The 49,530-nt window shown below is 64.8% G+C and carries 49 protein-coding genes and 1 tRNA gene (1 of these 50 running past the window's edge); 18 read left to right on the top strand and 32 right to left on the bottom strand.

Translation table 11 applies throughout. From position 1 onward, the window contains the following. Nucleotides 1-473: 473 nt before the first annotated feature. The 13 genes from C8J40_RS06320 to rpsB form a co-directional block, all read right to left on the bottom strand. Nucleotides 474-788: a PilZ domain-containing protein gene (locus C8J40_RS06320; RefSeq protein ID WP_132896238.1), complete on the bottom strand. Its 315-nt coding sequence runs from the start codon at nt 786-788 to the stop codon at nt 474-476. Nucleotides 789-912: 124 nt separating this feature from the next. Then, nucleotides 913-1,143: a 50S ribosomal protein L31 gene (rpmE, locus tag C8J40_RS06315; RefSeq protein ID WP_055880673.1), complete on the bottom strand. Its 231-nt coding sequence runs from the start codon at nt 1,141-1,143 to the stop codon at nt 913-915. 104 nt (nt 1,144-1,247) lie between these two features. Next, nucleotides 1,248-1,751, bottom strand: a complete 504-nt coding sequence (gene fabZ / locus C8J40_RS06310) for a 3-hydroxyacyl-ACP dehydratase FabZ (protein ID WP_132896237.1) — start codon at nt 1,749-1,751, stop codon at nt 1,248-1,250. A gap of 9 nt (nt 1,752-1,760) precedes the next feature. Next, nucleotides 1,761-2,426 (bottom strand): OmpH family outer membrane protein, encoded by a 666-nt coding sequence (locus C8J40_RS06305; protein WP_132896236.1) that lies wholly within the window; start codon nt 2,424-2,426, stop codon nt 1,761-1,763. After that, on the bottom strand, nt 2,426-5,182 hold the full coding sequence (bamA, locus tag C8J40_RS06300; protein WP_243693234.1) for an outer membrane protein assembly factor BamA: 2,757 nt from the start codon (nt 5,180-5,182) through the stop codon (nt 2,426-2,428). Before bamA ends, C8J40_RS06305 begins: the two co-directional genes overlap by 1 nt. 53 nt (nt 5,183-5,235) lie before the next feature. After that, nucleotides 5,236-6,369 (bottom strand): RIP metalloprotease RseP, encoded by a 1,134-nt coding sequence (gene rseP, locus C8J40_RS06295; RefSeq protein WP_132896234.1) that lies wholly within the window; start codon nt 6,367-6,369, stop codon nt 5,236-5,238. Continuing rightward, a complete protein-coding gene (locus tag C8J40_RS06290; RefSeq protein WP_132896233.1) occupies nt 6,366-7,523 on the bottom strand; it encodes a 1-deoxy-D-xylulose-5-phosphate reductoisomerase in 1,158 nt (385 codons plus the stop codon). Before C8J40_RS06290 ends, rseP begins: the two co-directional genes overlap by 4 nt. Next, complete coding sequence (locus tag C8J40_RS06285) at nt 7,520-8,275, bottom strand: phosphatidate cytidylyltransferase (protein WP_132896289.1); 756 nt, start codon at nt 8,273-8,275, stop codon at nt 7,520-7,522. The genes C8J40_RS06290 and C8J40_RS06285 overlap by 4 nt, the downstream gene beginning before the upstream one ends. A gap of 181 nt (nt 8,276-8,456) precedes the next feature. Then, complete coding sequence (locus C8J40_RS06280) at nt 8,457-9,224, bottom strand: isoprenyl transferase (protein WP_132738141.1); 768 nt, start codon at nt 9,222-9,224, stop codon at nt 8,457-8,459. Next, complete coding sequence (gene frr, locus C8J40_RS06275; RefSeq protein WP_056055952.1) at nt 9,221-9,778, bottom strand: ribosome recycling factor; 558 nt, start codon at nt 9,776-9,778, stop codon at nt 9,221-9,223. The genes C8J40_RS06280 and frr overlap by 4 nt, the downstream gene beginning before the upstream one ends. A 1-nt stretch (nt 9,779) precedes the next feature. Next, a complete protein-coding gene (gene pyrH, locus C8J40_RS06270) occupies nt 9,780-10,508 on the bottom strand; it encodes a UMP kinase (protein ID WP_056066004.1) in 729 nt (242 codons plus the stop codon). A gap of 410 nt (nt 10,509-10,918) precedes the next feature. Next, nucleotides 10,919-11,851 (bottom strand): translation elongation factor Ts, encoded by a 933-nt coding sequence (gene tsf / locus C8J40_RS06265; RefSeq protein ID WP_132896232.1) that lies wholly within the window; start codon nt 11,849-11,851, stop codon nt 10,919-10,921. A gap of 89 nt (nt 11,852-11,940) precedes the next feature. After that, nucleotides 11,941-12,795 carry a 30S ribosomal protein S2 gene (rpsB, locus tag C8J40_RS06260; RefSeq protein WP_056055944.1) on the bottom strand — a complete coding sequence of 285 codons (855 nt, stop codon included), beginning with the start codon at nt 12,793-12,795 and terminating at the stop codon, nt 11,941-11,943. A gap of 325 nt (nt 12,796-13,120) precedes the next feature. Between rpsB and C8J40_RS06255 the strand changes: the two genes are divergently transcribed. Continuing rightward, on the top strand, nt 13,121-13,354 hold the full coding sequence (locus tag C8J40_RS06255; RefSeq protein WP_056489532.1) for a hypothetical protein: 234 nt from the start codon (nt 13,121-13,123) through the stop codon (nt 13,352-13,354). Here the strand turns inward: C8J40_RS06255 and C8J40_RS06250 are convergent. Beyond that, nucleotides 13,293-14,144, bottom strand: coding sequence for a phosphatidylcholine/phosphatidylserine synthase (locus C8J40_RS06250; protein WP_132896231.1), 852 nt, complete (start codon nt 14,142-14,144; stop codon nt 13,293-13,295). The two genes, C8J40_RS06255 and C8J40_RS06250, sit on opposite strands and share 62 nt — an antisense overlap. After that, nucleotides 14,141-14,869 carry a phosphatidylserine decarboxylase gene (locus C8J40_RS06245; protein WP_132896230.1) on the bottom strand — a complete coding sequence of 243 codons (729 nt, stop codon included), beginning with the start codon at nt 14,867-14,869 and terminating at the stop codon, nt 14,141-14,143. The genes C8J40_RS06250 and C8J40_RS06245 overlap by 4 nt, the downstream gene beginning before the upstream one ends. A 131-nt stretch (nt 14,870-15,000) precedes the next feature. Here C8J40_RS06245 and C8J40_RS06240 point away from each other — a divergent pair, with 131 nt between their 5' ends. Further along, nucleotides 15,001-16,221, top strand: a complete 1,221-nt coding sequence (locus C8J40_RS06240; RefSeq protein ID WP_132896229.1) for an NADP-dependent isocitrate dehydrogenase — start codon at nt 15,001-15,003, stop codon at nt 16,219-16,221. 216 nt (nt 16,222-16,437) lie between these two features. Next, complete coding sequence (locus tag C8J40_RS06235) at nt 16,438-18,216, top strand: cation:proton antiporter (protein WP_132738121.1); 1,779 nt, start codon at nt 16,438-16,440, stop codon at nt 18,214-18,216. A gap of 56 nt (nt 18,217-18,272) precedes the next feature. Here the strand turns inward: C8J40_RS06235 and C8J40_RS06230 are convergent, their stop codons facing one another. After that, a complete protein-coding gene (locus tag C8J40_RS06230) occupies nt 18,273-19,865 on the bottom strand; it encodes a long-chain fatty acid--CoA ligase (RefSeq protein ID WP_132896228.1) in 1,593 nt (530 codons plus the stop codon). 18 nt (nt 19,866-19,883) lie between these two features. Beyond that, on the bottom strand, nt 19,884-23,453 hold the full coding sequence (gene dnaE, locus C8J40_RS06225) for a DNA polymerase III subunit alpha (RefSeq protein ID WP_132896227.1): 3,570 nt from the start codon (nt 23,451-23,453) through the stop codon (nt 19,884-19,886). A 106-nt stretch (nt 23,454-23,559) separates the two neighbouring features. Between dnaE and C8J40_RS06220 the strand changes: the two genes are divergently transcribed. After that, nucleotides 23,560-24,153 carry an HdeD family acid-resistance protein gene (locus C8J40_RS06220; RefSeq protein ID WP_132896226.1) on the top strand — a complete coding sequence of 198 codons (594 nt, stop codon included), beginning with the start codon at nt 23,560-23,562 and terminating at the stop codon, nt 24,151-24,153. A 206-nt stretch (nt 24,154-24,359) separates the two neighbouring features. On the opposite strand, the gene C8J40_RS06215 is transcribed toward C8J40_RS06220, so the two are convergent. The 6 genes from C8J40_RS06215 to C8J40_RS06190 all read right to left on the bottom strand — a co-directional run bounded on the left by C8J40_RS06215 (nt 24,360) and on the right by C8J40_RS06190 (nt 28,991). Continuing rightward, nucleotides 24,360-24,839 (bottom strand): glutathione peroxidase, encoded by a 480-nt coding sequence (locus C8J40_RS06215; RefSeq protein WP_132896225.1) that lies wholly within the window; start codon nt 24,837-24,839, stop codon nt 24,360-24,362. Next, the gene (locus C8J40_RS06210) at nt 24,836-25,432 is read right to left on the bottom strand and encodes a GNAT family protein (RefSeq protein WP_132896224.1); all 597 of its coding nucleotides are present in this window, start codon (nt 25,430-25,432) and stop codon (nt 24,836-24,838) included. Before C8J40_RS06210 ends, C8J40_RS06215 begins: the two co-directional genes overlap by 4 nt. Further along, on the bottom strand, nt 25,429-26,103 hold the full coding sequence (locus tag C8J40_RS06205; protein ID WP_132896288.1) for an ABC transporter ATP-binding protein: 675 nt from the start codon (nt 26,101-26,103) through the stop codon (nt 25,429-25,431). The genes C8J40_RS06210 and C8J40_RS06205 overlap by 4 nt, the downstream gene beginning before the upstream one ends. Before the next feature lie 31 nt (nt 26,104-26,134). Continuing rightward, nucleotides 26,135-27,385 (bottom strand): lipoprotein-releasing ABC transporter permease subunit, encoded by a 1,251-nt coding sequence (locus tag C8J40_RS06200; RefSeq protein ID WP_132896223.1) that lies wholly within the window; start codon nt 27,383-27,385, stop codon nt 26,135-26,137. A gap of 657 nt (nt 27,386-28,042) precedes the next feature. Beyond that, complete coding sequence (locus C8J40_RS06195) at nt 28,043-28,729, bottom strand: hypothetical protein (protein ID WP_132896222.1); 687 nt, start codon at nt 28,727-28,729, stop codon at nt 28,043-28,045. 172 nt (nt 28,730-28,901) lie between these two features. Then, nucleotides 28,902-28,991, bottom strand: a tRNA-Ser gene (locus C8J40_RS06190). 155 nt (nt 28,992-29,146) lie between these two features. Between C8J40_RS06190 and hspQ the strand changes: the two genes are divergently transcribed. From hspQ to C8J40_RS06170, 4 genes are all read left to right on the top strand, one after another. After that, complete coding sequence (gene hspQ / locus C8J40_RS06185) at nt 29,147-29,542, top strand: heat shock protein HspQ (protein WP_132738318.1); 396 nt, start codon at nt 29,147-29,149, stop codon at nt 29,540-29,542. 244 nt (nt 29,543-29,786) lie between these two features. Continuing rightward, complete coding sequence (rplU, locus tag C8J40_RS06180; protein ID WP_107963253.1) at nt 29,787-30,134, top strand: 50S ribosomal protein L21; 348 nt, start codon at nt 29,787-29,789, stop codon at nt 30,132-30,134. A 13-nt stretch (nt 30,135-30,147) separates the two neighbouring features. Then, nucleotides 30,148-30,438, top strand: a complete 291-nt coding sequence (rpmA, locus tag C8J40_RS06175; RefSeq protein ID WP_132738101.1) for a 50S ribosomal protein L27 — start codon at nt 30,148-30,150, stop codon at nt 30,436-30,438. A gap of 174 nt (nt 30,439-30,612) precedes the next feature. Continuing rightward, nucleotides 30,613-31,158 (top strand): GNAT family protein, encoded by a 546-nt coding sequence (locus C8J40_RS06170; RefSeq protein ID WP_243693228.1) that lies wholly within the window; start codon nt 30,613-30,615, stop codon nt 31,156-31,158. 282 nt (nt 31,159-31,440) lie between these two features. On the opposite strand, the gene C8J40_RS06165 is transcribed toward C8J40_RS06170, so the two are convergent. Beyond that, nucleotides 31,441-32,310 carry a metal-dependent hydrolase gene (locus C8J40_RS06165; RefSeq protein WP_132896221.1) on the bottom strand — a complete coding sequence of 290 codons (870 nt, stop codon included), beginning with the start codon at nt 32,308-32,310 and terminating at the stop codon, nt 31,441-31,443. Between the two features lie 63 nt (nt 32,311-32,373). Between C8J40_RS06165 and C8J40_RS06160 the strand changes: the two genes are divergently transcribed. The 9 genes from C8J40_RS06160 (at nt 32,374) to lptG (ending at nt 42,574) form a co-directional block, all read left to right on the top strand. Next, nucleotides 32,374-32,973 (top strand): TetR/AcrR family transcriptional regulator, encoded by a 600-nt coding sequence (locus C8J40_RS06160; protein WP_132738097.1) that lies wholly within the window; start codon nt 32,374-32,376, stop codon nt 32,971-32,973. A 78-nt stretch (nt 32,974-33,051) separates the two neighbouring features. Next, nucleotides 33,052-34,098, top strand: coding sequence for a GTPase ObgE (gene obgE / locus C8J40_RS06155; protein ID WP_132896220.1), 1,047 nt, complete (start codon nt 33,052-33,054; stop codon nt 34,096-34,098). A 151-nt stretch (nt 34,099-34,249) separates the two neighbouring features. After that, a complete protein-coding gene (gene proB / locus C8J40_RS06150; RefSeq protein ID WP_132896219.1) occupies nt 34,250-35,347 on the top strand; it encodes a glutamate 5-kinase in 1,098 nt (365 codons plus the stop codon). A gap of 91 nt (nt 35,348-35,438) precedes the next feature. Then, the gene (locus C8J40_RS06145) at nt 35,439-36,338 is read left to right on the top strand and encodes an NAD(P)-dependent oxidoreductase (protein WP_132896218.1); all 900 of its coding nucleotides are present in this window, start codon (nt 35,439-35,441) and stop codon (nt 36,336-36,338) included. Nucleotides 36,339-36,396: 58 nt separating this feature from the next. Next, nucleotides 36,397-36,642, top strand: a complete 246-nt coding sequence (locus C8J40_RS06140) for an acyl carrier protein (protein ID WP_132896217.1) — start codon at nt 36,397-36,399, stop codon at nt 36,640-36,642. Between the two features lie 124 nt (nt 36,643-36,766). After that, nucleotides 36,767-38,029 (top strand): aminotransferase class I/II-fold pyridoxal phosphate-dependent enzyme, encoded by a 1,263-nt coding sequence (locus C8J40_RS06135; RefSeq protein ID WP_132896216.1) that lies wholly within the window; start codon nt 36,767-36,769, stop codon nt 38,027-38,029. A gap of 203 nt (nt 38,030-38,232) precedes the next feature. Then, nucleotides 38,233-40,185: an ATP-binding protein gene (locus C8J40_RS06130; RefSeq protein WP_132896286.1), complete on the top strand. Its 1,953-nt coding sequence runs from the start codon at nt 38,233-38,235 to the stop codon at nt 40,183-40,185. A gap of 89 nt (nt 40,186-40,274) precedes the next feature. Further along, complete coding sequence (gene lptF, locus C8J40_RS06125) at nt 40,275-41,480, top strand: LPS export ABC transporter permease LptF (protein ID WP_207894149.1); 1,206 nt, start codon at nt 40,275-40,277, stop codon at nt 41,478-41,480. Then, the gene (gene lptG / locus C8J40_RS06120; RefSeq protein ID WP_132896215.1) at nt 41,477-42,574 is read left to right on the top strand and encodes an LPS export ABC transporter permease LptG; all 1,098 of its coding nucleotides are present in this window, start codon (nt 41,477-41,479) and stop codon (nt 42,572-42,574) included. Before lptF ends, lptG begins: the two co-directional genes overlap by 4 nt. Nucleotides 42,575-42,710: 136 nt before the next feature. On the opposite strand, the gene C8J40_RS06115 is transcribed toward lptG, so the two are convergent. Further along, on the bottom strand, nt 42,711-43,799 hold the full coding sequence (locus tag C8J40_RS06115) for a fatty acid desaturase (RefSeq protein WP_132896214.1): 1,089 nt from the start codon (nt 43,797-43,799) through the stop codon (nt 42,711-42,713). 173 nt (nt 43,800-43,972) lie between these two features. On the opposite strand from C8J40_RS06115, the gene C8J40_RS06110 reads away from it, so the two are divergent. Further along, entirely contained in the window at nt 43,973-45,124 is a 1,152-nt protein-coding gene (locus C8J40_RS06110; protein WP_132896213.1) for a GNAT family N-acetyltransferase, read from the top strand. A 48-nt stretch (nt 45,125-45,172) separates the two neighbouring features. On the opposite strand, the gene C8J40_RS06105 is transcribed toward C8J40_RS06110, so the two are convergent. From C8J40_RS06105 to C8J40_RS06075, 7 genes are all read right to left on the bottom strand, one after another. After that, on the bottom strand, nt 45,173-45,499 hold the full coding sequence (locus C8J40_RS06105) for a hypothetical protein (protein WP_132896212.1): 327 nt from the start codon (nt 45,497-45,499) through the stop codon (nt 45,173-45,175). Next, nucleotides 45,500-46,309 carry a transporter gene (locus tag C8J40_RS06100; RefSeq protein WP_347812457.1) on the bottom strand — a complete coding sequence of 270 codons (810 nt, stop codon included), beginning with the start codon at nt 46,307-46,309 and terminating at the stop codon, nt 45,500-45,502. Next, entirely contained in the window at nt 46,291-47,061 is a 771-nt protein-coding gene (gene xth, locus C8J40_RS06095; protein WP_132896210.1) for an exodeoxyribonuclease III, read from the bottom strand. The genes C8J40_RS06100 and xth overlap by 19 nt, the downstream gene beginning before the upstream one ends. Before the next feature lie 6 nt (nt 47,062-47,067). Further along, nucleotides 47,068-47,406 (bottom strand): iron-sulfur cluster insertion protein ErpA, encoded by a 339-nt coding sequence (gene erpA / locus C8J40_RS06090; RefSeq protein ID WP_132896209.1) that lies wholly within the window; start codon nt 47,404-47,406, stop codon nt 47,068-47,070. Between the two features lie 293 nt (nt 47,407-47,699). Next, nucleotides 47,700-48,479 carry a M23 family metallopeptidase gene (locus tag C8J40_RS06085; protein WP_243693227.1) on the bottom strand — a complete coding sequence of 260 codons (780 nt, stop codon included), beginning with the start codon at nt 48,477-48,479 and terminating at the stop codon, nt 47,700-47,702. A 259-nt stretch (nt 48,480-48,738) separates the two neighbouring features. Next, entirely contained in the window at nt 48,739-49,194 is a 456-nt protein-coding gene (locus C8J40_RS06080; RefSeq protein WP_207901153.1) for a peroxiredoxin, read from the bottom strand. Beyond that, nucleotides 49,184-49,530: the end of a bifunctional [glutamine synthetase] adenylyltransferase/[glutamine synthetase]-adenylyl-L-tyrosine phosphorylase gene (locus C8J40_RS06075; protein WP_132896207.1), read on the bottom strand. The gene runs 2,332 nt beyond the window's last position; 347 of the gene's 2,679 nt are visible here — the last part of the coding sequence; its start codon lies off the right edge, out of view — the gene reads right to left on this strand; it ends in the stop codon at nt 49,184-49,186. The genes C8J40_RS06080 and C8J40_RS06075 overlap by 11 nt, the downstream gene beginning before the upstream one ends.

Here is a 49,530-nt window from a genome sequence, read left to right as displayed (position 1 = left end):
CCCTTGAGGAGCCCGAGAACCGCAAGCCGCCGCCCACATGTCCCTTCATCTTAACCTACAATGTCAAAGAGCCGACAAAAATACCGACACTCGCATAACCCTCCCTACGGAAGGTTTGGAGCATCTGGTTTTTTGCGACCTCGGCGTCCAGACCGTGTGGTCGTTCGCTGCGGTGACACCCCTCTAAGACCACCTCGCCACACCGTCAAACGCTTTTTTACAGTTTCGGGTCGGTTTTCGGAATTTCTGACCCCTGCACTGCTCTGCGGGCTGTTGTCGCCGGCCGAACCATGTCACGCTGCGCGCTGTAAGTCGCTAGACGAACGTCAAATTTGCCCCACACGAAGTCGAAACCGCGAGCCTCGTCCGGTGCGATGCCAGGGTTGCAGGCCATCCATTATGTCGGAAAGCGCAAAGTCGTATAAGGTGCGACGACGCGATCATGCGAGCTAACGTGATCGCGATTAGCGACGCTATGCCGGATGATCCTGAATGAGCGCATCGAACGCTTCGATTGATAGCGGTTTGCGGAACTTGCAGCCGGCGGTAAAATCGTCCGCCCACATGACTTCGGCAACGATCTGGCCGATCTGCGGCAGGTTGAGCCAGATGCTGGTCCCGCGCTTCAGCGCCGAATAGGTCTGGAGCCGCGCGCCGTTTATCGAGATGTCGACGACCTTGCACAAAGTGCGGCGCGTCTTGCCGATGCTGACGTCCAACGCGACGGGAGCACGGGGAGAACCGCGGCGGCTGGTGCGCTCTGCGGGTTCGAAATCGGCGGCGAACATGGCGTCCTCGTCCTTGCGAGTCCTAAGTCTGGCTTGCAGTCACAAGCCTAGCCGCCGTTACCTAACGTGATCTTAAGAAATGACCCCGGAACGGTTTAGTATCAATCCGCTCCGGGGTTTATACTTACTTACGGAGCGTGAGACCGCCACCGAAACGCTTGTTGAAGCGCGCGACCTGGCCGCCGGTATCGAGCATCGTGCCGCGGCCGCCGGTCCATGCCGGATGCGCGAGCGGATCGATCTCGAGCGTCATCACATCGCCTTCCTTACCCCAGGTGGTGCGAGTCTGGTACTTGCTGCCATCGGTCATCTGGACGGTGATCATGTGATAATCGGGGTGCGTATCGGCCTTCATGGGAATTCTCCGTATGTGGCTGGTTCCGACCAGCCTGAAAAGGAAGGCGCGCCCGTACACGGACGCGCCCGATTTTACAAGAACGCGGGCCTGAAGCCTTAGCCTCAGACTTTAGGCGGGTCGGCGATCATCGCGGTGAAGTTCGCTTCGGCAACCAGTTGCCCGTCGACCAGAGCGCGACCGGCGAACTTGCACACCGCACTGCGCTTCTGGATGAACGTCACTTCGAGTTTCAGCAATACGCCCGGCTCAACCGGCTTGCGGAACTTCGCGCCGTCGATCGCCATGAAATAGACGAGCTTGCCCGAGCCCGCGAGACCCAGCGACTCGACCGCGAGAATCCCCGCGGTCTGCGCCATCGCCTCGACGATCAGCACGCCCGGCATGATCGGACGCCCAGGGAAATGCCCCTGGAAGAACTGCTCGTTCATCGACACCGCCTTGATCGCGGTGATCGACGTGTCGAGGACCAGGTCCTCGACACGATCGACCAGCAGCATCGGGTAGCGATGCGGCAATGCGGCCATGACGCGCCCGATATCGAGCGGGCCCAGGCCTTTTGCCGCAGTCAGGCCTTTTGCCTCAGTATCGTTCACGATATCGGTCATCGGTGTAGCTTAGCGACCCTGAGGGGTGCGCGTAGCTGCCGGTGTACGACCAGCCGGTGCTGGTGCTGCGCCCTGCTGCTGCTGGCCACCCTGCTGGTTCGGCTGCCAGTTCGCCGGGACGGCGGTGCTGACCGACGGCACCAGACGATCGAGCTCGGTGGTGATCGCTGCGGTGATGTCGGCGGTCGGCTGTGCGAACAATGCGGCCTCGGGACGCAGCAACAGGCTGACGTTCTTGGCACGGACGGCAGCCGTCACAGCGTCGCTGAGCTTCGCCTGGATCTGCTCGATCGCATATTGCTGCGCGCGCTGGGCGGGCTGCGTCAGGCGAGCGAGTTCCTGGTTGGCGGCGTTCTCGCGGGTCTGGATCGCCTGAGCCTGCGGACGCAGCGTCGCTTCGGTCGCGCCGGGTGCACGCTGTGCGGTCTGGAACGCGGTAACCAACGGCTGAAGCTCACGGGCAACCGCCTGGCGACGCGTCTCGGCCTGGTCGAGCTGTGCCTTGTAGGTCGTCTCGATCTGGGCACGCGCAGCGTTCCAGGCCTTCGAGTTGGCGATCGCGCCCTGCGCATCGGCGACGGCGATACCCGAAACCTGCGCATCGGCGGCAGTTGCGGTCATGGCAGCCGGCGCGACGAGCGCTGCGGCGAGGAGAAGCGTCTTGAACGTCGTCATCAGAACTGTGTCCCTACGTTGAAAGTAATGAGTTTGGGGTCGTCGCCCTTCTGCTTGAGCAGAGCCCTGGCGAGATCGATACGAAGCGGGCCGAACGGCGAGTTCCAGTTGACGCCGACACCGATCGACAAACGCGGCCGGGCCGAGTTGCCGAGGAAGCTTTCGACAAATGGAGTCTGCTCGGCCTGCGCGCGTGGATTGGCTGTCGTACCGATGCATGAGGTCCCTGCTGCGTCGGGCGACCCCGTCGAACACGTCGTGTTCGCCGTTACCGGCGCACCGGACGAGCTGGTGGTCGTATAGGTATAAAGCGGCGCACCCAGAGAATTGACGGCTGGGGTGAAGTTGGACTTCACATATTCCTTGCCGGTGGCCGGATCGACCGCAGTCTCGAATGTCGCGGTCGGCAACGGACGCTTGATCCCGAACAGGCTGCCCATCTGCGCGTAGACCGACGGCCGCAGTCCGAGCTCACGCGCGCCCGAGCCCAACGGAATCTCGATTTCGGCACGCGCCAGATAATAAGCGCGACCACCGAGCGCGTCGTCCTGGATCGAGTTGCGATCGGTCGCGAGGATCTGTGCCGGCGTTCCGTCGCTATATGCTGCGCGCAGGATACGCGGGCCGACGCCGCGGATGTCGAAGCCGCGGAACTGCGGCTCACCAAGATAGAAGCGATCGGTGATACGAATCGCATCGATACCAGGCCCGCGGCTCTTCTCGAGCGGATGAATATAGCCACCCTCACCGATCAGCGATCCGATGAAACCGCTACCGAGGTTGACGTACTTCGATCCTTCAAGGCGGGTACGCAGATACTTCACGTCGCCGCCGAGACCGGCAAAGTCCTGGCTGAACGAGAAGCGCGAACCGGCGGTCGGGCGTAGACGGCTGTTCAGCGTATCGCGGCTGACCGAATAGCCGACCGACGAGGTCCAGCGATTGCCGATGGCCTCGCACAGATAGCGCCCTGCAACCAGGAGGTTACACGAGCCGTCGGCGTTCAGATACTGACTGTCGAGGCTGACTTCGTCATACGACAGACCGTAACGACCCGACAGCGACCAGAATTCGGTCAGCGGTACGCCAGTTCGCAGCTGGAAGCCGGTCGAGACCTGTGAATAGTTGGTCTGGCGATCATTGCCGACATAATTGAACGAGTTGTAGTCGCGGCGGAAGATGTCGCCGCCCAGCGCGATATTCTTGTCGAACAAATACGGCTCGGTGAAGCCCAGCTCGATCGACTTCGAATAGCTCGAATAGTTCACACCGGCGCGCAGTTCCTGGCCCTTGCCGCGGAAATTGCGCTGCGTGATATTCGCCTGGATGATGAAGCGCTCGAGGCTCGAATAACCCGCCGACAGCTGGAGTTCGCCGGTCGACTTTTCTTCGAGGTTGGTCTCCAGGATCACGCGGTCGGGCGCGGAGCCCGGCAGCTGCTTGATCTCCATCTTGTCGGCGAAATAGCCGAGCGAGTTGATGCGATCCTGCGAACGCTTCACCTGGAAGCTGTTGAACGCATCGCCCTCGGCCAGACGGATCTCGCGCCGGACGACCTTGTCCTGCGTCTGCGTGTTGCCGTTGATCTCCACGCGTTCGACATAGGTGCGCTTGGCTTCGGCGATGTTGAAATTAATCCCCATCGTCAGCGTTTCGGCGTCCTTCTGGAACTCCGGGTTCACCTCGGTGAACGCGTAGCCGAACAGACCCGCGGTCTGGCTGAGGTTGTCGACCGAATCCTCGACCAGCTTCGCGTTGTACCAGTCGCCCTTCTTGAGCGGCAGCGTCGCCGCGAGCTTCTTGTTGTCGAAGTCGCGGATCTGGCTGTCGACGGTCACGTCGCCGAACTTGTAGCGCTTGCCCTCCTCCACCACGTACGTGATGATGAAGTCCTTCTTGTCCGGCGTCAGTTCCGCGACCGCCGAGGTGACACGGAAATCGGCATAGCCCTGCGTCAGGTAGAACTGGCGGAGCTTCTGCTGATCGTAGGACAGGCGGTCCTGATCGTAGCTGGTCGCCGACGACAGCAGGCGGAACAGCCGCGACTGCTTGGTCGCCATCTGGCCGCGAATCTGATCGTCCGAGAACACCTCGTTGCCGAGGATGTTGATCTGGCGGACCTTCGACTTCGGCCCCTCGCTGACCTCAAACACCACGTCGACGCGGTTCTGGTCGAGGTTGACCATCTTCGGATCGATCACCGCGGCGAAACGGCCCTGGCGGCGATAGAGTTCGATGATCCGCGAAATGTCCTGACGGACCGCGGTGCGCGTGAAGATCTGGCGCGGCGCGAGCTTGATCTCCTTGGTGATCTTGTCGGTCTTGAGCGCCTTGTTGCCCTCGATGATCACGCGGTTGATGATCGGATTCTCGCGGACGCGCAGCACGATGTTGCCCGTCTCGACGCCGGCGATCGAGTAGTCCGCGAACAGGTCGCTCGCCTGCAGGTCCTTCAGCGCCTGATCGAGCGTTTCCGCGGTGTACGGAATACCGATGCGCAGCTTGGTGTAGCTCAGCACCGTCTCGGCCTCGATCCGCTGCGATCCTTCGACTCGCAAAGTCTTGATCGTACCGGCGGATACCGGAGCCGTGACGGGCGTTACACTATTGACCGCCCCCGTGACGGGATTGCGGGCCGGAGTCGTCGTCGCGACCGGTGCGGTCTGCGCGAACGCGGGCGCGCCGGACAGGATCGTGCCTGCGAGAAGCAGGGCGCCCTTCCGCGCGAAATCGTAACCGTTGATCGCTGTCACCAAACCCACCCCAAAAACGTGCACATACAAGGCGCGCCCGCCCTGCCCTATCGTCGTCAGCCGATCAAGCCGGCCAGATTTTTCCACAGCCCGAAATTGCCGAGATCGTTGAACGTCACCAGCAACATCAGCGCGAGAATTGCCGCGAGGCCGCCGCGAAACGCCCATTCCTGAACCTGCGGCTCGACCGGGCGCCTGCGCACCGCTTCGATCGCATAAAAGAACAGGTGACCGCCATCGAGCATCGGCACTGGCAGCAGATTGATGAACCCCAGATTGATCGAGACCAGGGCGATCAAGAAGACATACGCGTCGAGCCCGAGCGACATCTGCTCGCCCGACACCTTGGCGATGCTGAGCGGCCCGCCGAGTTCCTTGACCGAGCGGCGCCCGGTGATGACCTGGCTCAGCGTCTCGACCATCATCGAGACGATCTCGCCAGTGCGCTTCACCGCGATCACCGGCGCTTCGATCAGGCTGACGGGAACGATCACGGGCTTGCTGCCGGCGATGCCGAGGCGGCCGATCTTGTATTCGTTGCCGAAGCGATCGCGCTGCAATTCGGTGCCGATCACGAGATCGCGCGATACCGTCTGGCCACCGCGCACAGCGTCGATCTGCGTACGCTCGCCGGCGCGGATGCGGGCGAAGCGGGCGAGATCGTCGAACGTCTCGACCGATCGTCCGCCGATCGCGGTGATCCGGTCGCCGACCTGCAGGCCAGCAGCCGCGGCCGGACTGCCGGGCATCGTGCCACCGACGACGGGCGGCATGCGGATGTCGCCGTAAGCAAACGCGAAACCAGCGAGGATCAGGATCGCGACGACGAAATTGACGACCGGTCCGGCTGCGACGACGATCGCGCGCTGCCATACCGGCTTCGACTGGAAGGTACGCTGGCGTTCTTCGGCGGGTAGCGACAGCCATTCGGCCGAAGGCTGGCTCGCCGGGTTCATGTCGCCCGCGAACTTCACATAGCCGCCGAGCGGTAACCAGCCGAACTTCCAGCGGGTGCCCCGGCTGTCGGTGAACCCGGCGACCTCGCGGCCGAAGCCGATCGCGAAGGCATCCGCCTTGATGCCGAAAAAGCGTCCGGCGAGGTAATGTCCCATCTCGTGCACGAACACGAGCGGCCCGATCACCAGGACGAACGACAATATGGTCAGCAGGATACCCGGCGTTTCGATCAAACCACGCAATCCTCTACACGCTTGCCCGCCAGGATCCGCGCCTCGGCGTCGATCGCCAGCACGGCATCGACGCTGTCCGGTGCGGCCGGGTTATAGCGCATTAGCGTATCCTCTACGATTGCGGCAATTTCGAGGAAACAAATCCGGCGCTTGAGGAAGGCTTCGACCGCGACTTCGTTGGCGGCGTTGAGGATTGCCGGCCGCGCCCCGCCCGCATCCAACGCTTCGCGCGCGAGTCGCAAGGCCGGGAAACGCACCGGATCGGGCGCCTCGAAGTCGAGTCGGCCGATTCCGACCAGGTCTAGCGGGGCCATCGGCGTCGCCATCCGGTCGGGCCATGCGAGCGTATGCGCAATCGGCGTCCGCATGTCGGGGGGCCCGAGCTGCGCGAGAACCGAGCCGTCGACATAATCGACGAGGCTGTGGACCACCGATTGCGGGTGGATGACGATCTCGATCCGGTCGTGCGGAATCGGAAACAACCGGGCGGCCTCGATCAGTTCGAGGCCCTTGTTCATGCAGGTCGCCGAATCGACCGAAATCTTTGCGCCCATCGACCAGTTGGGGTGCTTGACCGCCTGCTCGAGCGTCACGCCGCGCATCTGCTCGATCGTCCAGTCGCGGAACGGGCCGCCACTGCACGTGAGGATAATCCGCCGCACGCGCTCGGGCCGAGTCGCGTCGAAGCACTGGAAGATCGCGTTGTGTTCGGAATCGGCAGGCAACAACGTCGCGCCGGTCCGCTTGGCCGCGGCAAGGATCACGTCGCCGGCCGAAACCAGCGGCTCCTTGTTGGCGATCACGACGGTACCGCCCTGCTCGATCGCCGCCATCACCGGCTTGAGCCCCGCGCAACCGACGATCGCACCCATCGTCCAGTCCGCGCCCGACGCAGCCGCCTCGGCAATCGCATCGGCACCACCGCCAGCGCGGATGCCGGTGCCCGCCAGCGCCTCACGCAATTCGGGGAGACACCCTTCGTCGGCGACCACCGCGAACTCGGCGTTAGTGCGGATCGCCGCGGCGGCAAGCTTGGTCACATCGCAGTTCGCGGTCAGTGCGACGACACGGAAGCGATCGGGTTCACGCTCGATCAGGTCGAGCGTCGAGGTGCCGACCGAGCCGGTCGCCCCCAGGATCGTCACGGTCTTCATGCGTAGAAATGCGGCAGCAGGACGAGGAGCGCCGCGACCGGTGCGACGGGCACCAGGCCGTCGAGCCGATCCATCACGCCGCCATGGCCGGGCAGGATGTTGCCGCTGTCCTTCACGCCTGCCACTCGCTTCAACCAACTCTCGTAAAGATCGCCCATCTGCGCGAGCACGGCGAGCACCGGCGTTGCCAGCGTCATCCGCATCGGCAGGCCGTATTGCGTGTGCAGCACCGCCGCGACCGCGCTCGCCAGCACGACGCCCCCGATCAGCCCCGACCATGTCTTGTTCGGGCTGATCACCGGCGCGAGCTTGGGCCCGCCCAGCGTCCGCCCGGTGAAGAACGCGCCGATATCGCACGCCCACACCAGCGACAGCGCCCACAGCGTGAAGAGGATACCCTCGTCCTGCCGCCGGATGATCATCAACGCGAGTACCGGAAGGCCGCAATAGAGGATGCCGAGCGCGAGCGGTGGCTTGCGCGTGGTGATGACGACGAAGAACGCGGCACCTGCCAGCAGCCCCAGCGTGAAGAAATCGTGGATCACGAGGATCAGCGATGCGGGCGCCATCAGCGCGAGCGGGACCGACAATGCGAACTGCGTCATCCGCTTGGTCTTGCGATCGGCGCCTTGCAGCATCGACCATTCCGCCATCATGAACAGCGCCGCGACCACGCCGAGCACCCAGAACGCGATCCCGCCCAGTGTCAGTGCGATACTGGCGACGGCGATCATCGCGACGCTGGCGATCATGCGGAGTTTCAGATTGGACGGCGTTCGCAGCACCTGGTCGGGCGCGTTCGCCGGGTCTGGCAGGGTCGTCAAAGGGCCACTCCAAACCTACAAGTATTTGCCCGCGAAGGCGGGGGTCCAGGGTCACGCACGCTCGCGTCCCCAGCTCCTGTGCCCCCACGTTCGCGAGGGAACAGAAGTTTCACAGACCACCGTAACGGCGTTGACGCTGACCGAACGCCGCTACCGCATCCGCAAGCGCGGCGGCATCGAAGTCAGGCCAGAGCGTGTCGACGAACAGCAGTTCCGCATACGCCGCCTGCCACAACAGGAAGTTCGACAGACGCTGCTCGCCCGAGGTGCGGATCATGAGGTCCAGCGGCGGCAGGTCATGCGTGTCGAGTTCGGCCTCGATCGTGCCGACGTCGATGCTGGCGGGATCGAGCGCGCCGTCACGCGCACGCTCGGCAAGACGCCGTGCCGCGCCGACCAGCTCGGCATGCGCGCCGTAATTGAGTGCGATCGCTAGGATCGGACCGGTATTGCCCGCAGTCCGCGCGATGGCGTCATCGACCATCGCCACCAGATCGGGCGAAAAGCTGTGATAGTCGCCGATCACGCGCAGCCGGACGTTCTCGCGCGCCAGTTCGTCGAGGTCGCTGCGGATGAAATGCCGCAGCAGCCCCATCAGGTCGCTGACCTCTTCGGCCGGACGCCGCCAGTTCTCGGACGAAAACGCATACAGCGTCAGCGCCTCGATCCCCATCGCGCGCGCGGCGCGCGTCACCTTGCGCACCGCCTCGACGCCGGCCTTGTGCCCGGCAAAGCGCGGCAGGAACCGCTTCTTCGCCCAGCGGCCGTTGCCGTCCATGATGATCGCGACATGACGCGGCACAGCCCCGCCCGAAGGGACGGCGACGAGCGGCGCGGCGGAGGTAGCCCCCGCCGAAGCGGCGCCGAACGCCCTCACTTGCCCAGGATTTCCTTTTCCTTGGCGGTCGCGGTCGCGTCGAGCTCGGCGATGATGCTGTCGGTCAGCTTCTGGACTTCGGTCTCGTGACGCTTGCGCTCGTCCTCGCCGAACACGCCCTTCTTCTCGTCGACCTTGAGCGAATCCATGCCGTCGCGACGGACGTTGCGGACCGCGATGCGCGCCTTCTCGGCGTACTGGCCCGCGAGCTTGGCGAGTTCCTTGCGGCGCTCCTCGGTCAAATCAGGGATCGGCAGGCGCAGCGTCTGGCCGTCGACGATCGGGTTGAGCCCGAGGCCGGCCGAGCGGATCGCCTTGTCGGTCGGGCCGACGTTCGACTTGTCCCAGACCTGCACCGACAGCATCCGCGGCTCAGGCGCCGACACGGTCGCAACCTGGTTCAGCGGCATCGACGAGCCATACACCGTCACCATCACCGGATCGAGCAGCGCGGTCGACGCGCGGCCCGTGCGAAGCCCTGCGAGATCGCTCTTCAGCGCTTCGACGGCACCCGCCATGCGGCGCTCGAGGTCGGTCTTGTCATAGGCTGCCATCTTAAAGCTCCTGCTCGTTCTGAACGATCGTCGACACGCCATCACCCGCCAGTACCGCGGCGAGATTGCCGGGTTCGCGGATGTTGAAGACGACGATCGGGATGTTGTTGTCGCGGCACAGCGCGATCGCGCTCGCGTCCATGACCTTAAGGTCGTCGGACAGCACGCGGCTGTACGTGACCGTTTCGTAGCGCACTGCGTCGGGGTGCGTCTTCGGGTCGGCGTTGTACACGCCGTCGACCGAAGTGCCCTTGAACAGCGCATCGCACTTCATCTCGGCAGCACGCAGCGCGGCGCCCGAATCGGTGGTGAAATAAGGGCTGCCGACGCCTGCCGCGAAGATCACGACGCGGCCCTTTTCGAGGTGACGCTCGGCGCGGCGGCGGATGAACGGCTCGCAGACCGACGCCATCGGGATCGCCGACTGGACGCGCGTGTCGACGCCGATCTGCTCCAGCGCGTTCTGCACGGCCAGCGCGTTCATGACGGTCGCGAGCATGCCCATGTAATCGCCGGTCGCCCGGTCCATGCCGCGTGCCGCGCCCGCCATACCGCGGAAGATGTTGCCACCGCCGACGACGATGCAGATCTCGTAGCCCTTGGCCTTGATGTCCGCGATCTCCTGCGCGACGCGCGCGGTGACGGTCGGATCGATCGAAAGGCCCGACGGCCCCATCAGGACTTCGCCCGACAGTTTCAGCAGGATACGGTTGTAGCGCGGAGGCGTCATAAATCTCGAATTGTGATTGGCGGGGCGGCGCGGACCTTAGGCGGCGAGGCCCGGGATGTGAAGCGCTGTGCGGCGCGTGCATCGAAACTGGGTGGAGATCGGACGGAAAATTCTCGATTGCGGAAGAGCGCGTATCGGAGAATCACTGTCATTCCCGCGGAGGCGGGAACCCATATGGGCTGGCGTCTCGGTAGATCACCGGGTCCGGAGTTTATGGATCCCCGCCTGCGCGGGGATGACGAGGCGGCCCGAAGGCTACCGCGTATCCTTCTCCCCTTGGGGAGAAGGTGGCCCGGCAGCGCCGGATGAGGGGGCGTGAGGTTCGAGACCTCGCCACTCCCCTCAACCTTCCCACCGCAAGCGCGGCGGGCCCCTTCCCTCTCCCCGGAGGGGCGAGGGAGGAAGTCGGCTTATGCCTGAGGCACACCCGAAGCAGCAGCAACCTCGGCTGCGAAGTCGGACTGTTCCTTCTCGATGCCCTCGCCGAGCTGGAAGCGGACATAATCCACCAGCTTGATCTCGGCGCCTGCATCCTTGCCGGCCTTGGCGACGACGTCGGAGATCTTGGTCTTGCCGTCCATTACGAACAGCTGGCTGACCAGGGCATGCTCCTTGCGGTACTTGGCGATACCGCCCTCGACCATCTTGGCGATGATGTCGGCAGGCTTGCCCGACTCGGCAGCCTTCTCGGTCGCGATCGCGCGCTCGCGCTCGATCTCGGACTCGTCGAGGTCGGCTTCGTTCAGCGCCTTCGGGAATGCCGCCGCGATGTGCATCGCGAGCTGCTTGCCGAGCGTCTGGAGAACCTCGTCCGAAGCCTCCGACTCGAGTGCGACCAGCACGCCGATCTTGCCGAGGCCAGGGGCCGCTGCATTGTGGATGTACGGAACGACCGCACCCTTGCTGACTTCCAGCGTGCGCGAGCGGCGCAGCGACTGGTTCTCGCCGATCGTCGCGACGTTGTTCGTCAGGACTTCCTCGACGGTCTTGCCCGATGGCATCGCCTGCGACTTCAGCGTCTCGATGTCGCCACCCGTTGCGAGCGCGATCTGCGTGACGTCACGGACGAACGACTGGAACTGGTCGTTCTTCGCGACGAAATCGGTCTCCGAGTTCACTTCGACCGCTGCGCCCTTGGTGCCCGACACGGCGACGCCGACCAGACCCTCGGCCGCGGTACGGCTGGACTTCTTGGCGGCGGCAGCTAACCCCTTGGTGCGCAGCCAATCCATTGCCTGCTCCATGTCGCCCGCGTTCTCGCTCAGCGCCTTCTTGCAATCCATCATGCCCGCGCCGCTCTTCTCGCGCAGATCCTTGACCATCGCTGCCGTGATATCGGCCATGTCTCTAATCCTTTTTAGGTCTGAATATGGTTGCGGGCGAGGCAGAGCTTTCGCCCTACCCCGCCCGCATGACGGTTCGGCGACGACGCTTATGCGTCGATCTGGCGCTCACCCTCGGCTGCGAATTCCGCAGCGGTATCGGCATTCGCGGTTGCCTGTGCCGTGTCGGCCGTAGCCTCGACGGTCGGCTCTGCGCTCAGTGCCTCTTCCTTCGGCGGCTCGACCATCGCGCCGATGTCGGCACCGGTGCGGCGCTGCTGCTCCTGGCCGCCGCGCGTCGCTGCGATCGCGATCGCCTCGCAGTACAGGCGGATGGCGCGGGCTGCGTCGTCGTTCGCGGGAACCGGGAAGGCGATGCCGTCCGGCGACACGTTCGAATCGAGGATCGCGACGACGGGAATACCCAGCGTGTTGGCTTCCTTGATCGCCAGCTCTTCCTTGTTCGCGTCGATCACGAACATCACGTCGGGAATGCCGCCCATGTCGCGGATGCCGCCGAGCGAAAGCTCGAGCTTGTCCTTCTCGCGGGTGAGCTGAAGGACTTCCTTCTTGGTCAGGCCGACGGTGTCGCCCGACAGCATTTCCTCGAGCGTCTTGAGACGCTTGATCGAACCCGAGATGGTCTTCCAGTTGGTGAGCATGCCGCCCAACCAGCGATGGTTGACGAAGTGCTGGCCCGAACGACGCGCCGCGTCTGCGACGGGCTCCTGCGCCTGGCGCTTGGTGCCGACGAACAGGACCTTGCCACCACCGGCAACCGCCGACGAGACGAATTCGAGCGCACGCGCGAACAGCGGCACGGTCTGCGAAAGGTCGAGGATGTGGACGCCGTTACGATCACCGAAGATGTAAGGCTTCATCTTGGGGTTCCACCGATGAGTCTGGTGGCCGAAATGCGCGCCCGTTTCGATGAGCTGCTGCATGGAGACGACTGGAGCCGCCATAGGGATATATCCTTCCGGTTGTGCCTCTGGGAAGCGGATGACGTCGTGGCCGAATGACCGTGACGCACCGGGCTATGATGCCTCCCATGCGGGGTTAGAGGCGCGGCCCTTAGCGTGGCTCTATTCGAAAAGCAATCGCACAAGGCCCGCTTGACTCATGGAACGCAATGAGAACATAAAGGGCTCAGAGGGGAACATATGTTCGACTCGGCGCGGAATCACCCCGGCATGACGGGATTCGAAATGCGACGAGTGGAACGATGTTTCTGACCAAGTGTTTGCGGATATTAGGAATTTGTTCGCAACTCATAGGAAGGCGGACGTGATGTTGGTTCTGAGCTTCATGGTTTTTGCTGGTGCATTCGCGGTCGCGGGCATGATGATCGTCTCGTCAATCGCGCCGCAGTGGGACCGTATCGTCCGCCTCGCAATGGGCAACGTCGAACCCGCGTTCCAGCCGCTCCGCACGCTGGCCGTTGCGGAGCGCCGGATTGCGGTCAGGCGATGGGCTTCGACGTCGGCTCCGGTGCCCGCCCGCCGCTGGAACGCTGCCGCCTGATCTTGGCGTAGCTCGCGATGCTGAACGGCATCGAGAGCAGGTATAGCACGCAGATGATGCTGAGCGTATGCCATGGCGCGCTCACGATGGCGGCGCCGAGCAGCACGACGAGCGCGATGGCCTCGAACCGTATGTTGCTGCGGAGTTTGACCGAACTCCACGAATAGGTTGCGATACTCGACACCATCAGCAGTGCGACGAACGCGACCCAAGGCGCCACGAAATATGGCGACGCGAACCTGGGTTCATCGGTCCAGAACCAGAAGAACATCGGCATCAGCGCGAGTCCCGCGCCAGCCGGCGCCGGAACGCCGGTAAGAAAGCCCGCAGACTTGTGCGGCTGGTGGCTCTCGTCGATCTTGGCGTTGAAGCGCGCGAGACGCAGCGCGCAGAACACGGCGAGGATCAGCGAACAGATCCAGCCGACGCGGGGCAGCGCCGCCAGCGACCACAGATAGACGATCAGCGCGGGCGCTACGCCGAAAGAGATCGCGTCGGACAAAGAGTCGAGCTCGGCGCCGAAACGGCTTTCGCCGTGGAGCATCCGGGCGATGCGACCGTCGAGTCCGTCGAGCACGCCGGCAACCATGATCATCGCGACGGCGCTTTGCCACTCGCCTCCGATCGCAAATCGCACGCCGCTAAGGCCTGAGCACAACGCCAGTGCGGTTACGGCATTGGGCGCGACCGCGCGCAGCGGAAGACCGCGCGGCGCCCGGCGGGTGCGACCGAACTTCCCGCGACCGCGTGCGTCGGTCGAACCGTCATCGATCTCGTCGCGATCAATCATTGCGCGACACCACCGACCGGAACACCACCGACGCGACCCAGCACGGTCTCACCTGCAACGCTGCGCTGACCGAGGCAGACCTGCGGTACGGCATGATCGGGCAGGTACACGTCGACGCGGCTGCCGAACCGGATCAGCCCAATGCGCTGGCCGGCCGCGACCATGTCGCCGGCCTTGACGAAGCCGAGGATACGACGCGCGACGAGGCCCGCGATCTGCGTAAAGCCGACCCGCATGCCGTGACGATCTTCAACGACAAAATGCTGACGCTCGTTTTCGTCGCTGGCCTTGTCGAGGTCGGCGTTAAGAAACTTGCCCGAGATATAAACGACTTGGCGGATGGTCCCGGTGATCGGCGTGCGATTGATGTGCACGTCGAACACGGACATGAAGATCGACACGCGGACCAGCGGCGCGTCGCCGAGGCCATTCTCACCGGCGAGTTCGCGCGGGATCGGCACGCGCTGGATCATCGTGATCAGCCCATCAGCCGGCGCGACGATCAGGCCTTCACCCTGAGGGGTCGTGCGGATCGGATCGCGAAAGAACGTCGCGACCCAGATCACGACGCCGACCATCGGCCAGAACAGCACGTGGCTGACAATCGTCAGCAACAGTGTGATGCCGGTCGCGATCGCGACGTATTTGTGGCCTTCCGGATGGACTGTGGGAAATCGCCATTTGACCGTGGAGGTCGTGACGGGCGGCTTGTCGAGCGATGCCATAACCCGCGGGTCTATCCGTGCAGGACGCGCGATACAACGATGAACCCGCTTTTCCTTACAGGACCAGTGGTTGATCGCCGCGGCGTGCTCCCCTAGACGCTCCCCAAACCCCTCCCCCGAAGGACCCGGATATGGCGAAGATCAAGGTAAAGAATCCGATCGTGGAGATCGATGGCGACGAGATGACCCGGATCATCTGGGAATGGATCCGCGAGCGCCTGATCAAGCCGTATCTCGATATCGAGCTCGATTATTATGACCTCGGCGTCGAGCATCGCGATGCGACCGACGATCAGGTCACGATCGACAGCGCGCTCGCCACGCAGAAGCACGGCGTCGCGGTCAAGTGCGCGACGATCACGCCCGACGAGCAGCGCGTGACCGAGTTCGGCCTCAAGAAGATGTGGAAGTCGCCGAACGGCACGATCCGCAACATCCTCGGCGGCACCATCTTCCGCGAGCCGATCGTGATCAAGAACGTCCCCCGCCTGATTCCGGGCTGGACGCACCCGATCGTCGTCGGCCGTCACGCATTCGGCGATCAGTACCGCGCGACCGACTATCTGGTCCCGGGTCCGGGCAAGCTGCGCCTCGTCTTCGAAGGCGACGACGGCACGGTGATCGACCGCGAGGTGTTCCAGTTCCCGTCGGCGGGCGTTGCGATGGCGATGTACAACCTCGACGATTCGATCCGCGATTTCGCCCGCGCCTCGATGCACTACGGCCTCAACCTAAAGTGGCCGGTGTATTTGTCGACCAAGAACACGATCCTCAAGGCCTATGACGGCCGCTTCAAGGACCTCTTCGCCGAGGTGTTCGAGGCCGAGTTCAAGGACAAGTTCAAGGAAGCCGGCATCGTCTACGAGCATCGCCTGATCGACGACATGGTCGCATCGGCGCTGAAGTGGAATGGCGAGTTCGTCTGGGCCTGCAAGAACTATGACGGCGACGTCCAGTCGGACCAGGTCGCACAGGGCTTCGGATCGCTCGGCCTGATGACCTCGATCCTGCTCACCCCGGACGGCAAGACCGTCGAGGCCGAGGCGGCGCACGGCACCGTCACGCGTCACTTCCGCATGCATGAGCAGGGCAAGGCGACCTCGACCAACCCGATCGCGTCGATCTTCGCGTGGACCGGTGGCCTGAAGTATCGCGGCAAGTTCGACGACACGCCCGACGTGACGAAGTTCGCCGAGACGCTCGAGCGCGTTTGCGTGAAGACGGTGGAAGACGGCCACATGACCAAGGATCTCGCGATCCTGATCGGCCCCGACCAGCCTTGGATGACGACCGAACAGTTCTTCGAGCAGGTCCGCTCGAACCTCGAAACCGAAATGGCCAACTGGGCCTGATCGCACTGCCCCGCTCCCCCTGAAGGGAGCGGGGCCTTAAGCCTCCCGTCATCCTGACGAAAGTCAGGACCCGGGGTTACAGACGCTGACGTTTTTGGCTCTGGATCCTGACTTTCGTCAGGATGACGGAGGGAAATACACCTCTTTCCACTGCCGATTGCGGCAGCACGTCACCACGGGTGACAATTCCGTCATGCGTCCCCTAAGGTCGCACGCATGGCATTACGGCTCGACAATCAAGGTTTCAGCGACACGCTCGTCATTCTCGGCGCGGCGGGCCTCGTCATTCCCGCTTTCGCGCGGTTCCGGGTCAGCCCGGTCATCGGTTTCATCCTGGTGGGGCTGTTGGTCGGCCCGGCCGGCTTGGGCTCGCTAACCGGGTCGGCGCCGTGGTTGTATTACCTGACCATATCCAATCCAGAATCGATCGAGCCGTTCGCCGAGTTCGGGATCATCCTGCTGCTGTTCTCGATCGGCCTCGAACTCTCGTTCAAGCGGCTATGGTCGATGAAGCGCCTGGTGTTCGGCACCGGCGCTGCAGAACTGATCGGTTCGGCGCTGATCATCGGCGTGGCGCTTCATTTCATCGGCCAGGAATGGGCGGGAGCGATCGGGCTTGGGTTCGCGCTCGCCCTATCGTCCACAGCGCTGGTCCTGCCGCTCGTCGGCACCACCGGCGCGGTCGGGCGCGGCGCGTTCGCGATGCTGTTGTTCGAGGATCTGGCGCTCGTTCCGATCATCTTCGTGCTCGGTGCGCTGGCCCCGACCGCGAGCGCGGACGGCTGGTCGAACATCGCCGGTGTAGCACTACGCGGCGGGCTGACCGTGGTCGCGATGTATGTCGGCGGACGGCTCGTCCTGCCCCGGCTGTTCGGACAGGCCGCGCGGACCAAGAGCCCAGAACTCTTCCTCGCGGCGTCGCTGCTGGTAGTGATCGTCGCCAGCGTCGCGACCACCGCCGCCGGGTTGTCGCCGATCGTCGGCGCGCTGCTGGCGGGACTGCTGATCGCCGAGACCGAGTACCACAGCGAGGTCGAGGTCATCACCGCGCCGTTCAAGGGCCTCGCGCTCGGCGTGTTCCTGATCACCGTCGGCATGAGCCTCGACCTCCGGTTGATCGCACAGAACTGGCCATCGCTGCTGCTTGCGGTGACCGGCGTGGTCGCGACCAAGGCGATCGTGACGTTCCTGTTCCTGCGCGTCGCCAATTCCCGGCGCGGCGTTGCAGCGGAAACCGGCCTGCTGATGGGCAGTCCGTCCGAGACGACGCTGATCGTCCTGGCCACCGCCGCGCAGGCACAGCTGATCCTGCCGTCGACTGCGTCGTTCTGGCAGACGGTCACCGCGATCGGGCTGACGATCACGCCACTGCTGGCAAAACTCGGGCGCACCGTCTCGCGCCAACTGGAGAGCCGATCGGGTGCCGATGCAGGCGATATCGAGATCGACGAGGACGGGCCGGGAACGGTCGTGATCGGCTTTGGCCGGGTGGGCCGGATGGTGGCGGACATGCTCGCGGTCCATGGGCAGAAATACGTCGCGGTCGAGGCGGACATCGACTCGGTTGAAGCCGCGCGCGCCCAAGGCCATCCGGTACTGTTCGGCGATGTCGCTCGCCCGGAACTGGTCGATCGGCTGAAGCTGCATACCGCCAAGGCGCTGATCCTGACGATGGACGATCCGGTGCTGACGGTGCGGCTGGCGCGGCGGGTGCGGGCTTTGGCGCCGGATCTGCCGATCGTGGCGCGTGCGCGCGATACGGCGCATGCGGCCGAGCTGTACCGGGCGGGCGTGACGGATGCGGTGCCGGAGACTTTGGAGAGTTCGCTGCAGTTGGCGGAGGCGGTGCTGGTCGATCTCGGGGTAGCGATGGGGCCCGTCATCGCCTCGATCCATGAGAAGCGCGACGAGCTTCGGCAGGAGATCAAGGCGGCCGCCGACATGATCGCCGAGCCCCGGATCAGAAAGGCCAAGCGAACACCCCGCGCGGTGTAAGGACCGCCTGGAATTCGCTTTATCCAGCGCTGAGAACGCGGCCCTGAACAGATTGGTCAGGCAGCGGCGAGCGCGAAATCCTTGAAGCGTTCGCGGAGGGCGGTTTTCAGGAGTTTGCCGGTCGCGGTGTGCGGCAGGTCGTCGACGAAGACGATCGCGTCGGGGAGCCACCATTTGGCGACGTGCTTGGCCAAATGATCGAGGATCGCCTGTTTGGTCACCTCGCTGCCGGGCTTGCGGACGACCAGCAGCAGCGGGCGCTCGTCCCATTTGGGGTGGTGGATGCCGATCGCAGCCGCCTCCGCGACCCCCGGACAGCCGATCGCGGCGTTCTCCAGGTCGACCGAGCTGATCCATTCGCCGCCGGACTTGATGACGTCCTTGGAGCGATCGGTGATCTGCATCGTGCCGTCGGCGTGGAGCATCGCGACATCGCCGGTGTCGAACCAGCCTTCTTTGTCCACCGCATCTTCGTCGGCGCCGAAATAGCGTTGGACGACCCAGGGGCCCCTCACCTGCAACCGGCCGGCTACCGAGCCGTCGCGGGGGAGGACCTTGCCTTCGTCGTCGATGATGCGGAGTTCGATGCCGAAGGGGACGCTGCCCTGCTTGCCGACGAGATCGAGTTTTTCGTCGTGCGTCATGTCGTCCCAGTGCGGCGGATTGAAGCCGGCGGTGCCGATCGGGGAGGTCTCGGTCATGCCCCAGAGGTGCTTGACCGTGGCCCCCATGCCCATGATCCGCTCGATCATCGCGCGGGGGGCTGCTGAACCGCCGATCGTGACCTGCTTGAGGTAGCGCGGGGCGTCGCCCGAGGCGTCCATGTGGCCGAACATCGCCAGCCAGACGGTCGGCACGCCGGCGGAGTGCGTCACCTTCTCGTCGTTCATCAGGCGGCACAGCACGGCGGGATCGTTGACCGCCGAATAGACCACTTTCGCGCCCGATAGCGCGCAGGCGAACGGCAGGCCCCAGGCGGCGGCGTGGAACATCGGCACGACGGGAAGCACGACCGCGTTGGGCGAGAGATCGAATACCCACGGCGCGACCTCGGCCATCGCGTGGATCAGCGTCGAGCGGTGCGTGTAGAGCACGCCCTTCGGATTGCCGGTGGTGCCGCTGGTGTAGCAGAGCATGCACGGCTCGCGCTCGGGGCCTTCCACCCACTCGTAATCGCCGTCCTCGGCGTCAAGCATCGCCTGGAAACCGTCCGGTCCCAGATCGTCGAAGCAGACGTAATGGCGGATGCTGCCCCATTGTGCGCGGAGGCGATCGACGAGCGGCTGGAACGCCTTGTCGTAGAGCATCACGCGGTCTTCGGCGTGGTTGGCGATGTAAACGAGCTGTTCGTCGAACAGGCGCGGGTTGATCGTGTGGATGACGCCACCCATGCCGATCGCGCCGTACCAGGCGACGAGGTGATGCGCGTGGTTCATCGCCAGCGTCGCGACCCGGTCACCGGGCGCTACGCCGAGCTTTTCAAGCGCCTGGGCGAGTTTACGCGCGTCTTGGGAGATGCCCGCCCAGTTGGTGCGCGTCTCGCGACCGTCGGCCCAGTAGCTGACGAGTTCCCTCGCGCCGTGTTCGCGCGCCGCGTGGTCGATCAGGCGGGGAACACGAAGCTCGAAATCCTGCATTCCACCTAGCATTCGCGCTCTCCCAAGCTGTTATCCGACCAGAGCGAGCCTCGTTTCCGAGGTCTTCATCTCGACCTTGGCGACACCGTGCAACGACTCGATGTGCTCGACAAGCTCTCCGTCGAGCAGGAAGTCGCGACCGAGCAGGATGCAGACTTCGCCATCAGGGAGTTGCGCGCGGACCCGGACCTCGCCGCGCGCGCCGCGATGTTCGGCGAGCAGCAAGGCGAGGCCGGCGAACGCCGTCATCTCGGAGATCGTCACGACCACCTGGAAGCGCGCGAGGTTGGCGAGGCCCTCGAACGGCTGGATACGCTTGATGCTGACGCGAGGCGTGTCCTCGCCGGGCTTGCGGTCGAGTTCGACGGTGATGAGGCCGCAGCCGCCGGCCTTGGCTGCCTCTTCGAGGTCCTTCGAGACCTGTTCGTCGAAGCAGGTCGCCATGAACTGGCCGCTGGCGTCTGAGCATTGCGCCATCATGAAGCGCTTGCCGCGTGCCGAGGTTCGGTAGCGCGCGTCCTCGACCAGCACCGCCATCGTCGCGCCGGCGCGGCTGCCGTCGTCGGGGATGTTGAGCTCCGACAACGCGGTATAGGCGCGCGCGCCGTGACTGTTGGCGATGTGGCGATGGCGATCGACCGGGTGCGCGGAGAAATAGAAGCCGAACGCCTCCTTTTCCTGGTCCATGCGCTGGCTGAGCGTCCAGCGGACCGAGGGGGGGAGCTTGATCGCGTCGCCCGCGGGCTCGGCGTCACCGAACAGGCCGCCCTGCCCGCTGGTCTTCTGTTCGTGCGTGCGCGCGGCGATCGCGAGAATCGTCTCGGCGGTGGCGTGGATGCCGGCGCGGTTCGGGTCGAGGCCGTCGAACGCGCCAGCGGCGGCGAGCGTTTCGAGCTGGCGCTTGTTGAGCAGGCGCGGGTCGACGCGCTTGGCGAGATCGTCGAGACCGGCGAACGGACCGTTCTGGACGCGCTCGACGATGAGCTTCTCCATTGCGCCTTCGCCGACGGATTTCAGTGCGCCGAGTGCATAACGGACAGCAAGATTGTTTCCCCGCGAAGGCGGGGACCCAGTCTGGGCACCCGCCTTCGCGGGTGAACAAGCTTCTGGTTCGGGTGCAAGGTCGATGTCGGGCAGAACCTCGACATCGAACTCCGCTTGGCTCGCGTTAATGCAGGGCGGTAGCGCCGTGATTCCCAGCCGGCGCATATCGTCGGTGAAGATCGCGAGCTTGTCGGTCTGGTGCAGGTCGTAGCACATCGAGGCCGCGAAGAATTCGTGCGGGTGGTGCGCCTTCAGCCATGCGGTCTGGTAGGCGAGCAGCGCGTAGGCGGCGGCGTGGCTCTTGTTGAAGCCGTAGCCGGCGAACTTGTCGATCAAGTCGAACAGCGCGTTCGCCTCGGCCTTCTTGATGCCGTTGACGGTGAGACAGCCCTCGACGAAGCCCGCGCGCTGCGCGTCCATCTCGGCCTTCACCTTCTTGCCCATCGCGCGGCGCAGCAAATCGGCGCCGCCGAGCGAGAAGCCGGCGAGCACCTGGGCGGCCTGCATGACCTGTTCCTGGTAGACGAAGATCCCGTAGGTCTCCGACAGGATCGGTTCGAGCAGCGGGTGCGGATAGTCGATCGCCTCGGTGCCGTTCTTGCGGCGGCCGAACGACGGGATGTTGTCCATCGGGCCCGGTCGGTAGAGCGACACGAGCGCGATGATGTCGCCGAAATTGGACGGGCGGACGGCGGACAGCGTGCGACGCATGCCCTCCGACTCGAGCTGGAACACGCCGACGGTGTCGCCCTTTTGCAGCAGCGCGTAGACGCCCGAATCGTCCCATTCGAGCGCCTCGAGATCGACCGTCACGCCGCGCTTGGCGAGCAGCTGGACCGCCTTCTGGAGCACCGACAGCGTTTTCAGCCCGAGGAAATCGAACTTTACGAGGCCCGCGCCCTCGACATATTTCATGTCGAACTGCGTGACGGGCATGTCGGAACGCGGATCGCGGTAGAGGGGCACGAGCTGCGCCAAGGGCCGGTCACCGATCACCACGCCGGCGGCGTGCGTGGAGGAGTGACGCGGCAAGCCCTCCAGTTTCATCGCCAGATCGAGCAGTTTCCGGACGCCGTTGTCGTTGGCGTATTCCTTCGCCAGCTCGCCGACGCCATTGAGCGCGCGCTCCAGCGTCCAGGGGTCGGTCGGGTGGTTCGGTACCAGCTTGGCGAGGCGATCGATCTGGCCGTAGCTCATCTGCAGCACGCGGCCAGTGTCCTTTAGCACGGCGCGTGCCTTCAGCTTCCCGAAGGTGATGATCTGCGCGACCTGATCGCGGCCGTATTTCTCCTGGACGTATCGAATCACTTCAACGCGTCTTGTTTCGCAGAAATCGATGTCGAAATCGGGCATCGACACGCGTTCCGGGTTGAGGAAGCGCTCGAACAGCAGGCCGAGCTTGATCGGATCGAGATCGGTGATCGTCAGCGACCAGGCGACCACGGAGCCGGCGCCCGAACCACGGCCCGGGCCAACGGGAATGTCGTGGTCCTTCGCCCATTTGATGAAGTCGGCGACGATTAGGAAGTATCCGGGGAAGCCCATCTGGACGATCACGTCGACTTCGAACGCGAGGCGCTTGCGATACACCTCGCGCCAGCCATCCTCGCCTTCACCGTGGAGTTCGGTGATGCGGGCTAGACGCGCTTCAAGGCCGGCTTCGGCGTCGTCGCGGAGCAGCTTGGCCTCGCCCTCGATATCGCCGGCGAGGCTAGGGAGGATCGGTTTGCGATACGGCGCCATCACCGCGCAGCGCTGTGCGACGACTAGCGTGTTGGTGATCGCCTCGGGCAGGTCGGCGAACATCTCGTGCATCACCGGCGCGGGCTTCATCCAGGCTTCGGGGCAGCTGCGGATGCGGTCCTCGGTCTCGACATAGGTCGAGTGCGCGATGCAGAGCATGGCGTCGTGCGCGTCGCCGAACGCGCTCTCGGTGAAGCAGCAGGGGTTGGTTGCGACGAGTGGCAGGTTGCGCTCATAGGCGATGTCGATGAGGTCGTTTTCGGCCGCCATCTCGATCGCGTCGTTACGGCGCGAGAGTTCGATGTAGAGGCGGTCGTCGAACAGCCCCTGGAGACGATCGAGATAGGCGCGGGCGCGGTCGGGCTGGCCTTCCGCGAACAGCCGGGCGAGGCCGCCCTCGCCGCCTGCGGTCAAGGCTATCAGACCGTCGGTGTGGCGTTCGAGCGCGGCGAAGTCGACATGCGCGGGCATCTCGATCGGGCGGTCGAGATGCGCCATCGAGACGAGCGCGCAGAGATTGTCGTAGCCGGTCATATTTTGCGCATAGAGCGCGAGCCAGTCGAACTGCGTCGCGACGCCGTCGGGCATGTCGGGGCGGCCGACGCCGAGCATGACGCCGATGATCGGCTGGACGCCGCCCTTCTTGGCAGCGTCCGAATAGGCCATCGCGGCGTAGAGCCCGTTGCGATCGGTCAGCGCGGCGGCGGGGAAGCCCAGTGCGCGTGCCTGCTTGGCGATCGCTTTCGGATCGATGGCGCCGTCGAGCATGGTGTAGCAGGAGAAAACGCGGAGGGGGACGTAACCGGAATGCATCGACCAGAGGTAGGCGCTGCGGCGTGATTCGACCAGCGTCGTTGAGTCCGATCGGAACTGTGGACACGACGAGCCGTTGCGGCGGGGACTTCTGGGAGCATTCTACATGACCGATCCACGCGGGCACTTTGCCGATACTGAAACGACGGCTGCGGGGACGCCTCGTGCGGGGGCCGGCTGGGGGTGGATCCTGGCCTATGGCGTGCTGTCGGTGGTGCTCGGGATCATGGCCTTCGCTTCGCCGTTTTCCGCGACCTATGCCGCGACTTTGGTGATCGGGGCATCCTTCATCGCGGCCGGAATCGTGTCGATCGTGTCGGGGTTTGCCGGCAAGGGGCATGAAGGGCGCGGCTATGCGATCGGGTTCGGGCTGGTGTCGCTGGTGATCGGGCTGATCATGGCGTTCGAGCCTGCGACGGGCGCGATCTCGCTCACGTTGCTGATCGCTGTTTGGCTTGGTGTGCGTGGGGCGTTGGAGATCGGGCTTGGGGCGCGGTTTCGGCGCGGTAAGGGGCTGATGATTGCGCTGGGTGTGGTGAACGTCGTGCTGGCGGTGATCGTGCTGGCGACGTTGCCTTGGTCGGCGTTGACGTTGCCGGGGTATGTGCTGGGGATTAGCTTCTTGTTTGGTGGGGTTACTTCGGTTGCTTCCGCGCTGGCGCATAAGAAGGGCGCGCCGGCGTTTTCAGTGACCGCGTAAGTGTTCTCCCGCGAAGGCGGGAGTCCAGTCTGGACCCCCGCCTTCGCGGGGGAACATTCTTGGGCTGATGTCCGCCGCCACTAAGCGCGCACCACCCCGGCGAAGGCCGGGGCCCAATTGGAGAGGTTGCAGTAACGAAGCGCGGCGGTCTTCATCGCCGTCCCCCAATTGGGCCCCGGCCTTCGCCGGGGTGGAAGCAAATCGTTTTAAAGCAGCTTCTCGATATCCTTACGGATGTCCTCGGGCTTGGTCGTTGGGGCATAGCGGTCGAGGACGGTGCCGTCGCGATCGACCAAGAACTTGGTGAAGTTCCACTTGATCGCCTTCGACCCCAGCACGCCCGGGGCGTCCGACTTCAGGCGGTCGAACAGCGGGTCCGCCCCTGCCCCGTTCACATCCACCTTCGCGAAGACTGGGAACGTCACGTCGTAGGTCAGCGTGCAGAAGTTCGCGATCTCCGCTGCATCCCCCGGCTCCTGCCCGCCGAACTGGTTGCACGGAAACGCTAGCACCTCGAAACCCCGATCGGCATAATCACGGTGCAGCGCTTCGAGGCCATCATATTGCGGTGTGAAGCCGCATTTCGAGGCGGTGTTGACGATCAGCAGCACCTTGCCGCGATACGGCTCTAGCGACGCTGCGGTGCCGTCGGCGGTCTTTACGGTGAAGTCGGTGATCGCGGTCATGGGCGGTCCTCGTGTCGGGCCAGCAAATGCGCCAAGTTCTGACGTACGCCGGGCCATTCGTGGCGGAGGATGCTGTAGACGACGGTGTCGCGCAAGCGGCCGTCGGCCATCACCTGGTGCCCGCGCAGGACGCCGTCACGCTTAGCACCGAGGCGTTCGATCGCGCGCTGCGAATTCTTGTTGAGCGAGTCGGTGCGGATCTGGACGCATTCGCAACTCAGCGCATCGAAGGCGTGGGTCAGCAGCATGAGCTTGGCCTCGGTGTTGACGCCGGTGCGCTGCACCGCCTTGGCATAGAAGGTGCCGCCGATCTCGAGCCGCTTGTTACCCTCGTTCATCCGCATGAAGCGCGTGGTGCCGACGACGGTCCCGTCGGCGACGACCGCGAACAGTCGCGCCCGGCCGAAGTCCTGCTCGCGCAACCCCGCCCCGAGCCAGCGGTCCGGCGCCTTCATCATCGCGACGTTGGCGTAGAATGTGTCCCAGAGATTGTCCGCCGACGCTGCCGCGACCAGCGCGTCCATGTCGTCGGCGACCAAAGGGCGGAGCGTGACGTGACGCCCGGTGAGCGTCGGCGTCTCACCCCAGCTCACGCCAGCCGTCCCTCGTGCAGCCGGAATACGCGGTCCATGCGCGCTGCCAGTCGTTCGTTGTGCGTCGCAACCAGCGCCGCCGTCCCCTGCTCGCGGACCAGACGGACGAATTCGGCGAAGACGATGTCCGCGGTATGCTCGTCGAGATTGCCGGTCGGCTCGTCCGCCAGCACCAGCGCAGGCTTGTTGGCGAGCGCACGCGCCACCGCGACGCGCTGCTGCTCGCCGCCGGAGAGCTGGCTCGGGCGATGCGTCAGGCGGTGACCCAGCCCGAGCTGGGTCAACAATTCCGCCGACCGCGCATCCGCCTCGGCGCGGGTGGCGCCGTGGACGAGCTGTGGCAGCACGACATTCTCGGTCGCGTTGAAATCGGGGAGAAGGTGGTGGAACTGGTAGACGAAGCCGAGGCTGTCGCGGCGGACGACCGTGCGCTCATGCGCGTTCAGCTTCGAGGCCTCGGTGCCGGCGATCTTGATCGATCCCTGAAAGCCCCCCTCGAGCAGACCCACGGCTTGCAGCAGCGTCGACTTGCCCGAGCCCGATGGCCCGAGCAGCGCGACGATCTCGCCCGGTGCGATCGCGAGGTCGACGCCGCGGAGCACGTCGATGGTCGCGCCGCCTTGCGTGAAGCTCTTGGTCAGCCCGCTGGTCTGGAGGACGTAATCGTCCATGCGCTCGATCTGGCGGTCGATTCGGAGGCCTTCATTCATAACGCAGCACCTGCACGGGGTCGGTACTCGCCGCTTTCCAGGCCGGATAGAGCGTCGCGAGGAAGCTGAAGATCAACGCCATCGCCGCGATCACGACGATCTCGACGGGGTCGGTCTTCGACGGGAGTTCGGTCAGATAGCGGATCGACGGATCCCACAAATTCTGACCGGTGACGAGCTGGACGAAGTTCACCACCCCCTGCCGGTAGAACAGGAAGATGAAGCCGAGCACGAGCCCCGCCAGCGTCCCGAGCGCACCGATCGTGGTGCCGACGACGATGAAAATCCGCATCATCGAGCCGCGCGTCGCACCCATCGTGCGTAAAATCGCGATGTCGCGCGTCTTGGCGCGGACCAGCATGATCAGCGACGACAGGATGTTGAACACCGCGACGAGGATGATGATCGACAACACGGTGAACATCGCGACACGCTCGACCGCCAGCGCCTCGAACAGCTGCGCGTTCATCGTCCGCCAGTCCTGGATGATCGCCTGCCCGCCGATCTTGTCGGCGAGCGGCTTGAGGATCTCGCCGACCTTGTCCGCGTTCACCGTCTTGATCTCGACCATGCCCGCCGCATCGCCCATCAGGAGGAGCGTCTGCGCGTCCTCGATCGGCATGATGATATACGCCTTGTCGTAATCGTAGACGCCGATCTCGAAGATCGCCCCGACGGTGTAGCTGACGATCCGCGGCACGGTGCCGAACGGCGTCGTCTGCCCCTGCGGGCTGAACAGTGAAATCTCCGAGCCGACCTGCGCACCGAGCGACTCTGCCAGTCGCGAGCCGATCGCGATCCGGCCGCTGCCTTGCGTGATCGACGATAGCGAGCCCATCACGATCTTGTTCTGGATCGTCGAATTGCGGCGGATGTCGTCGACGCGCATGCCGCGGACCAGCACCGCCTCAGCGCGCCCGTTATAGGTGGCGGCGAGCGGCTGTTCGATCAGCGGCACCGCGCTGGTCACGCCGGGGGTCGCGCGGGCCTGCGCGACGATCTCGCGCCAGTCGGGCAGCTTGCCGCCGACGCCCTGCACCACCGCATGGCCGTTGAGCCCGACGATCTTGTCGAACAGCTCGGCGCGGAAGCCGTTCATCACGCTCATCACGATGACGAGCGCGGCGACGCCGAGCATCACCGCGACCAGGCTGATCGAGGCGACGAGGAAGATGAACGCCTCGCCTTTGCCCGGCAGCAGATAGCGGCGGGCTATCATCCGTTCGTAGCGGGACAGGATCATGGGCAGCCGGGTTCGATCGTTAGGGAAACAGTCCTGCGGCTCTAGGACGCGGCCCCGCGCGAGGCAACACGCGCGAAATGGAAGGGAGCGGAGATGGCAGCGTCGTGGGTATGCTCTCGCAGATGGCTAGATTGGTATGTTGCGTAATCGCCACAGGGCGTATTCAATCGTGCCGCAGCACGCGCAAACACCGTGACAAATCCCGGCAACATAACTAGCAAAAACCTCGCTGAGACACAGGCAACGGCCGTGGTTCGGGGACTGCTTTTACGCCGCACGCAAGTGCAGAGCGGAAGCACAAAAATGGGGGCTGACGAGCGATCGTCACGCAGGCGCCCGGATCGGCAACGGTCCGGGCGTTTGCTTGTCCGGCGCAATTCGTTGCTGCATCTATACTTCGTTATACTTGGCGGATCCGTAACCTGGCGGTGTTTGCCGCGCCGTTCATGCATCGATGACGACAGACAGGCGCATTGCACTTGGTGGGAAGTTCGCGCGTGCCAAACGGACGAGAGAGGTCACGCTCACGCGTGTCACGCCCTCCCCCTCCGTCGCCCTAGGCGCCTCCCCCTGGCGGAGGAGGATTTAATCACGCCCCCCCCCCGGCCGGCATAGGATCAGCCATCGAGCCGAGGTCGCTCCGATGTCACCCCGATGTCAGCGCCGCGCCGATGCGATCGCCTGCCCCGTCAGCGCGCCTTGCTCGAAAGTCGCTGGCGCGGGCTGGGCCATGGCGGGCGCCATGTCGGGACGGACCTGCGTCGCCGCGACCTGCTGCCATGGCTGGACCGCGAACCTTAGATCTTCCGCGAGATAGGCGCGAACGACGGTGCCCGGCGGCAATTGCGCGCTCGTCCCGTGCACGAGAAAGCCCAGCGCCGACGCAAACATGATCGTCGCGACCGAAGTGATCGTTCCGCTGGTCCCCTCGTCGTTCGCCTGACCGCTCAACCGGACCGGACCGTTGGGCGTATCGATATAGAGCAGCCGGATCTCCAGCTTGCCCTTCTTGCCGAAATGCCCGTTGCGCTGCACCGATGCGACTTCGGCAACGGCGACCGACCCTGCGGGGATCACGACTTGGCCGCGGTATGACAGGCTCTCCGCCACTTCCAAATAGAGACGGTCGCCCGGCGCGTTCATCTTGGTCGACACCCGCGTGCGCGACCGGAGCGTCAGCGGCGTTCCCATCGGGAAATACGACATCAACGCCGGACTCGCAGCGGCCGTCACCGGCGCTGGCCAATAGGCGAAATTCTGTGCGCCGGCAGATCCCGAACTCGCGAGCAGCGCGGCCCCTGCCATGATGCCTGCCTTTACGCCTGCCTGTACCATCGTCTTCATCACGCTTCCCCCGTTACTGTGGGGCATGCGCTACGACCCATTCTTGTCGAACCGCCGAAAGAGCAGAGTTTCTGCAGCTTTAACCACGCGGCCTTAGCCACGCGAAGCGCGAGTTCACGCACGGACATGGGGCCCCAGCAAGGGCGATGTATCCAGCGATGTCAGCAAATAATGGCGGAGAGGGTGGGATTCGAACCCACGGTACCCTCGCGGGTACGCCGCATTTCGAGTGCGGTACATTCGACCACTCTGCCACCTCTCCGCAGGTCATCCAAGGTGCTGCGAACAGTCCCTCCGATCGGTCGAAGCGCGGCCTCTAATGAAGTGCCCCAAGGGACGCAAGCGGATTTCGGGGTTGCGGGCTCCAGCTCGCGCGTTTTCCTTGTGCGGCGCAAAACAGACCCTAAATTGGCGGATATGCCCCGACACGACAGTATCGCTCACGACATCACCAGCCCGCTCATCCCCGTCGAGGTGGTCGCGCCGCCGATCTCGCATGCGAATTTCTCGATTGGCGACGTCGTGCGGCACCGGCTGTTCGATTTTCGCGGGGTGATCTTCGATGTGGATCCCGTGTTCGCGAACAGCGACGAATGGTATGCGGCGATTCCGGAGGATATCCGTCCGCGCAAGGATCAGCCGTTCTACCATCTGCTCGCGGAGAACATGGAGTCGAGCTACGTCGCGTATGTGAGCCAGCAGAATCTGGTGCCGGACGATAGCGACGAGCCGGTCGATCATCCGGCGATCTCGGGGTTGTTCAGCGACTATGCGGATGGCCGGTACGCGCTGCGGCAGGTTCACCGGCACTGAGGCGAATCGCGCCGTCGCCTAAAGACGCTTGTTCTCCCGCGAAGGCAGCAGTTCGGTCTGGGTCCCCGCCTTCGCCGGGAAACAATTTGGGGACGGTGCGGTAGACGACACCACGCTCTCCATCTTTACCACCCTCCCGCGCCCCTTCGCGGTTGACAACTCTGCCCCCCTCCCTTAGCTGCCCGGCTTCTCCCGGCGGACCTTGCGTTCGTGGGGCACATGTATTTGGAAAGTGACAAGGGCCATGTTCGCAGTCGTGCGCACGGGCGGCAAGCAGTATCGCGTCGCCGCCGGAGATAAGATCGTCATCGAGAAGATCGAGGGCGATGCAGGTGCGTCAGTGACGCTTGGTGACGTTCTGCTGGCGGGCGAAGGCTCGGAGCTGCGGTCCGTCGAGGGCTTCGTCGTCGCTGCAGAGATCATCGCGCAGGCGAAGGCGGACAAGGTCATCGTCTTCAAGAAGCGTCGTCGTCATAACTATCGTCGTAAGAACGGCCATCGCCAGCAGCATACGATCCTGAAGATCGTGTCGGTCGGCGGCCAGACTGCAAAGAGCAACGAGGGCGACACCGCCCCCGCCGCTCAGGCATAAGGAGTAGCTTTAGATGGCACATAAGAAAGCAGGCGGCTCTTCGCGCAACGGTCGCGATTCGGCCGGTCGTCGTCTCGGCGTCAAGAAGTTCGGTGGCCAGGCGTGCGTCGCCGGCAACATTCTCGTGCGTCAGCGCGGGACGAAGTTCTACCCAGGCACGAACGTCGGTATCGGTACCGACCACACGCTGTTCGCGCTGGTCGATGGCCGCGTCGTGTTCAGCCAGGGCAAACTCGGGCGCAAATTCTGCTCGGTCGAGCTGGCAGCGAACGACACGGCAGAGATGCCGGTAGCAGCCGAATAACATCGGGTAACCATCCGGGTTGCCCACCAGGGTGACCCGGGTCGCGAAAGCGAACCTGAACAAGGGAGACGGGTCACCCCGGCTCCCTTTTTTATTGCTCCCTCCACGCGGCTGTCGCGGTCCCGTCATCCCGACGTGGCATGCGCGCAGCCAACGACGCGATAGGAGAGAGCCGTGTTCGCGCGCACCAAGAGACTGACGTTGCGGCCGGGTTGGCCGGAAGATGCGCCCGCATTGGCGCGGGCGATCGGCCATGAGTCGGTGGTCGCGAAGCTGGCGCGAGCGCCTTGGCCGTATGCGCTGGGGGACGCCGAGGCGTTTCTGGCGCAGCCGCGTGGGCCGCACGACCCACATTTCATGATCGAGACGATGGAAGCGGGCGCACCGCGACTCGTTGGCGGGATCGATATCCGCGCGGCGGATGCGGGCCATGAGCTCGGCTATTGGCTGGCGCCTGACGCCTGGGGTCGCGGTTATGCGACCGAGGCTGGCGAGGCGGTGGTGGCGATGGCGCGGCACGCCCTGGGCTTGCGGCGGCTGGATGCGTTTCATTTCGTCGATAACCCGGCGTCCGGGCGCGTGTTGGCGAAGCTCGGGTTTCGGCCGACCGGGCGGGTCGAGGCGCGGACGTCGCGCGGGCGGGGTGGCGAGGCGCCGGCGGTGATGTTCGAGCTGGATCTGGATGACGACCGATGTGCGCCGATGCCTTTGGCGGCGTAAGTCGGAGATTCGCTACCCTCTAAAGGTACGCCACCCCGGCGAAGGCCGGGGCCCAGTTGGGGGACGTCTCTAACAGAGGATATCCCTCCGTTACTGCAACCTTTCCAACTGGGCCCCGGCCTTCGCCGGGGTGGGGTGTATGTTTAGGCGGGCAGTTGCTCTTCACTAACTGTTCCCCCGCGAAGGCGGGGGTCCAGGAATCACGGGCGGTGTCATTTGGTATCCTGGGCTCCCGCCTTCGCGGGAGAACTAGGAGGGGAGATAGAAGCCGGGAGTCCGGACTTAGGCCACCGCCACCACCCGCTTCGCCACCGGCAGCACCGCCGCTTCATACTCGCTCTCCGCCAGCCCGATCAGCGCGCGATCGTCGTGCTTCCATGGGTGGAAGCCCGGCAGGAAATACGCTGCCCACACACCCGCAACTTTCCGCGCCATCCCCGGATTGCCGAACGCGTACCACGCCATCCGCGCCCACACGCGCGGTCCGGTCAGCCCGTCCTGCCGCAGCAGTTCCACCATTCCGCGCGCACGCCCGGTGAAGAAGCGCCAAGTCGTGATCAGCATCACCTTCGACTTGATCCGCCACCGCAGCAGTCGCGGCCAGTCACGAGTCGCGTGCAGCCAGGTGTCGTAGGCGACGCCCTTGTGCTCGATCTCCTCGGCTGCGTGCCAGAGCCACAATGCTGCCGCCTGTTCGTCGCCACCCGCCAGGTGCTTCGGATTGGCGATCAGTTCGTGCGCCAGCATCGCGGTGAAATGCTCGAGCGCGGTGGTCGCGGCGAGGCTGGCGATCTCAGGCTTGTCCTTGGTGATCGCCAACTGCGCATCGACATCGGCCATCAACGGCGCGACGTCATAGCCCTGGTCGGTGACGTGGCGGTTGAAGGCGACGTGCTCGCGGGTGTGGATTACCTCCTGCTTGATGAAGGCGTTGATCTCGGCGTGGAGCTTCGGCGGCGTGCCCTCGCGAAACTTACGGACGCTGTCGACGAAATAGCCCTCGCCCTTGGGAAACGTCACCGACAGCGCGTTGTAAAACGCGGTCGCGACGGGATCGTCGTTCAGCCACCAGCGACGGATATCGGCGCCGCGGCCAAAGCGGCGGTCGCGCGGGGTGATCGTCAGATCGGCAGGCGTGGTTGCTTTCGCCACGGAAACCTCCAAACAGGAATGAACACTCGTTACTTACATTGATGTAAATAGGTTTCCCGGTCCGTGACGTCAACTCCGCGCAAGCGCCTATCCCCTACCGAATCGCGCGAAGCCGCCGTCGAGGCCGCGCGCGCGCTGCTCGTCGAGAGCGGCCCCAGCGCGGTCACGTTGAAGGCGGTTGCAGGTCGCGTCGGGCGTACGCACGCCAATCTGCTCCACCATTTCGGCTCGGCGGAGGCGCTGCATACCGCGTTGATCACGCGGATGGCGGCGGACATCGTCGGCACAATCGGCGCCGCGGTGCTGCGCGTGCGGGCGGGCGAGCTGGATCCGCGCGAGGTGGTGGAGATGACCTTCGACGCGTTCGGCAAAGGGGGCGCGGGCGCGCTGGCGAGCTGGATGATTTTGTCGGGCAACACCGATGCGCTCGACCCGATTCTCACCGCGATCCATGACTTGGTCGACGAGCTCGCGGAGGGCGACATGCCCGGCGACCAGCCGATCCAGGAACAGACTCTGACGCTGGTGCTGATGGCGCTCGGCGATGCGCTGATGGGGGCACCAATGGCGCGCGCGCTCGGGCTGCCGGTCGGCAAGGCACGCGAACTGGCGCTCGACGCACTGCTCGCGAGCAAGGACGCTGCCACCCCTCCTCGCTGCTGACACGCTCGAACCAGAGAGCAAATCGGGAGCCGAATCGCAGAGGGTGGCGATTTTCGCCAATTTCGCTATGGGGCGGCGATGCATTTTCTAGACCAAGCCAAGATCTACGTACGTTCGGGTGAGGGCGGCCCCGGTGCCGTCAGCTTCCGCCGCGAGAAATATATCGAATATGGCGGCCCCGACGGCGGCAATGGCGGCAAGGGCGGCGACATCGTGTTCGAATGCATCGCCGGCCTGAACACGCTGATCGACTTCCGCTACACGCAGCATTTCCGCGCGCCACGCGGCTCGGGCGGATCGGGCTCGAACCGCACCGGCGCAGGCGGCAAGGACCTCGTCATCCGCGTCCCGCTCGGCACGCAGGTGCTGTCGGAGGACAAAGAAGAGGTACTGATCGACTTCACCGAGGTCGGCCAGCGCGAAGTGCTGTTCCGCGGCGGCGATGGCGGGCGCGGCAACGCGAGCTACAAGACGTCGACCAACCGCACCCCGCGCCAGCACGGCACCGGCTGGCCGTTCGGCGAGGCGTGGGTCTGGCTGCGGCTGAAGCTGCTCGCCGACGCGGGCCTCGTCGGCCTGCCGAATGCGGGCAAGTCGACCTTCATCAACCAGGTGACGAACGCGCAGGCCAAGGTCGGCGAGTACGCCTTTACCACCACCCGCCCGCAGCTGGGCGTGGTGCGGCACAAGCAGCGCGAATTCGTGGTCGCGGATATTCCGGGGCTGATCCAGGGTGCTGCCGAAGGTGCGGGGATCGGCGACCGTTTCCTCGGGCATATCGAGCGGTGCCGGGTGCTGCTGCATCTGGTCGATGCGAACGACGCCGATGTCGGCGAGTCGTACCGGATCGTGCGCGACGAGCTGGAGAATTACGGCGAGGGGCTCACCGACAAGAAGGTGATCGTCGCGCTGAACAAGATCGACATGCTCGATCCGGAACTGATCGCGGCGCTGTCGGCGGAGCTGGCGGAAGCCAGCGGGGCCGAGGTTATGGCGATTTCAGGCGCGAGCGGCGCTGGCATCGAGGCGGTGCTGGACCAGCTGATCGAGGCGATCGGGCCGGCGGCGGGCGCGGCGAAGGAACTGGAAGAAGGCGAAGTGCCGGTCGCATGGTCGCCGCTGTAGGCACCGTCTTGGCCCTCTCCCCTGCGGGAAGAGGGACGGTTCCAGATTTCTCCCCTTCCGCTTGCGGGAGGGGTCGGGGGAGGGCTTTCTTGCCGACAGGTCACGCCCACCCCTCCCCTAACCCCTCCCGCAAGCGGGAGGGGAATGCGTGATGTTTCCGCCTTCGTCTTGTGCGCGGCTGATCGTGAAGATCGGGTCGGCGTTGCTGGTCGATCCGGATGGGAGCGTTCGGCGGGAGTGGCTGACCGGCTTAGTCGCTGACATTGCCGCCCGGACTAGCGAAGGCCAGCAGGTTGCCATCGTTTCGTCTGGCGCGATCGCGCTCGGCGCTCGGCGTCTAGGTCTCCCCAAGGGCGGCCGGGCAAGTCTCGAGGACGCACAGGCCGCCGCCGCCACCGGCCAGATCGCGCTCAGTCAGGTCTGGGCTGAACTCCTCGCAGCGCAAAATCTCAACGCGGCGCAGATCCTTGTCACGCTGGATGATCTCGAAGACCGCCGCCGCTATCTCAACGCCGCCGCGACGCTCAACCGGCTGCTGTCGCTGAAGGTCGTACCGGTCATCAACGAGAACGACAGCGTCGCGACCGAGGAAATCCGGTTCGGCGACAATGACCGCCTTGCTGCCCGCGTCGCGCAGGCCGCCGGCGCGCAGGGCGTGATCCTGCTGTCCGACGTCGACGGGCTCTACACCGCCAACCCGCATACCGATCCGTCCGCGACTCATATCGCCAGCGTGCCGCGGATCGATGCGGTGGCGGGGATGGCGGACGACGGGTCGGGCTCGGGCATGGGATCGGGTGGCATGGCCTCGAAGATCGCCGCGGCACGGATCGCGACCGGAGCAGGCATTCCGCTGGTGATAGCGTCGGGGCGGATCGAGCATCCGCTGTCGACCCCTGCCCGTCATACGATCTTTACGGCTGAGCGGACGGCGTCTGCACGGAAGGCCTGGCTTGCGGGGGGGCTTACCGCGAAGGGTGCGATCCATGTCGATGCGGGGGCTGCGTCTGCGCTCGGCCAGGGTCGGAGTCTGCTCGCCACGGGCGCGACTCGAATCGATGGCGGCTTCATGCGCGGCGATCTGGTCACGATCGAAGGACCAAACGGGACGGTCGCGCGGGGACTTGCAGAATATGATGCGGCCGACACCGCGCGTCTGCTTGGTCGCCATAGCGACGATCATGCGGCGATCCTTGGGTATGCTCCAAGATCCGCGCTTGTGCACCGCAATCATCTGGCGCTCGTATGATCGGCCAAGCATTGTTCACCCGCGAAGGCGGGTGCCCAGTCTGGGCACCCGCCTTCGCGGGTGAACAAGCTTCTGTCTGGGGAATGGGCTCATGATTCTCGCCATCACGGGCGGCACCGGGTTCGTCGGCAGCCACCTGATCGACCACGCGCTGGAGACCGGGCACACCGTCCGTGCGCTCGCGCGGAAGCCGCAGGCCAAGCGCATCGGCGTGACCTGGATCGAAGGCGCACTCGATCGCCCCAAGAGCCTCGCGACCTTGGTCGAAGGCGCGGACGTGGTGATCCACGTCGCCGGTGTCGTCAACGCGGCCAATCGGGCGGGCTTTGCCGAGGGTAACGTCGCCGGAACCGAAGGCATCCTTCAGGCGACGCGAGCGGCCGGCAGTCGCCGCTTCGTCCACGTCTCCTCGCTCGCCGCACGCGAGCCGACGCTGTCGAACTACGGCTGGTCGAAGGCCGAGGCGGAGACGCGCGTCCAGACATCGGGGTTGGACTGGACCATCGTCCGTCCACCCGCGATCTTTGGTCCGCGCGATCATGATATTCTCGATCTCTTCAAGGCGGCACGGTCGGGGTATCTGCCGATGCCCCCGGCAGGCACGCGCGTCTCGCTCCTATATGTCGAGGACCTGACCACGCTGTTGCTCACGCTCGCCGAGAGTGCTGACGCGCCGTCTATCATGGAGCCCGACGACGGGGTGCCGAACGGCTGGGACAACCGCGACTTCGCACGCGCGATCGGCGTGGCCGTGGGCAAGCCGGTCAAGGTGTTCTCGACACCCCGCGCACTCCTGAAGGTCGCGTCCGCCGCCGACCGGCTCGTCCGTCGCAGCAAGGCCAAGCTCACGCGCGACCGGGTCAGCTATTTCTGCCACCCCGACTGGGTCTCGCACAAGCCGCCGCCGGCCGCGCTGTGGACGCCGTCCGTCCCGACCCCGCAGGCACTCGCGCAAACCGCGGCGTGGTATCGCGCCGCCGGGCTGCTATAGCGCCGAAAAGCCGCCGCAATTCCCTGTCAGGGATCGCTGCGACACCGAAGGGATTATCATGAGCGACCGCCAGCAGATCTACGACACCGTCACCGCGCAGATCGAGCCGTTCAACAAGAAGAACGCCCCGCTCACCGATGCGACGACGTTCCAGGGCGACCTGGAATGGGACAGCCTGACCGTCATGGATTTCGTCGCCGCGATCGAGGACGAGTTCGACATCATCATCACGATGAACATGCAGGCCGAGATCGAGACGGTCGGCCAGCTGGTCGACGCGGTCGCGAAGTTGAAGACCGCCTAACACTACCCTCCCCGTTCGCCCTGAGCGAAGTCGAAGGGTGGCCCCGTGAGGCGAGGCTTCGACTTCGCTCAGCCCGAACGGGGTGGGGGGAAAGACGACACATTCCAACCTCATGGAATCCGATATGACCGAAGCCGCCACCACCGCCCACGCCCTCCCCGCCGACGCTCCAGAGGTCGCCCCCGAACGCGACCTGATGTCGAAATTCGACGCGCTTATCGCCGAACGCGAGGCGCTGATCGCTAGTGGCGTGCGCAATCCGTTCGCGATCGTCATGGACGAGGTGAAGGGCCCAACCCAGGCGGTGATCCGCGGCAAGGACACGATCCTGCTCGGCACCTACAATTACATGGGCATGACGTTCGATCCCGACGTCATCCAGGCGGGCAAGGATGCGCTCGACGCGTTCGGCTCGGGCACCAACGGCAGCCGAATGCTCAACGGCACGTTCCACGATCATATCGACGTAGAACAGGCGCTCCGCGAATTCTACGACGTGACCGGCGCGATCGTGTTCTCGACCGGGTACATGGCCAATCTCGGGATCATCTCGACGCTCGCCGGCAAGGGCGAATACGTCATCCTCGACGCCGACAGCCACGCATCGATCTACGACGGCTGCAAGCAGGGCAATGCCGAGATCGTCCGCTTCCGACACAACGACGTTACCGATCTCGACAAGCGGCTCGGCCGGCTGCCGAAGGAAGCTGGCAAGCTGGTAGTGCTCGAAGGCGTCTATTCGATGCTCGGCGACATCGCCCCGCTGAAGGAGATGGTCGCAGTCGCCAAGAAGCATGGCGCGATGGTGCTGGTCGACGAGGCGCATTCGATGGGGTTCTTCGGCCCCAATGGGCGCGGCGTGTACGAGGAGATGGGGCTGACCGACGAGGTCGATTTCGTCGTCGGCACCTTCTCGAAGTCGGTCGGCACGGTCGGCGGGTTCGTCGTGTCGAACCATCCCAAGTTCGAGATGGTCCGGTTTGCGTGCCGTCCGTACATCTTCACCGCCTCGCTGCCGCCGTCGGTGGTCGCGACCGCCGCGACCTCGATCCGCAAGCTGATGACGGCGCACGACAAGCGTGCGCAGCTCTGGAAGAATGCGCGCCGGTTGCACGGCGGTCTGAAGGCGATGGGCTTCAAGCTGGGCACGGAGACGTCGGATTCGGCGATCATCGCGGTGATCCTGACCGACCAGGAACAGGCGATCGCGATCTGGCAGTCGCTGCTTGAGGGCGGGCTGTACGTGAACATGGCGCGCCCGCCCGCGACGCCTGCGGGGACGTTCCTGCTGCGCTGCTCGCTGTGTGCGGAGCATACGGACGAGCAGATCACGACGATCCTCGGGATGTTCGAGGCCGCAGGGCGTGCCTTGGGTGTGATCGGCTGATACTTGATCCTCCCCTCTAAGGGGAAGTGGCTGGCTCTTGCCAGACGGAGGGGTGTCGGCCTGTCGATAGCGCGATACCCCTCCGTCAGCCTGCGGCTGCCACCTCCCCTTGCAGGTGAGGATAAAGACAGGTGCGTGATACCATCTGTAGCCGCTCGCGAAATCATTGCGCGGGAGCAACGACGCGTTAGGATGGCCTGGTGATGCGAAGCGAGGTCCAGACCGCGGCCCTGGGGGGCGGAGCGACCTGGCGGGTCATCATGCTGGTCGTGATGGGACTGCTCGGCGCCGCCGTGCTTATCGCGCTGATCGTGACGCTCGGGAATGCCAATCGCCAGCGCGACCGCGCGTTGGAACTGCAAGCTCACAGCTACGACGTGATGATCCTGGCCCGTACGCTGTCGGGCACGATTGCTCAGTCGGAGGCGTCGCTCGGCCGCTACGTGATCAGCGGCGACAAGCAGCTCGGCCAATTGTATTTCGACGAATGGCTGCTGGCCGGTACGCAGATCGATCGTCTCGACCGGATCACCAACGACAATCCCGAGCAGCAACCGCGAGTCGACCGGCTCCGCACGGCCTATGATTCGCGCGGCCGGGAATTGTCGCTGACTGCACTCAACACGAGTTACGGCAAGAACGGGCAAGCGCTCGCGCGCTATTACCAGGCGCGGAAATCGCCGACCCTCGCCGAGATCAACACGACTCTCGACACGCTCATTGCCCGCGAACGCGCGCTGTTGGACGACCGGACTGCAACGGCATTGGGATCGGTCGAGCGCTCCAGCTGGGTCGCGGGGGTACTCGCGGTGTTCGGCGTGCTGATCGTGCTGGGCGCGATCCTGCTGGGCTGGTTCACGATCCGCGCGGTTGGCGATCGCGCGGTCGCGCAGGCCGACGCCGAACTGGAACGCGAGCGTGCCGACGAGCTGACCGCCGCAGTCGCCACCGCCACCGCCGAATTGCGCGTGCAGGAAGCCAAGTTACGCCAGATCCAGAAGATGGAAGCCGTCGGCCAGCTCACCGGCGGGATCGCGCACGACTTCAACAATATGCTAGCGGTGGTGCTGGGCGGCCTGGAGCTTGCCCGGCGCAGCGTCGCCGCCGATCCTTTGGCTGCGCGCCGGCACATCGACAGCGCTACCGAAGGCGCGAACCGAGCCGCCGCATTGACCCGTCGCCTGCTCGCCTTCAGCCGCGAGGATTCGCTGAAGGCCGAGACGATCGACGCCGCCGCGCTGGTCGCCGGGATGTCGGACCTGCTCGATCGCACCCTGGGCGACGCGATCATGATCATCGTCCGTGACGATGCGGCCGGCGGCTGCGTCCGCGCCGACCGCGTCCAGTTGGAGAACGCCGTCCTCAACCTCGCGGTCAACGCGCGCGACGCAATGAACGGACGCGGCATGTTGACGGTCGCGACCGGCACGACAACCCTGGCAGCCGAGCAAGTCGGGCGGTGCGCGGCAGGCGATTATGTGACGATCACGGTCCGCGACGACGGTTGCGGAATGGCACCAGACGTCGCCGAGCGCGTATTCGAACCGTTCTTCACAACCAAGGAAGTCGGCAAGGGCACGGGGCTCGGGCTGAGCCAGATCTTCGCGCTGGTCCAGCAGTTGCACGGCGAAGTCGGCATCGTCTCTGCACCGGGCGAGGGAACGACCGTCACGCTCTATCTCCCCCGCGCCGCCGCTTTGGGCACACTCCCTTTGCCCCCCGTTCCGATGGTAGCGGTGGATCCAATCGCGCCGAGCATGCCGGAGACGCTGCATATCCTGGTGGTCGAGGACGATCCGCGCGTGCTGGCGGCAACGACCGGCGCGCTGGAAGAGATCGGCCATCATCCGATTGGCTGCGACGATCCGCTTGCTGCCCCTGCCCTGCTGGCGGCGAACCCGGCGATCGGGTTGATCATCTCCGACGTGCTGATGCCGCGCCAGACCGGCCCCGAGATGATCGCCGCACTCTCCCCGCTTTATCCGCATATCGCAGTGCTCTTCGTCACTGGCTTTGCCGGCGAGGTGAACGTCGCGCAGTTCGGGGGGCACGAGGTGTTGCGCAAGCCGTTTACACTCAATGGCCTGGAACGCGCGGTCGTCACCGCAATGACGGCAGATCGCCGCGCCGCAGCCGATCGTATCGCCGCGGAATGATCGTTCACTGACGTGTTGCGATTGAGGATGACGCCCCGCCCTGCCGCCCCTATACCCGCGCGACCCAGCATACCGAGCCCAACCCGCGCATGAAATCCATCGACCGCTACATGGCCCGGCTGATCGCGGTGCCGCTGTTCTCAACGCTGCTGATCGCCGTCATGCTGTTCGTGCTCGATCGCATGCTCGGGCTGTTCAATTTCGTCGCGACGCAAGGCGGGCCGATCAGCGTCGTGTGGCGGATGCTCGCCAACCTGCTGCCCGAATATCTGGGGCTTGGCATCCCGATCGGGCTGATGCTGGGCATCCTGCTCGCGTTCCGGCGGCTGTCGACCTCGTCAGAGCTGGACGTGCTACGCGGTGTCGGCATGAGCTACAACCGGCTGCTGCGCGTGCCGTACATGTATACGATCGCGCTGGCGCTGCTGAACCTCGCGATCGTCGGCTATGTCCAGCCGATCGCGCGCTATTATTACGAAGGCCTGCGGTTCGAGCTACGCACGGGTGCGCTCGGCGCATCGATCAAAGTCGGCGAGTTCACCAATCTCGGCCAGCGGATGACGCTGCGGATCGAGGAGAGCAAGGACAAGGGCCGCGAGCTGTCTGGCATTTTCGTCCATGCATCGACTCAGACTGGCGACTGGCTGGGCGTCACCGCGGAGAAGGGCAAGTTCCTGGCGACCGACGATCCCAACGTCATCATCTTCCGCCTCGCCAACGGCACGCTCGTCCACGACAAGCCCGAGTTCAAGACGCCGCGCGTGCTGACCTTCACCAGCCACGACCTGCCGATCAACCTGCCCAAGTTCGAGAGCTTCCGCAGCCGCGGCGGTCGCAATCTCGAATATACGCTGCCCGAACTGGCCAAACAGGGTCAGCGCGGCGCGACGCTGGAGCAACGCGACGGCAGCCGGTCGGAATTCCATTTCCGCCTCGCCGAGGTCGCGACGATGTTCCTGTTGCCGCTGCTCGCGCTGGCGCTCGGGGTGCCGCCCAAGCGATCTTCGTCCGCGCTGGGCGTGTTTCTGTCGATCGTGATGATCGTCACCTATCACAAGGTGAACCAGTATGCCGCAGACGTCGGCGAGCTTGGCCGGATCGACCCGATCATCGCGCTGTGGGTGCCGTTCACGATCTTCGCCGGGCTGATCCTGTGGATGTATTACACCATCGCCTATGTGCCAGGCGGGCAACCGATCGGCGCGCTCGAACGCGTGTTCTCGAAGACGTTCAAGGCAATCACCAAGCGCATTCCGGGCTTCCGGCCCAAGTCGCAGACGAGCAAGACCGCATGAAAACCGTCAGCTTCTTCCCGTCGCGCACGGTCGCGATCTACATGGGGCGGATGTTCCTAGTGCGGACGTTCGCCGTACTCGCGGCGTTGGTGCTGGTGCTCCAGGCGCTCGACCTCCTGAGCGAGTCGGGCGATATCCTTGCCTATCCCGGCAATGGCGACGCGCAGGTCTGGCAATATGTCGCGCTGCGCGTGCCGCAGATCGTGTCGCGGTTCCTGCCCTTCTCGGTGCTGCTGGGCACGATCCTGACGCTGATCACGATGAACCAGAACAGCGAGATTGTCGCGCTCAAGGGCTCGGGGCTGTCCGCGCATCAGGTGCTCGCGCCGTTGTTGGTGGCGAGCCTCGGTGTCGCGGTGATCAGCTTCGCGTTCAACGACCGGGTCGTGGCGCGTTCGACCGCGACGCTGAACCAGTGGCAGAAGGTAAATTACGGCAAGCTGCCGATCGATCGCGGCGACCGCGCCAACGTGTGGGTCCGCGATGGCGACGACTTGATCGAGGTCAATCAGATCCGCGGGCGCGGCGATGCGACACGGCTGGGTGGGATCACGCTGTACGATCGTACCGGTGGCAACCTCGTCGCGATCCTGCGTGCCGATCACGGCAAGCGCGCCGGTGGTGGCTGGCTTGTCGAACCTGCGACGCGGTTCGATGTGGCGCGTGGTACCGTCACCAACCTCGGCTCGATCGTGATCGCGAAGGACGTACGGCCCGATCAGTTCACGCTGGCGAGCGTCGATGCGGATGGGCTGTCGTTCGCCGCGTTGAAGGCGGCGATCGGCGATCTGTCCGATGCAGGACGGCCGACCAAGGCGCTCGAGGGCTCGCTGTGGCACAAGCTGTCGGGGCCACTGTCGTCGGTGCTGATGCCGTTGCTGGGGGCGGTCGCGGCGTTCGGTATCGCGCGCTCGGGCAAGCTGTTCGTGCGCGCGGTGATCGGGATGGGACTAGGGTTTGCGTTCTTCGTCGCAGATAATTTTGCGTTGGCGATGGGCAATCTTGGGGCCTATCCGCCGTTTCTCGCCGCGTGGGCGCCGTTTCTGCTGTTCTTCCTTATCGGGGAAGCAGTGCTGATCCGGTCCGAGGAATAGAGCGGAGGCGGTGTTCTCCCGCGAAGGCGGGAGCCCAGTCTGGACCCCCGCCTCCGCGGGGGAACAAACACTTTCTCCTAGCGCCTAACCATCGTGCTGCGGGCGATCTTGCTCACCAGCCAACAAACACTTTCTCCTAGCGCCTAACCATCGTGCTGCGGGCGATCTTGCTCACCAGCCCCGGCAATCCCGGATAGCTCGCCTTGTGATACGGCGACATCGCATCCAGCTCCGCCGAAATCCGCCGATGTGCCTCACCGAGCGCGTGATATGGCAGTCCCGGCAGCAGGTGATGCAGCGCATGATAGCGCAGACCGACAGGCGCCCACAGCGCGGGCAGCAACGCCGGCGGCGGCACGTTGACCGTGTCGAGATACTGCGCGGTCACCGTCATCGGCTCGCCGTCATTCTCCCACAGATGCGCGACCAACGTACGCACCTGGTTCAGCACCGCGAACGCCGACGCCACGCCGAGGATCGTCAGGAACGCGCGCAACGGCAGCACGCCCGTCACCGTGATCGCGATCAGCGTGATAGCCCACAGGCTCGCTGCGATCTCGAGGCGGTTCCAATAGGCCTTGGCCTCGCCTTCCGGCGCGCGACGGCGGAACTGCGGGTTGATCGCCAGCGCGGAATAGCGCTCGACCACTATCGTCCTCAGCTTCGGCGACAGCAGCGACAACGGCGACAGGATCGCGAACCGGACAATCAGCGCAATTGGCGCCAGTGCGGACACGACGATGAACAGCGGCAACGTCCACGGCTTCATCAGCGCGAGCGGCAGATATTCGGGATCCTCGACCGTGCCATAGCGCGTCTTGGCATGGTGGAGGTTGTGCACGCCCTCATACATGAACGACGGCGTCATCATCGGCACGCCGACCAAGATGTTCCAGCCGAGCCGGAAGTTCGGCACCGACGCATGCTTCATGTGGCTGACTTCGTGGATGAAGCTCAGGCCGCGATACAAGCCGAGCACGGACACTATCGCGGCGATCACCGCGACCGCCGTCGAGTCGCTCGTTGCCGCTACGAACAGCGCGCCATAGCCCAGCACCATCGACGCGATCAGGTCGCCCCAATACACCGCGGGCCGCGGCTTCACGAGGTCGCGCGTCAGGTCGGCGGCGGCACGCAGCATCGCCTTGTCGTCTGCAACGCGAACGACGCCAATCGGCGGAACGGGAGCGGCCTTGCCGCGGGCGAGGCTGAGCGATGTGTCCATGGGCATATCCATTGCTCGAAGATAATGGCTGCAGCGTGGCATTTACAGGTTGTCGGCCCACCCGCCTGCGGAGGAAACGCGATCACCGTGACAGTAGCGGCCGATAACGCATGTACTCGCCTTTGTCGGCATCGCTGGCTAGACACGCTCGACTGCGCTTTCGGGAACGACACATGGCCAATCTTACAATCCGTCCGGTCGAGACGAAGAAGGACCGGAAGATCTTCATCGACCTGCCGTTTCGCCTCTACGCGGACGATCCCAACTGGGTGCCGCCACTGAAGTCCGAGGCGCTGGGGCTGATCACGCCTGAGAAGAATGGCTGGTTCAGCCATGCCAAGGCGCAATTGTTCCTCGCCGAGGAAGACGGCCGCGTGGTCGGGCGGATTTCCGCGCACATCGATACGCTCGCGCTGACGATGCCGCCCGAGCAGGGCTTCGGTCCCGGCGTCGGCCAATGGGGCCTGATGGAGGCCGAGCGGCAGGACATCTTCCAGGCGCTGCTCGCGCGCGCCGAAGCGTGGCTGCGCGAACAGGGCATGACGCGCGCGATGGGGCCGATCAGCATGTCGATCTGGGAGGAGCCGGGCCTGCTGATCGACGGTTACGATCATCCGCCGACGATCATGATGGGCCATGCCAAGCGCGAATATCGCGGCTGGATCGAATGGGCGCAGTATCGCCCGATCAAACAGCTGATGACCTATGAGGTCGACGTCACGAAGCAGTTCCCGCCGATCGTCCAGCGCATCATCAAGTCGGGCGAGAAGAACGCGCGGATCACCGTCCGCAACGTCGACAAGACCAAGTTCGAGGAGGAAGCGGCAATCATCCTCGCGATCCTCAACGATGCCTGGCGCGACAATTGGGGCTTCGTCCCACTCACGCCGCCGGAGATCAAGGACGTCGGCGTGAAGCTGAAGCCGATCGTCTTCAACGACCTGATCCGCATCGCCGAACTGGATGGCAGGCCGGTCGCGTTCATGATCACGCTCCCCGACCTGAACGAGGCGATCAAACCGCTGAACGGCAGCCTGCTCCCGTTCGGCTGGGCCAAGCTGTTGTGGTGGTTGCGCAAACCCAAGGTGCGGACGGTGCGCGTGCCGCTGATGGGGGTGGTGAAGGAGTTGCAGGCGTCGCGGATGGCGAGCCAGCTGGCCTTCATGATGATCGAATATATCCGCCGTGCGTCGGTCGCGAATTATGGTGCGAGCCGGGCCGAGATCGGCTGGATCCTCGACGACAACCAGGGGATGCGGTCGATCGCCGAGACGATCGAGAGCCGGGTGAACAAGGTGTATCAGGTGTACGAGCGGACGCTGTAAGGCGCGACCCCTCACATTCCGTCATCCTGACGAAAGGGGGTGTACGCGCTACTCCCGCTTCCCCCTACCGAACGGCATCTTCAGCGTTACCGCGCCCCCCTGCCCGACCGCACCGGGCAGTTCGGTACGAATCGCGTGGACGTTGCCCTTGCCGCCCCCGGGCAGGCGGAACGACAGCGGATCGAAGGGCGGTGGCTGGACCGGCTGGGGAAGCTTGGCGAGCCGCTGGTCGGTCGGTCGCGCGCAGACGACGATCTCACCGTAGGGATCGGTCTGTACCGGACACGGCATCGTCGCTCGCGCGACGCGCTTGCGCAGTTCCGGCGGAAGCGGCGGCCCGGCTACCGCTTGGAGCAGGAACAGGCCGGCCAACATCTAGAACCGCCGCGATATTCCGGCATACACCCGCGTATCCGGGGTGTCGTCGTTGAGCCCCGCCGCACCGAGGATGTCGAACTGGAGATCGTCGTTCGCCATCCACGCCAGCGACAGCGCGGCGAGCGCCTGCGTCGCATGCTGGTCGGGATCGTTGTCGCGCAACGCCTGCACTTCGCCGGTGAGCGTGAAGTCCTTCGCGACCTTGAACGCCAGGCCGGCGGTCGAGCTGTACGCCAGATGCCGGCCGTTGCCGTCCTGATCGACCGCCGCATCGATCTCCGGTGTCAGATCGAGCGAGACCGTGTCCGACAGTTCGTAGGTCAGCGGCACGAGAAACCCCGCACCCCAGTCGCCTGCACCGATCGAAGACCGTCCGACCGGCAGTGTCACGAACGGCAGCACCGACACCGATACTCCCGAGCCATCCGGATTGAGCAGGTTCGCCTTCATTCCGAGCGACACGTCGCCGACCCCGTTGACCGTATCGACGCCCGTCGAGTCGCGTTTTCGGTCATGCCCGAACGGCGTCCAGCCGATCCGCGCCTCGATCGTATCGCTCACGCCGACGCGGACCAGCGTGTCGCCGAACAGGATGTTGTCCTCGCGCGAACCGGGCTGATCGTCGCGCGTCCAGTCTGCGATCGACGTCTCGACCGAAATCTTGCCCGGCGCGATCGTGCAGGCGGGCGTGTCGAGCCCGGGCCGCTCAGGGCAATATTCGCGGTCCTGCGCGCTGGCGCTGGTCGCATACAGTGCCGCGAACGACAGCAGAGCGACCGATAGCGCCTTCATCGCAACCGGACCCATGTCGGTGCATGATCGCTGGCCTTTTCACGGCCGCGATAGGCCTTGTCGACGCCGGCATCGATCATCCGGTCGGCGGCCAGCGGGCTGAGCAGCAGGTGATCGATGCGGAACCCGGCATCGCGCTGCCACGCGCCGGCCTGGTAATCCCAGAACGTCCAGACGCCGCCCTTGGGGAATTGCGTGCGAAGCGCGTCGGTCCAGCCCTGCGCGACGAGCGCGCGGTAATGCTCGCGGCTTTCGGGCTGCATCAGCGCATCGTCCTGCATCGCGCGGACGGAGAAGATGTCGTCGTCATTGGCGATGACGTTGTAATCGCCTGCGAGGATCGCTGGCTTTTCTTCAGCCAGGATTACGCGTGCGCGGTCGGCGAGGCGGTCCATCCAGCGGAGTTTGTAGTCGAATTTGGGCCCCGGTTGCGGGTTGCCGTTGGGGAGATACAACGCAGCGACGATCAAGCCATCGATTTCCGCTTCGATATAGCGGCTGTGGTCGTCCTCGGGTTCGCCGTCGAGGCCGCGCTGGCGGACCACCGGCGTGCCGCTTTTCGCGAGGATCGCGACGCCGTTCCAGGCCTTCTGGCCGTGCCACACCGCGCCGTAGCCGACCGCTTCGATATCGGCGATCGGGAAAGTGTCGTCGCTCGACTTGAGTTCTTGGAGACAGACGATGTCGGGCTGCGCCTCGACGAGATACTCGATCAGCCGCGGCAACCGCGCCTTGATGCCGTTGACGTTGTACGTGACGATTTTCATGGACCGTCAGACCGAAAAGCTGGAGCCGCAGCCGCAACCCGAGGCGGCGTTGGGGTTCTCGACCTTGAACGCGGCGCCGGCGAGCGACTCGACGTAATCGATGGCGCAGCCGCGGACGAGATCGATGCTGACGCTGTCGACGACGAGTTTCACGCCGTCATGCTCGGCGATTACGTCGTCGGACTCGACCGAGTCGGCGAACCCGAACTTGTACTGGAACCCGGAACAGCCGCCGCCGTCGACCGAAAGTCGCAGGATCGCCGGCTTCCCCTGCTTGACGGCGATCGCCGCGACGCGTGCCGCGGCGGAGGGGGTGAGGATGATGTCTTGAACCAGCGTTGCCATGTCTGGGAGATAGGAGGTTGCGCTATCCGCGGCAACCTTGGGGTTAGCGGGATCTGGGGCTGCACCTCGTCCGTGAAAATGCCGTCTCGCCCTTTGGGGACCGCCCCCTCGCCGCAGGACCGTCGCCGCCTGTGAGACCGTCGCCGCTGCCTCACCCGTCATCCCAGCGAAAGCTGGGATCTCATGCTGATGGTCCGTCCCCGTGGAGGGATATCCCAGCTTTCGCTGGGATGACGGGTGATGCGGGGTGACAGGGGTGTGGCCTACTATTGGCGCCTACGCCTGCGTCGGCATTAGTCCTGTGCGGCGGGGCCGCCCGTCGAAACGGGGATCGCGTTGACCGAGCGGTCCTGTGCGGCGAGCAGGTAATCCGCGGTCGTCAGGAATGGGATCGGGTTGACCGCGTGGCCGTCGATACGGACTTCATAGTGAAGATGCGGGCCGGTCGAGCGGCCGGTCGAGCCCATCAGCGCAATCAGCTGGCCGCGGGTGACGCGGGCGTTGTCGGCGACGAGGATCTTCGAGAGATGACCGTAGCGCGTCGCGATGCCCTTGCCGTGGCTGATCTCGACCATGTTGCCATAGCCGCCCTGGCGACCGGCGTGCGCGATGATGCCGTCGGCGGTGGCGTAGATCGGCGTGCCGACCGGGCCGGGAATGTCGACGCCGGCATGCATCGCCGCGGTGCCGCGGAACGGATCCGAGCGGATCCCGAAATTGCTGGTGAACGAGAGCGAGTGGACCGGCTGCACCGACGGGATCGCGATCACGCCCTGCTGAGTGGCGTCGAGCTTCTTCCATGTCTGGAACAGCGTGCGGAACTGCGCGTCGGCACGGAGATCGGCGGTGGCTTCCTCGGTGTTGGCGGCGATCATCGGACCGCCGGTGGCTGCAATGTGGTGCAGCTTAGCGCCGTTGGTCGACGTGGCGACCTGCGCCTGGGCGGCGACGCCGAAGCCGGATAGCGCGATCATTGCGGCGGCACCGGCAACCCGGCGGAAAACGGATGATGTGGCGGTCACGGACGCGGTCTTGAAGCGCGTCACGATGGCTGCTGCGGTAAATTCGACCATTGGTCCCCGACACAAAAATGCAGGGCCGTTCGCGTGAAAGCGCACGGCACCGAAACTCTGTCCTGACTCGCAGCCCCTCCGCGCCCCAGACACTGCGAGTTAGGCCAAATACGGCCGTTCCGGGCAAGGGCGCGCGGGCATTCTAGCGGCGGGGCGGCAGGTTGATGCGGCGAGTTGATGCGGATCAGGGCGCCAAAGCGGGAACGATGCCGCAAGGCGCCGGAATATCCGCGAATCCCGGGGCCTTACGGAAACGTCTTCAGAGTGCCTTTGCGGCTGCCAGCACGGCGTCGGCATGGCCAGGGACGCGGACCTTGTGCCACACCTTGGCGAGCGTGCCGTCGGCGCCGAACAGGAACGTCGCGCGCTCGATCCCCATGTACTTCTTGCCGTACATCGCCTTCTCGACCCAGACGCCGAACGCCTCGCAGGCGACGCCGTCGACATCGCTGCCGAGTTGCACGGTAAGCGCATGCTTGGCGGTGAATTTCGCGTGCGAGGCGGGCGTGTCCTTCGAGATGCCGACGACCTTTACACCCGCCGCTTCGAACGCGTCGGCGAGAGCGGAAAAGTCCTTCGCCTCGGTGGTGCAGCCCGACGTGTCATCCTTCGGATAGAAATACACCAAGAGCGGCGCACCGAGGCTCGCCAGCGACACAGCCGTGTCGTCAATCGTGACCGTCACGTCGGGGATCTTTGCGCCTTCATCCATCATGCTCTCCCGTCACTTGTGTCCAGAACCGGCGAACCTCCTGCCGCGTCGATTCGAGCGTGGCAACCACCGCCGGCCAGTCCGCGACGCCGATCGCACGCGCGATCAGTTCTTCCGTCGCGTGACCCGGCGGCGCAGCATCCGGCGCGACGAGGCGGAGCGTGACCAGCAGGCGGGTCAGCACGTCATGCGCGGCAAGCAACGTCGGCGGGACGAGGCCTTTAGTCGTCAGCCGATCGATCGCGGTGCCCAGATTGGGATCGAAGCCAGCGCGGTTGACCAGCTGGACGACGTGCACCGCGAATTCCAGATCGACGAGGCCGCCGGGGAGAAGCTTGG

It is taken from the genome of Sphingomonas sp. PP-CC-3A-396, from assembly GCF_004343105.1.
Classification (GTDB): Bacteria; Pseudomonadota; Alphaproteobacteria; order Sphingomonadales; family Sphingomonadaceae; genus Sphingomonas.
This window is presented reverse-complemented; position numbering and strand designations above follow the sequence as displayed.

Bases quoted from the DNA above. Each gene is read 5' to 3' on its own strand.
- tsf (WP_132896232.1), bottom strand. From the start codon at position 11,851: ATGGCCGATATCACGGCAGCGATGGTCAAGGATCTGCGCGAGAAGAGC.
- erpA (WP_132896209.1), bottom strand. From the start codon at position 47,406: ATGGCAACGCTGGTTCAAGACATCATCCTCACCCCCTCCGCCGCGGCA.
- lptF (WP_207894149.1), top strand. From the start codon at position 40,275: ATGAAATCCATCGACCGCTACATGGCCCGGCTGATCGCGGTGCCGCTG.
- C8J40_RS06110 (WP_132896213.1), top strand. From the start codon at position 43,973: ATGGCCAATCTTACAATCCGTCCGGTCGAGACGAAGAAGGACCGGAAG.
- C8J40_RS06140 (WP_132896217.1), top strand. From the start codon at position 36,397: ATGAGCGACCGCCAGCAGATCTACGACACCGTCACCGCGCAGATCGAG.
- C8J40_RS06305 (WP_132896236.1), bottom strand. From the start codon at position 2,426: ATGACGACGTTCAAGACGCTTCTCCTCGCCGCAGCGCTCGTCGCGCCG.
- C8J40_RS06215 (WP_132896225.1), bottom strand. From the start codon at position 24,839: ATGACCGCGATCACCGACTTCACCGTAAAGACCGCCGACGGCACCGCA.
- xth (WP_132896210.1), bottom strand. From the start codon at position 47,061: ATGAAAATCGTCACGTACAACGTCAACGGCATCAAGGCGCGGTTGCCG.
- C8J40_RS06105 (WP_132896212.1), bottom strand. From the start codon at position 45,499: ATGTTGGCCGGCCTGTTCCTGCTCCAAGCGGTAGCCGGGCCGCCGCTT.
- C8J40_RS06130 (WP_132896286.1), top strand. From the start codon at position 38,233: ATGCGAAGCGAGGTCCAGACCGCGGCCCTGGGGGGCGGAGCGACCTGG.
- C8J40_RS06235 (WP_132738121.1), top strand. From the start codon at position 16,438: ATGGCATTACGGCTCGACAATCAAGGTTTCAGCGACACGCTCGTCATT.
- C8J40_RS06245 (WP_132896230.1), bottom strand. From the start codon at position 14,869: ATGGCATCGCTCGACAAGCCGCCCGTCACGACCTCCACGGTCAAATGG.
- fabZ (WP_132896237.1), bottom strand. From the start codon at position 1,751: ATGACCGATATCGTGAACGATACTGAGGCAAAAGGCCTGACTGCGGCA.
- dnaE (WP_132896227.1), bottom strand. From the start codon at position 23,453: ATGCATTCCGGTTACGTCCCCCTCCGCGTTTTCTCCTGCTACACCATG.
- C8J40_RS06205 (WP_132896288.1), bottom strand. From the start codon at position 26,103: ATGGACGATTACGTCCTCCAGACCAGCGGGCTGACCAAGAGCTTCACG.
- C8J40_RS06100 (WP_347812457.1), bottom strand. From the start codon at position 46,309: ATGGGTCCGGTTGCGATGAAGGCGCTATCGGTCGCTCTGCTGTCGTTC.
- C8J40_RS06240 (WP_132896229.1), top strand. From the start codon at position 15,001: ATGGCGAAGATCAAGGTAAAGAATCCGATCGTGGAGATCGATGGCGAC.
- C8J40_RS06135 (WP_132896216.1), top strand. From the start codon at position 36,767: ATGACCGAAGCCGCCACCACCGCCCACGCCCTCCCCGCCGACGCTCCA.
- C8J40_RS06200 (WP_132896223.1), bottom strand. From the start codon at position 27,385: ATGATCCTGTCCCGCTACGAACGGATGATAGCCCGCCGCTATCTGCTG.
- C8J40_RS06255 (WP_056489532.1), top strand. From the start codon at position 13,121: ATGTTGGTTCTGAGCTTCATGGTTTTTGCTGGTGCATTCGCGGTCGCG.
- C8J40_RS06080 (WP_207901153.1), bottom strand. From the start codon at position 49,194: ATGATGGATGAAGGCGCAAAGATCCCCGACGTGACGGTCACGATTGAC.
- hspQ (WP_132738318.1), top strand. From the start codon at position 29,147: ATGCCCCGACACGACAGTATCGCTCACGACATCACCAGCCCGCTCATC.
- rplU (WP_107963253.1), top strand. From the start codon at position 29,787: ATGTTCGCAGTCGTGCGCACGGGCGGCAAGCAGTATCGCGTCGCCGCC.
- obgE (WP_132896220.1), top strand. From the start codon at position 33,052: ATGCATTTTCTAGACCAAGCCAAGATCTACGTACGTTCGGGTGAGGGC.
- C8J40_RS06290 (WP_132896233.1), bottom strand. From the start codon at position 7,523: ATGAAGACCGTGACGATCCTGGGGGCGACCGGCTCGGTCGGCACCTCG.
- rpmA (WP_132738101.1), top strand. From the start codon at position 30,148: ATGGCACATAAGAAAGCAGGCGGCTCTTCGCGCAACGGTCGCGATTCG.
- rpmE (WP_055880673.1), bottom strand. From the start codon at position 1,143: ATGAAGGCCGATACGCACCCCGATTATCACATGATCACCGTCCAGATG.
- C8J40_RS06230 (WP_132896228.1), bottom strand. From the start codon at position 19,865: ATGCTAGGTGGAATGCAGGATTTCGAGCTTCGTGTTCCCCGCCTGATC.
- rpsB (WP_056055944.1), bottom strand. From the start codon at position 12,795: ATGGCGGCTCCAGTCGTCTCCATGCAGCAGCTCATCGAAACGGGCGCG.
- pyrH (WP_056066004.1), bottom strand. From the start codon at position 10,508: ATGACGCCTCCGCGCTACAACCGTATCCTGCTGAAACTGTCGGGCGAA.
- C8J40_RS06145 (WP_132896218.1), top strand. From the start codon at position 35,439: ATGATTCTCGCCATCACGGGCGGCACCGGGTTCGTCGGCAGCCACCTG.
- C8J40_RS06115 (WP_132896214.1), bottom strand. From the start codon at position 43,799: ATGGACACATCGCTCAGCCTCGCCCGCGGCAAGGCCGCTCCCGTTCCG.
- lptG (WP_132896215.1), top strand. From the start codon at position 41,477: ATGAAAACCGTCAGCTTCTTCCCGTCGCGCACGGTCGCGATCTACATG.
- frr (WP_056055952.1), bottom strand. From the start codon at position 9,778: ATGGCAGCCTATGACAAGACCGACCTCGAGCGCCGCATGGCGGGTGCC.
- C8J40_RS06195 (WP_132896222.1), bottom strand. From the start codon at position 28,729: ATGAAGACGATGGTACAGGCAGGCGTAAAGGCAGGCATCATGGCAGGG.
- C8J40_RS06285 (WP_132896289.1), bottom strand. From the start codon at position 8,275: ATGATCGCCAGCGTCGCGATGATCGCCGTCGCCAGTATCGCACTGACA.
- C8J40_RS06220 (WP_132896226.1), top strand. From the start codon at position 23,560: ATGACCGATCCACGCGGGCACTTTGCCGATACTGAAACGACGGCTGCG.
- C8J40_RS06320 (WP_132896238.1), bottom strand. From the start codon at position 788: ATGTTCGCCGCCGATTTCGAACCCGCAGAGCGCACCAGCCGCCGCGGT.
- C8J40_RS06085 (WP_243693227.1), bottom strand. From the start codon at position 48,479: ATGGTCGAATTTACCGCAGCAGCCATCGTGACGCGCTTCAAGACCGCG.
- proB (WP_132896219.1), top strand. From the start codon at position 34,250: ATGTTTCCGCCTTCGTCTTGTGCGCGGCTGATCGTGAAGATCGGGTCG.
- C8J40_RS06250 (WP_132896231.1), bottom strand. From the start codon at position 14,144: ATGATTGATCGCGACGAGATCGATGACGGTTCGACCGACGCACGCGGT.